General features: G+C 75.1%; 49 protein-coding genes and 1 tRNA gene (2 of these 50 cut by a window edge). 25 read left to right on the forward strand and 25 right to left on the reverse strand.

The features are described from left to right. Both ACSU6Z_RS07980 and ACSU6Z_RS07985 read right to left on the reverse strand, forming a co-directional pair. Nucleotides 1-685, reverse strand: the 5' portion of a protein-coding gene (locus tag ACSU6Z_RS07980) for a zinc ribbon domain-containing protein (protein ID WP_437050226.1). 59 nt of this gene lie to the left of the window's left edge; 685 of the gene's 744 nt are visible here — the first part of the coding sequence; the start codon lies at nt 683-685; the stop codon falls past the left edge of the window. Next, nucleotides 682-1,548, reverse strand: a complete 867-nt coding sequence (locus tag ACSU6Z_RS07985; protein WP_437044217.1) for a Nif3-like dinuclear metal center hexameric protein — start codon at nt 1,546-1,548, stop codon at nt 682-684. The genes ACSU6Z_RS07980 and ACSU6Z_RS07985 overlap by 4 nt, the downstream gene beginning before the upstream one ends. Before the next feature lie 187 nt (nt 1,549-1,735). Between ACSU6Z_RS07985 and ACSU6Z_RS07990 the strand changes: the two genes are divergently transcribed. Together ACSU6Z_RS07990 and ACSU6Z_RS07995 are read left to right on the forward strand one after the other, a co-directional pair. Then, entirely contained in the window at nt 1,736-3,109 is a 1,374-nt protein-coding gene (locus ACSU6Z_RS07990; protein WP_437044219.1) for a hypothetical protein, read from the forward strand. A 97-nt stretch (nt 3,110-3,206) separates the two neighbouring features. Further along, nucleotides 3,207-3,374 carry a hypothetical protein gene (locus ACSU6Z_RS07995; RefSeq protein WP_437044221.1) on the forward strand — a complete coding sequence of 56 codons (168 nt, stop codon included), beginning with the start codon at nt 3,207-3,209 and terminating at the stop codon, nt 3,372-3,374. Nucleotides 3,375-3,469: 95 nt separating this feature from the next. On the opposite strand, the gene ACSU6Z_RS08000 is transcribed toward ACSU6Z_RS07995, so the two are convergent. Together ACSU6Z_RS08000 and ACSU6Z_RS08005 are read right to left on the reverse strand one after the other, a co-directional pair. Further along, nucleotides 3,470-4,342, reverse strand: a complete 873-nt coding sequence (locus tag ACSU6Z_RS08000; protein WP_437044223.1) for a MaoC/PaaZ C-terminal domain-containing protein — start codon at nt 4,340-4,342, stop codon at nt 3,470-3,472. 175 nt (nt 4,343-4,517) lie between these two features. Then, complete coding sequence (locus ACSU6Z_RS08005; RefSeq protein WP_437044225.1) at nt 4,518-5,969, reverse strand: MFS transporter; 1,452 nt, start codon at nt 5,967-5,969, stop codon at nt 4,518-4,520. Nucleotides 5,970-6,338: 369 nt separating this feature from the next. On the opposite strand from ACSU6Z_RS08005, the gene ACSU6Z_RS08010 reads away from it, so the two are divergent. The 4 genes from ACSU6Z_RS08010 (at nt 6,339) to ACSU6Z_RS08025 (ending at nt 10,986) form a co-directional block, all read left to right on the forward strand. After that, complete coding sequence (locus tag ACSU6Z_RS08010; RefSeq protein ID WP_437044227.1) at nt 6,339-8,078, forward strand: MFS transporter; 1,740 nt, start codon at nt 6,339-6,341, stop codon at nt 8,076-8,078. A gap of 126 nt (nt 8,079-8,204) precedes the next feature. Continuing rightward, nucleotides 8,205-8,855: a class I SAM-dependent methyltransferase gene (locus ACSU6Z_RS08015; RefSeq protein ID WP_437044229.1), complete on the forward strand. Its 651-nt coding sequence runs from the start codon at nt 8,205-8,207 to the stop codon at nt 8,853-8,855. A gap of 135 nt (nt 8,856-8,990) precedes the next feature. Continuing rightward, nucleotides 8,991-9,998 carry an N-acetylmuramoyl-L-alanine amidase gene (locus ACSU6Z_RS08020; RefSeq protein ID WP_437044231.1) on the forward strand — a complete coding sequence of 336 codons (1,008 nt, stop codon included), beginning with the start codon at nt 8,991-8,993 and terminating at the stop codon, nt 9,996-9,998. 172 nt (nt 9,999-10,170) lie between these two features. Beyond that, entirely contained in the window at nt 10,171-10,986 is an 816-nt protein-coding gene (locus ACSU6Z_RS08025) for a hypothetical protein (RefSeq protein WP_437044234.1), read from the forward strand. A gap of 98 nt (nt 10,987-11,084) precedes the next feature. Here the strand turns inward: ACSU6Z_RS08025 and ACSU6Z_RS08030 are convergent, their stop codons facing one another. From ACSU6Z_RS08030 to ACSU6Z_RS08055, 6 genes are all read right to left on the reverse strand, one after another. Then, nucleotides 11,085-11,861 carry a hypothetical protein gene (locus ACSU6Z_RS08030; RefSeq protein ID WP_437044236.1) on the reverse strand — a complete coding sequence of 259 codons (777 nt, stop codon included), beginning with the start codon at nt 11,859-11,861 and terminating at the stop codon, nt 11,085-11,087. Further along, nucleotides 11,848-13,428, reverse strand: a complete 1,581-nt coding sequence (locus ACSU6Z_RS08035; protein ID WP_437044238.1) for a vWA domain-containing protein — start codon at nt 13,426-13,428, stop codon at nt 11,848-11,850. Before ACSU6Z_RS08035 ends, ACSU6Z_RS08030 begins: the two co-directional genes overlap by 14 nt. Next, nucleotides 13,425-14,708, reverse strand: coding sequence for a hypothetical protein (locus ACSU6Z_RS08040; RefSeq protein ID WP_437044240.1), 1,284 nt, complete (start codon nt 14,706-14,708; stop codon nt 13,425-13,427). Before ACSU6Z_RS08040 ends, ACSU6Z_RS08035 begins: the two co-directional genes overlap by 4 nt. Before the next feature lie 180 nt (nt 14,709-14,888). Further along, complete coding sequence (locus ACSU6Z_RS08045; protein ID WP_437044242.1) at nt 14,889-15,959, reverse strand: prenyltransferase; 1,071 nt, start codon at nt 15,957-15,959, stop codon at nt 14,889-14,891. Next, nucleotides 15,956-16,690 (reverse strand): class I SAM-dependent methyltransferase, encoded by a 735-nt coding sequence (locus tag ACSU6Z_RS08050; RefSeq protein WP_437044244.1) that lies wholly within the window; start codon nt 16,688-16,690, stop codon nt 15,956-15,958. The genes ACSU6Z_RS08045 and ACSU6Z_RS08050 overlap by 4 nt, the downstream gene beginning before the upstream one ends. Then, nucleotides 16,684-18,081 (reverse strand): glycosyltransferase family 4 protein, encoded by a 1,398-nt coding sequence (locus ACSU6Z_RS08055; RefSeq protein WP_437044246.1) that lies wholly within the window; start codon nt 18,079-18,081, stop codon nt 16,684-16,686. Before ACSU6Z_RS08055 ends, ACSU6Z_RS08050 begins: the two co-directional genes overlap by 7 nt. Nucleotides 18,082-18,263: 182 nt before the next feature. On the opposite strand from ACSU6Z_RS08055, the gene ACSU6Z_RS08060 reads away from it, so the two are divergent. The 7 genes from ACSU6Z_RS08060 to ACSU6Z_RS08090 all read left to right on the forward strand — a co-directional run bounded on the left by ACSU6Z_RS08060 (nt 18,264) and on the right by ACSU6Z_RS08090 (nt 27,229). Next, nucleotides 18,264-18,905, forward strand: a complete 642-nt coding sequence (locus ACSU6Z_RS08060) for a TetR family transcriptional regulator (protein ID WP_437050228.1) — start codon at nt 18,264-18,266, stop codon at nt 18,903-18,905. A 622-nt stretch (nt 18,906-19,527) separates the two neighbouring features. Further along, nucleotides 19,528-20,778: a prenyltransferase/squalene oxidase repeat-containing protein gene (locus ACSU6Z_RS08065; RefSeq protein WP_437044248.1), complete on the forward strand. Its 1,251-nt coding sequence runs from the start codon at nt 19,528-19,530 to the stop codon at nt 20,776-20,778. After that, on the forward strand, nt 20,775-21,434 hold the full coding sequence (locus ACSU6Z_RS08070) for an SCO2322 family protein (RefSeq protein WP_437044250.1): 660 nt from the start codon (nt 20,775-20,777) through the stop codon (nt 21,432-21,434). The genes ACSU6Z_RS08065 and ACSU6Z_RS08070 overlap by 4 nt, the downstream gene beginning before the upstream one ends. 8 nt (nt 21,435-21,442) lie before the next feature. After that, the gene (locus ACSU6Z_RS08075) at nt 21,443-22,579 is read left to right on the forward strand and encodes a CbiQ family ECF transporter T component (protein ID WP_437044252.1); all 1,137 of its coding nucleotides are present in this window, start codon (nt 21,443-21,445) and stop codon (nt 22,577-22,579) included. Then, entirely contained in the window at nt 22,576-24,375 is a 1,800-nt protein-coding gene (locus tag ACSU6Z_RS08080) for an ABC transporter ATP-binding protein (protein WP_437044254.1), read from the forward strand. Before ACSU6Z_RS08075 ends, ACSU6Z_RS08080 begins: the two co-directional genes overlap by 4 nt. Next, nucleotides 24,372-25,232, forward strand: a complete 861-nt coding sequence (locus ACSU6Z_RS08085) for an ECF transporter S component (RefSeq protein WP_437044256.1) — start codon at nt 24,372-24,374, stop codon at nt 25,230-25,232. Before ACSU6Z_RS08080 ends, ACSU6Z_RS08085 begins: the two co-directional genes overlap by 4 nt. Nucleotides 25,233-25,597: 365 nt before the next feature. Next, nucleotides 25,598-27,229, forward strand: a complete 1,632-nt coding sequence (locus ACSU6Z_RS08090) for a hypothetical protein (RefSeq protein WP_437044258.1) — start codon at nt 25,598-25,600, stop codon at nt 27,227-27,229. Here ACSU6Z_RS08090 and ACSU6Z_RS08095 read toward each other — a convergent pair. Beyond that, nucleotides 27,186-29,261, reverse strand: coding sequence for a bifunctional glycosyltransferase 87/phosphatase PAP2 family protein (locus tag ACSU6Z_RS08095; RefSeq protein ID WP_437044260.1), 2,076 nt, complete (start codon nt 29,259-29,261; stop codon nt 27,186-27,188). The two genes, ACSU6Z_RS08090 and ACSU6Z_RS08095, sit on opposite strands and share 44 nt — an antisense overlap. A gap of 442 nt (nt 29,262-29,703) precedes the next feature. Here ACSU6Z_RS08095 and proP point away from each other — a divergent pair, with 442 nt between their 5' ends. Continuing rightward, nucleotides 29,704-31,068, forward strand: a complete 1,365-nt coding sequence (gene proP / locus ACSU6Z_RS08100; protein WP_437044262.1) for a glycine betaine/L-proline transporter ProP — start codon at nt 29,704-29,706, stop codon at nt 31,066-31,068. A gap of 60 nt (nt 31,069-31,128) precedes the next feature. Next, nucleotides 31,129-31,536 carry a DUF1992 domain-containing protein gene (locus tag ACSU6Z_RS08105; RefSeq protein ID WP_437044264.1) on the forward strand — a complete coding sequence of 136 codons (408 nt, stop codon included), beginning with the start codon at nt 31,129-31,131 and terminating at the stop codon, nt 31,534-31,536. 13 nt (nt 31,537-31,549) lie between these two features. Here ACSU6Z_RS08105 and ACSU6Z_RS08110 read toward each other — a convergent pair whose 3' ends face one another. Together ACSU6Z_RS08110 and ACSU6Z_RS08115 are read right to left on the reverse strand one after the other, a co-directional pair. After that, nucleotides 31,550-31,963, reverse strand: coding sequence for a hypothetical protein (locus ACSU6Z_RS08110; protein WP_437044265.1), 414 nt, complete (start codon nt 31,961-31,963; stop codon nt 31,550-31,552). 5 nt (nt 31,964-31,968) lie between these two features. Next, nucleotides 31,969-32,622, reverse strand: a complete 654-nt coding sequence (locus tag ACSU6Z_RS08115) for a hypothetical protein (protein WP_437044266.1) — start codon at nt 32,620-32,622, stop codon at nt 31,969-31,971. 257 nt (nt 32,623-32,879) lie between these two features. Here ACSU6Z_RS08115 and ACSU6Z_RS08120 point away from each other — a divergent pair, with 257 nt between their 5' ends. After that, a complete protein-coding gene (locus tag ACSU6Z_RS08120) occupies nt 32,880-33,434 on the forward strand; it encodes a GNAT family N-acetyltransferase (RefSeq protein WP_437044267.1) in 555 nt (184 codons plus the stop codon). Here the strand turns inward: ACSU6Z_RS08120 and ACSU6Z_RS08125 are convergent. After that, nucleotides 33,364-35,457, reverse strand: a complete 2,094-nt coding sequence (locus ACSU6Z_RS08125; RefSeq protein WP_437044268.1) for a DHA2 family efflux MFS transporter permease subunit — start codon at nt 35,455-35,457, stop codon at nt 33,364-33,366. The genes ACSU6Z_RS08120 and ACSU6Z_RS08125 overlap by 71 nt on opposite strands. A 194-nt stretch (nt 35,458-35,651) precedes the next feature. Here ACSU6Z_RS08125 and ACSU6Z_RS08130 point away from each other — a divergent pair, with 194 nt between their 5' ends. Next, nucleotides 35,652-36,722 carry a peptidoglycan-binding domain-containing protein gene (locus tag ACSU6Z_RS08130; protein ID WP_437044269.1) on the forward strand — a complete coding sequence of 357 codons (1,071 nt, stop codon included), beginning with the start codon at nt 35,652-35,654 and terminating at the stop codon, nt 36,720-36,722. 45 nt (nt 36,723-36,767) lie between these two features. On the opposite strand, the gene ACSU6Z_RS08135 is transcribed toward ACSU6Z_RS08130, so the two are convergent. Continuing rightward, a complete protein-coding gene (locus tag ACSU6Z_RS08135; protein ID WP_437044270.1) occupies nt 36,768-37,433 on the reverse strand; it encodes an HAD family hydrolase in 666 nt (221 codons plus the stop codon). Nucleotides 37,434-37,672: 239 nt separating this feature from the next. Further along, the gene (locus ACSU6Z_RS08140) at nt 37,673-38,254 is read right to left on the reverse strand and encodes a TMEM165/GDT1 family protein (RefSeq protein ID WP_437044271.1); all 582 of its coding nucleotides are present in this window, start codon (nt 38,252-38,254) and stop codon (nt 37,673-37,675) included. Nucleotides 38,255-38,782: 528 nt separating this feature from the next. Here ACSU6Z_RS08140 and ACSU6Z_RS08145 point away from each other — a divergent pair. From ACSU6Z_RS08145 to ACSU6Z_RS08160, 4 genes are all read left to right on the forward strand, one after another. Then, a complete protein-coding gene (locus ACSU6Z_RS08145) occupies nt 38,783-39,427 on the forward strand; it encodes an HNH endonuclease family protein (protein WP_437044272.1) in 645 nt (214 codons plus the stop codon). Nucleotides 39,428-39,569: 142 nt separating this feature from the next. Then, nucleotides 39,570-41,219, forward strand: a complete 1,650-nt coding sequence (locus ACSU6Z_RS08150; RefSeq protein WP_437044273.1) for an alkaline phosphatase D family protein — start codon at nt 39,570-39,572, stop codon at nt 41,217-41,219. Between the two features lie 206 nt (nt 41,220-41,425). Beyond that, nucleotides 41,426-41,884 carry a DoxX family protein gene (locus ACSU6Z_RS08155; RefSeq protein ID WP_437044274.1) on the forward strand — a complete coding sequence of 153 codons (459 nt, stop codon included), beginning with the start codon at nt 41,426-41,428 and terminating at the stop codon, nt 41,882-41,884. Nucleotides 41,885-42,431: 547 nt separating this feature from the next. Next, complete coding sequence (locus ACSU6Z_RS08160; RefSeq protein ID WP_437044275.1) at nt 42,432-42,794, forward strand: hypothetical protein; 363 nt, start codon at nt 42,432-42,434, stop codon at nt 42,792-42,794. Nucleotides 42,795-42,879: 85 nt separating this feature from the next. Here ACSU6Z_RS08160 and ACSU6Z_RS08165 read toward each other — a convergent pair. After that, nucleotides 42,880-42,951 (reverse strand) — tRNA-Val (locus tag ACSU6Z_RS08165). Between the two features lie 540 nt (nt 42,952-43,491). On the opposite strand from ACSU6Z_RS08165, the gene ACSU6Z_RS08170 reads away from it, so the two are divergent. Further along, nucleotides 43,492-44,883 carry a hypothetical protein gene (locus ACSU6Z_RS08170; RefSeq protein WP_437044276.1) on the forward strand — a complete coding sequence of 464 codons (1,392 nt, stop codon included), beginning with the start codon at nt 43,492-43,494 and terminating at the stop codon, nt 44,881-44,883. A gap of 73 nt (nt 44,884-44,956) precedes the next feature. After that, nucleotides 44,957-45,175: an FmdB family zinc ribbon protein gene (locus ACSU6Z_RS08175; protein ID WP_437044277.1), complete on the forward strand. Its 219-nt coding sequence runs from the start codon at nt 44,957-44,959 to the stop codon at nt 45,173-45,175. Nucleotides 45,176-45,204: 29 nt separating this feature from the next. Here ACSU6Z_RS08175 and ACSU6Z_RS08180 read toward each other — a convergent pair whose 3' ends face one another. Together ACSU6Z_RS08180 and ACSU6Z_RS08185 are read right to left on the reverse strand one after the other, a co-directional pair. Then, nucleotides 45,205-45,849, reverse strand: a complete 645-nt coding sequence (locus ACSU6Z_RS08180; protein ID WP_437044278.1) for a response regulator transcription factor — start codon at nt 45,847-45,849, stop codon at nt 45,205-45,207. Beyond that, nucleotides 45,840-46,985 (reverse strand): sensor histidine kinase, encoded by a 1,146-nt coding sequence (locus tag ACSU6Z_RS08185; RefSeq protein ID WP_437044279.1) that lies wholly within the window; start codon nt 46,983-46,985, stop codon nt 45,840-45,842. The genes ACSU6Z_RS08180 and ACSU6Z_RS08185 overlap by 10 nt, the downstream gene beginning before the upstream one ends. 132 nt (nt 46,986-47,117) lie before the next feature. On the opposite strand from ACSU6Z_RS08185, the gene ACSU6Z_RS08190 reads away from it, so the two are divergent. After that, nucleotides 47,118-47,912 carry a DedA family protein gene (locus tag ACSU6Z_RS08190; RefSeq protein WP_437044280.1) on the forward strand — a complete coding sequence of 265 codons (795 nt, stop codon included), beginning with the start codon at nt 47,118-47,120 and terminating at the stop codon, nt 47,910-47,912. Here the strand turns inward: ACSU6Z_RS08190 and ACSU6Z_RS08195 are convergent. Genes ACSU6Z_RS08195 through ACSU6Z_RS08205 form a run of 3 tightly spaced genes read right to left on the reverse strand, consistent with a single transcriptional unit; the run spans nt 47,830 to nt 52,349 of the window. After that, nucleotides 47,830-48,642: an HAD family hydrolase gene (locus tag ACSU6Z_RS08195; protein WP_437044281.1), complete on the reverse strand. Its 813-nt coding sequence runs from the start codon at nt 48,640-48,642 to the stop codon at nt 47,830-47,832. The two genes, ACSU6Z_RS08190 and ACSU6Z_RS08195, sit on opposite strands and share 83 nt — an antisense overlap. Then, nucleotides 48,642-51,170: a phosphoribosyltransferase gene (locus ACSU6Z_RS08200; RefSeq protein ID WP_437044282.1), complete on the reverse strand. Its 2,529-nt coding sequence runs from the start codon at nt 51,168-51,170 to the stop codon at nt 48,642-48,644. The genes ACSU6Z_RS08195 and ACSU6Z_RS08200 overlap by 1 nt, the downstream gene beginning before the upstream one ends. 12 nt (nt 51,171-51,182) lie before the next feature. Further along, nucleotides 51,183-52,349, reverse strand: coding sequence for an HpcH/HpaI aldolase/citrate lyase family protein (locus ACSU6Z_RS08205; protein ID WP_437044283.1), 1,167 nt, complete (start codon nt 52,347-52,349; stop codon nt 51,183-51,185). A gap of 195 nt (nt 52,350-52,544) precedes the next feature. Here ACSU6Z_RS08205 and ACSU6Z_RS08210 point away from each other — a divergent pair, with 195 nt between their 5' ends. Further along, nucleotides 52,545-53,528, forward strand: a complete 984-nt coding sequence (locus ACSU6Z_RS08210; RefSeq protein WP_437044284.1) for a TerD family protein — start codon at nt 52,545-52,547, stop codon at nt 53,526-53,528. A gap of 31 nt (nt 53,529-53,559) precedes the next feature. Here ACSU6Z_RS08210 and ACSU6Z_RS08215 read toward each other — a convergent pair whose 3' ends face one another. The 3 genes from ACSU6Z_RS08215 to ACSU6Z_RS08225 form a co-directional block, all read right to left on the reverse strand. Next, entirely contained in the window at nt 53,560-54,297 is a 738-nt protein-coding gene (locus ACSU6Z_RS08215) for a TerD family protein (protein ID WP_437044285.1), read from the reverse strand. 220 nt (nt 54,298-54,517) lie between these two features. Then, on the reverse strand, nt 54,518-55,663 hold the full coding sequence (locus ACSU6Z_RS08220) for a DUF475 domain-containing protein (RefSeq protein WP_437044286.1): 1,146 nt from the start codon (nt 55,661-55,663) through the stop codon (nt 54,518-54,520). Nucleotides 55,664-55,728: 65 nt separating this feature from the next. Then, nucleotides 55,729-55,802 carry the end of a TerD family protein gene (locus tag ACSU6Z_RS08225; RefSeq protein ID WP_437044287.1) on the reverse strand. The gene runs 502 nt beyond the window's last position, so only the last 74 of its 576 coding nucleotides appear in the window; its start codon lies beyond the right edge, outside the window — the gene reads right to left on this strand; it ends in the stop codon at nt 55,729-55,731.

The raw sequence follows: 55,802 nt of genomic DNA on the forward strand, positions 1-55,802 counted from the left end.
CGGTGTCGGGCGCCGCCCGGCGCACCTCGTTCAGCTCGGTGATGGCCAGTTCCTGGCGGCAGCCCTGGCAGGTGCGCTGGTACAGCTTGGCCGCACCGATACCGCCCTGCTGCGCGCGCAGCTTGTCGTACAGCTTGAGCAGGTCGGCGGGGACCGAGCCCGCGACGACCTCGCGCTCCTTGGTCACCGAGGCCACCTCGCCGTCGATCTCCCCGGCGGCGGTGTCCCGGCGCCCGGTCGCGTCGTCGATCTTGGCCTGGACGGCGGCGACCCGCTCGGTCAGCTCGGCGACCCGCCCCTGCGCGGACTCGCGGCGCTCCATGACCTCCAGGACGACGTCCTCCAGGTCGCTCTGCCGCTTGGCGAGGGAGGCGATCTCGCGCTGGAGGTTCTCCAGGTCCCTCGGGGAGGAGACGGCGCCGGAGTCCAGGCGCTGCTGGTCGCGGGCGGCGCGCTTGCGCACCTGGTCCACGTCCTGCTCGGCCTTGGTCTGCTCGCGGGCGCAGTCGCTCTCCTCGGTCTGCGCGGCCACCAGCAGGTCGCGCAGTTGCGTGAGGTCCCGGGTCAGCGCGTCGATCTCGGCGTGCTCGGGCAGCGACTTGCGCTTGTGGGCGAGCTGCTGGAGGCGGACGTCGAGGGCCTGGAGGTCGAGGAGTCGGATCTGGTCGGCGGGCGCGGCGTTCAGTTGGGGGCTCCCATGGGGCTAGTGGTCGGGGTGGACGCCGCGTGGGCGGTCCAGGGGTCGGTGACCGTCTTGGAGACGTGGACCCTCAGGTCCCATCCGTTGCGGTCGGAGATCTCGTCGAGCTGGCTCGCGGCCAGTTCGCACCAGGGCCATTCGGTGGCCCAGTGCGCCGCGTCGAGCAGCGCGAGGGGACGGGGGGCGAGGTCCGCCACGGCCTCGGAGGCCGGGTGGTGGCGCAGGTCCGCGGTGAGGAAGGCGTCGACGCCGGCGGCCCGGACGTGGGCGAAGAGGCTGTCGCCGGAGCCGCCGCTGACGGCGACGGTGCGCACGAGCGCCCCGGGGTCGCCGGCGACCCGGATGCCCTGCGCGGTGGCGGGCAGGCGCTCGGCGGCGCGGGCGGCGAGCTCGCGTACGGTCAGCGGGTGGTCCAGCTCGCAGACGCGGCCCAGGCCCCGGCGGCCCTCGGGGTCGCTCGCGTCCGGCACGAGGGGCCCTACGACGCGCAGGTCCAGGGCGCCGGCCAGCGCGTCGGAGACGCCCGGGTCGGCGGTGTCGGCGTTGGTGTGGGCGACGTGCAGCGCGATGTCGTTCTTGATCAGCGTGTGCACCACACGGCCCTTGGCGGTGGAGGCCGCGACCGTCGTCGTGCCCCGCAGGTAGAGCGGGTGGTGGGTGACGAGCAGGTCGGCGCCCAGCCTCACCGCCTCGTCGGCGGTCTCCCGGACCGGGTCCACGGCGAACAGGACGCGGGTGACCTCCTGGTCCGGGTCGCCCACGACGGTGCCGACCGCGTCCCAGGACTCGGCCCGCTCGGCGGGCCACAGGTTCTCCAGCGCGGCGATGACTTCTGACAGACGGGGCACGGGAGCAAGGCTACCTGCCTGTTCTGCGCCGTCGTACCGGTACCGCCGGGCCGCTGCGGCACAGCACAGCCGTTCCGGTTCCCTCGCACGAATCACCGCCGTGCCATCCATATGTGTGAAGCGCGCGACCGCCGCCGCCCCGTCCGCACGCGCGAAAACTAGCTTCCTCACAGGAGGTGACCGTGCGATGACAGCGTGTGCCATCGAGACGTCGACGGGGTTCGGGGAAGGCGGGACGCCACGGGCGGGCTGTGCCATCACCGCCGACGGCGCCTACGCCGCCCGGCTGGCCCTCAGCGGCGGCTGCCGGTACCCGGAGCGCTGGACGCTGGACGGCCCGGAGCCGTACGCCGTTCCCCTGCCCTCCCGCCAGCCGGAGGAGCCCGGCACCGAGGTGCAGCCGATGAGTGACGGCCGGGTGCTCGTCCACCGGACGGCGGCCGGGCGGCACCTCTTCGCGCTGCTGTACCCGACCGGCCCCGGCACCGGCGAGCTGCCGCTCGGTGCCGTGGCGTGCGCGGAGGAGGGCGCCCGGCTGCGGCTGCTGCCGCCGGCCCCGGGCGGCACGCGGGCGTACGCCCTCGCCACCGGCCGGTACACGACGTCGGTGTGGCTGGTGGCGGGCGGCGCGGACGGACCCGAGCGGCTCGCCGAGATCCACGGGCGCTGCTCGGGCGGCGTGTGGCTGGACCGTGCCGGGCGGATGCTGGCGGTGGACCGGGAGGCGGGCGGGTGCACCAAGGCGGTCGTCGTGGACCTGGCGCGCGGCGGCGAGGTCTCCCCGCTGCTGCAGATCGCCCCCGGCAGCGACGACCGGGTGCTGCTGGCCGATCCGGACAGCGGACTGCTGCTGGTCCGCTCGGACGCCCCCTCGCCCGGGCGGCCCCGGCTGGGCTGGGGGGTGCTGGGGAGCGCCCTGCCGGTGCGCTTCCCGGAGTGCCTGCTGCTGCCGGACTGCGCGGTGACGCCGTTCGCGATCCAGCCCGGCCAGGCGCTGACGCCGGAGGGGTGCGCGGTGGCGCTGCGCATCGACGGCGCGTTCGGCAGCTGGGTCGGGGTGTGGCGGCCCGCGGAGCGGCGGGTGCACCACCTCCCGGCGCCCCAGGGGTGGCTGGCGGGCGCCGGGCTGTGGACCGCGGACGGGGCGCTGTGCCTGCCGTACGCCACGGCCGCGGTGCCGTGCGGCCTGGCCCGGCCGGCGGTGCCCGCGCCCCGCGAGGACCGGGGCGGGGAGGCGGGCCGCGCCCGGAGCGCGGGTCCGGGGACTGCGGTCCGGGGCGGTACGCAGCCGTCGTCGGCGCCGGCGGCCCCGTTCCCCGCGCCGGGCGGGGGTGCGGAACCGGTCTCGCCGGGCAGGCCCTCGGGGCCGGCGCCGGGCGGGCGCGCGGAAGCGGCGGGGGGCGGATACGCGGAGGCGGCCCCGGGCGGGCCCGCGGAACCGGTCCCGAACGGGTACGCGGAACCGGTCCCGGACACGGAGGCCGATCCTGCGGTGCCCGCCGCGGCAACGCGTCCGATGCCGTTGCAGCAAGCGCTGTTGGGGCGGCTTGTAACGAAGTAGTGCCGGTTGGCGCGGCCGTCTGGATTCGGCCCGAGGTGTGCCGGTTACACTCGCCCGGCCATAGGGAAGATCATGTTGACGGGGTGAGTTCCTTCCGATGAGCGACGCCAGCGCGAACCAGCCGATGACGGCCGACGGTGCCGACGTTCAGAAGATCGCCGCCGGCCGGGGCCGGCACCGCGGCCCGGTCTGCGGCCACGACCGCGAGACGGCTCCGCGAGGCCGCCACCGCAAGCCGGCCGAAGAGGCCGGCCCGGCGGCCTGAGGCACACCGGGGCGCACGGCGACGGCCCGGCCGTCATCGCGACGGCCGGGCCGTCGCCGTGTGCCCGCAGGGCGTGAAAGCCCGCGGCCGGGACGTCAGCGGTACCCGACGGCGGTGCCGGCGAGGACGGGCGCGTCCTCCCGCCCGACGACGGTCACCGCCATGCGGATCCGCCCCTCCCGTCCCTGTGGCCGCTGCCGCCACATGCGTATCCGTAGTGTCTCCCCCGGGTACACGACCCCGGCGAAACGCGTGGTGTACGACCGGACGCGGCCCACGTCCCCGTCGAGCAGCGTGTCGACGGCCGCCTTCAGCGCCATGCCGTAGGTGCACAGCCCGTGCAGGACGGGGCGGCCGAACCCGGCGCGCGCGGCGAACCCCGGGTCGGCGTGCAGGGGATTCCGGTCGCCGGTGAGGCGGTACAGGAGGGCCTGGTCCTCGCGCACGGCCCGTTCCACGACCGCGTCGGGCGGACCGGCGGGCGGTGCGGGGCGGCCGGACGGCCCGCGGTCACCTCCCCAGCCGCCTTCGCCCCGCATGTGGGCGAGCGCCTCCTCGGTCCACAGCGGCCCGTCGGCGTCGGCGGCCTCGGTGCGCAGGACCAGCAGGGCCGCCGTGCCCTTGTCGTGCACGGCGGTGACGCGGGAGACGGCGGTCGCGGTACCCCGGACCGGGACCGGGCGGTGCAGCGTCAGCGACTGCCCGGCGTGCAGGACGCGGGCCGGGTCGACGTCGGCACCCGGCACGGACAGCGCCCGGATCACACCGGGCGGGCCGCCGCCCGCGACGGTGGCGAAGCTGGGCAGGACGTGCAGCCGGGTCTCCAGGGTGTAGCGCAGTTCCCGGGGGTCGGTCGCGGGCACCCCGGCGCCGATGCCGAGGTGGTAGAGCTGGACGTCGCCGGGGCCCCAGGCGATCTCCCGGGAGACGGGGGCGGCGGCGAGTGCCGTGGCTGCGTCGAGGGGCATGAGGCTCCTGGGGCGGGTGGGTTCGGGGAGGCCGGGACGCCCCCGGAAGGACCGGAGTCGTCCGGGAGGTGCCGCAGGGGCCGGGGGTGGCGGGGCATCGGAAGCCGGGGGTACCGGAAGCCGGGGGTGCCGGCGGCCGGAGGCGCCGGGGGCCGGAGCTGCCGGGGAGCCGTCCTCACTCCGGTCGGCCGCCGCTCCCGCCGGCCGCGGTCCGCCTCGGCAGCCAGAGCCACATCAGCAGCGCCCCGGCGACGAGCACCCACGCCCCGGCCCGGAACGCCAGCGCGTACCCCTGCGTGAGCGCCTGGGGCGTGTCGCTCCCCGCCGACCGTGACGCCGCCACCGTCGACAGGACGGCGAGCCCCAGGGAGCCGCCCATCGTGCGGGAGGTGTTGACCAGGCCCGACACCAGCCCGGCCTCCCCCGGTGCCGCCCCGGACGTGGCCAGCGCGGCCAGCGGGGTCGCGGTGAGTCCCGCGCCGAGCATCATGAGGATGCCCGGGAACATGACCGAGGTCGGATACGCCCCGTCCGCGCGCATCGCCGACTGCCAGGCGAAGCCGGCCGCCGCGACCAGCGTGCCCAGCACGGCCAGGTTCCGCTCCCCGGTCACCGCCATGAGGCGGGGCGCGAGCTTGGATCCCAGGACGACCGCGAGCGAGCTCGGCACCAGCGCGGCCCCGGCCTCCAGCGGCGTGTAGCCGAGCACGTTCTGCGCGTACAGCGTCATGAAGAACCACATGGAGAACATCGCCGACCCGCACAGGAACATCGCCGCGTTCGCCGAGGCCACCGTCCGCAGCCGCAGCAGTCCGAGCGGCATCAGCGGCGCCGCCGTCCGCGCCTCGACGACGAGGAACAGCCCGACGAGGGCGAGGCCGGCCACCAGCGGCACCAGCGTGGCGGCGGCCGTCCACCCCCGTGTCTCGGTCTGCGAGATGCCGTACGCCAGGGTCGCCAGGCCGGCCGTCACCAGCAGCGCGCCCGGCAGGTCCAGGCGCCGCCCGTCGCCCGCGCGGCTCTCCGGGAGCCAGCGCAGGGAGCCGAGCAGCACCACCGCGCCCACGGGCACGTTGATCAGCAGCACCCAGCGCCAGGACAGTCCGTCCACCAGTACCCCGCCGACCAGTCCGCCGGCGGCGCCGCCGCCCGCCCCGACGGCCGTCCAGGTGGCGATGGCCCGGGCCCGGGCCGCCCCTTCCGGCACGGCCGCGGTCAGGATCGTCAGCGTCGAGGGTGCCAGCACCGCGGCGCCCAGCCCTTGCACCGCCCGGGCCGCCAGCAGCTCCCACTCCTCCCGGGCCAGCCCGCCGCCGAGCGAGGCCAGGGTGAACAGCGCGAGTCCGGCCAGGAACATGCGCTTGCGGCCGTACAGGTCCCCGGCCCGGCCTCCGAACAGCATGAACCCGGCGAAGGCGATGGCGTAGGCGTTCACCACCCACTGCAGGCCGGGTCCGCCCAGGCCGAGGTCGGCCCGCATCGCCGGCAGGGCGACGTTGACGACGGAGACGTCGAGCACGACGAGGAACTGACCGGCGCAGGCGAGCGCCACGACCAGCCAGGTGGGGGGCGCGGTGCGGCGGGGCACGCGGGTGGCGGCGCGGGCGGTTTCGAGCATGGGAGTCATGGTCTCAACCCGCTCGTGGTCCCGCACCGGTATTTCACCGCACCGGGGTCCCGTTCCGCGGGCGCGGGCCGGGGCACGGGCCGGGCGGGACGGCCCGTCCGGAGTCCGCGCGGGAGCCCATCCGGGGTCCGTCCGCCCGGGGTCCATCCGGGGTCAGTCCGGGGTCCGTCCGGGGTCCGTCCGCCCGGAGCGGGAGGCCGGCGGGTATGACAATACGTCAGATTCTCATGGAAGGGTCAAAAATTCGTTAGGATGTCAAAGCAACGGAATAGTTGCCCTGGTGCACCGAGTTCAGGCAGCACGTACCCCCTTCCGATCATCACGATCATCCGACTTCTGCCGACCTCTCACGGCCCGGAGGCCATGTTCATGACATTCACGACGACCGACCGGCCCGCCCGGCGAGCCAGCGGGGCCGTCGTCCCCGTGCTCGCCTTCGCGGGCATCGCTGTCGCGGTGATGCAGACCCTGCTCGTCCCGGTCGTCAAGGACCTGCCCCAGCTCCTGGACACCTCCCCCAGCAACGCCACCTGGGTACTGACCTCGACCCTGCTCTCGGGTGCCGTGGCCACGCCGATCATGGGGCGCCTCGGCGACCTCTACGGCAAGCGGCGCATGCTGGTCCTGAGCCTGTCCGTGATGGTCGTCGGCGCGCTGATCAGCGCCTTCACCAGCCAACTGCTGACGATGATCGCCGGCCGTACGCTCCAGGGCTTCGCCATGGGCGCCATCCCGCTCGGCATCGGCCTGATGCGGGACATGCTGCCGCGCGAGCGGCTCGGCTCGGCGATGGCGCTGATGAGCTCCTCGATCGGCGTCGGCGGCGGCCTCGCGCTGCCCGCCGCGGCGCTGGTGGCGCAGAACACCGACTGGCACACCCTCTTCTACGGCGCCGCCGGCCTCGGCGCCGTCGCCATCGCCCTCACCCTGGCCGTCGTACCGGAGTCCCCGCTGCGCGCCAAGGGCTCCTTCGACCTGCCGGGGGCGCTCGGCCTGTCCGCGGGCCTGGTGCTGGTGCTGCTGCCGGTCACCAAGGGCAGTGACTGGGGCTGGACGTCGGGCACCACGCTCGGCCTGTTCGCCGCGGCCGTCGTGGTCCTGCTGCTGTGGGGCCTGATGGAGCTGCGCCTGGCCGCGCCCCTGGTCGACCTGCGCACCACCGCCCGCCGCGAGGTCCTGCTGACCAACCTCGCCTCGATCATGGTCGGCGTCAGCTTCTACGTCGTCTCCCTCGTCCTGCCCCAGCTCCTCCAGCTCCCCACCGCCACCGGCTACGGCCTCGGCCAGTCGATGGTCGTCGCGGGCCTGTGCGTGGCCCCGCTGGGCCTGACGATGATGTTCACGGCCCCCGTGTACGCCCGGCTGTCCGCCCGCTACGGCCCGCGCACCACCCTGATCATCGGCCTGCTGGTGATCGCCGTCGGCTACGGCGGCGGCCTCGGCCTCATGAGCGCCGCCTGGCAGACCGTGATCACCTCGGTGGTGCTCGGCGCCGGCATCGGCTTGGCCTACTCCTCCCTGCCCGCGCTGATCGTCGGCGCGGTCCCGGCCTCCGAGACCGGCGCGGCCAACGGCCTCAACACCCTCATGCGGTCCATCGGCACCTCGGTGTCGAGCGCCGTCGTCGGCATGGTCCTGGCCGACACGGCACACGAGGCGGGCGGCGTCGCCGTCCCCACCATGCAGGGCTTCCGCGTCTCCTTCCTGATCGCGACCGCCGCGGTCGCCGTCGGCCTGGTCCTCGCCCTCCTCCTGCCCCGGCAGCGCCCGGCCGCCCGGCCCCAGCTGCGCGCCAGCAGCGAGGAGGACGCCAACCTGGCCCGCGCCGAGGAGGCGCTGCGCGGCTTCCGCGGCCGGGTGCTGGACACCACCGGCGCCCCGGTCGCCCGCGCCAAGGTCACCCTGATCGACCGCCGCGGCCGCCAGGCGGGCGCCACCCTCTCCGCCGACGACGGCAGCTACGCCCTCGCCGTCCCCGCCCGGGGCCCCTACGTCCTGGCCGCCCGCGCCGCGGGCCACGGCCCGCTCGCCCACGCGGCGACGCACACCGGCGGCGACCGCCCGGTCGACCTGGACCTGTCGCTGCCGGGCGAGACCGTCTCCACCTGACGGCCGCCGGCGCCGTACCGCCCGCCGTACCCCCCCGCCGGCCGCCGGCGGGGGGGGTACGGCAGCATGGGGCGCCCAGACACCCGCACGCCCCCCGCGTACGTCCCCTCCGGAAAGGCAGGCCCCATGTCCGCGGCACCGAGTCCCGAGATCCTGGCCGCGTTCGAGGCCGCGAAGGGGTTCCTGCCCACCCACGAGGGGCTCGCGCTGTACGCGGCGGCCGTGGAGGCGGGCCGGCTGGGGCTGCCGCTGCTGGAGGTCGGCACGTACTGCGGCCGGTCCACGATCCTGCTCGCCGACGCGGCCCGCCGGTCCCGGGTCACCGCGCTCACCGTCGACCACCACCGCGGCAGCGAGGAGCAGCAGCCGGGCTGGGACTACCACGACCCGGAGACGGTCGACCCCGAGACCGGCCTGATGGACACGCTGCCCACCTTCCGCCGCACCCTGCACCGGGCGGGCCTGGAGGACCACGTCGTGGCCCTCGTCGGCCGCTCGCCCCAGGTGGCCGCGGTCTGGAACACCCCCCTCGGCTTCGTCTTCGTCGACGGCGGCCACACCGACGAGCACGCGAACGCCGACTACGAGGGCTGGGTCCCGCACCTGGCCGAGGGCGGACTCCTCGCCATCCACGACGTCTTCCCGGACCCGAAGGACGAGTTCACCGGCCAGGCCCCCTACCGGATCTACCTCAGGGCCCTGGCCTCCGGCGCGTTCGCCGAGGTCTCGGCGACGGACTCGCTGCGGGTGCTGCGGCGGACCGGGGCGGGTGGCTGAGAGCGGCTCGCCCCCGCCCGGACGAGAGGGGGGCGCTCCGGCGGGCGGGGCCGTGCTCCGCCCTCCCCGTCCGGGCCGCCCGCCGGGCCGTCTCGGCCCCTGTGGGCGCCGGGAACGGCCGCTAGGGTGGCGGACGTGTCGTACACAGGACCGGATTTCGACCCGCCGCGGCCCCGCCGCTCCCCGCTGCGCCGCCCGCTGACCGTGGCGCTCGCCGCGCTGGTGGCGGGGGCACTGCTCGGGTGGGGTGTGTACGCGGCCGTCGGCGGACCGCGGGACGAGGGCGGGGCGGACCGGGCGGCCGGCGCGCGGACGCCGCCGGTGCCGGCCTCCGGCGCGCCCGCCGCCTCCGGTGACGACGCGAGGGAACCCGCCGGCGGATCCGGCTCCGCGACGGCCACGGCCACGCCGGCGGCCACGGCCTCGCCGGACCGCCGCGCCCCGTCGCCGTCCGCGCCCGCCGTCTCCGGGCCCCTCGCGGGAAAGGTCGTCGTCATCGACCCGGGGCACAACCCGGGCAACTTCCGTTACCCGGGCCGGATCAACCGCGAGGTGGACATCGGGACCGGCCGCAAGGAGTGCGACACGACGGGCACCTCCACCGACGCCGGTTACGCCGAGGCCGCGTTCACGCTCGACGTGGCGCACCGGCTGCGCGACCTGCTGACCCGGCAGGGCGCCACGGTGAGGCTGACGCAGGACGGCGACCGGGCGTACGGGCCGTGCGTGGACGAGCGGGCGCGGATCGGCAACGAGGCGGAGGCGGACGCCGCCGTCTCGATCCACGCCGACGGCTCGGGGGCCGGCAACCGCGGTTTCCACGTCATCCTGCCGGGCGCGGTGCGCGCGGGCGCCGCCGACACCCGCCCGATCGTCGGCCCCTCCCGCGACCTCGGCACGCGCATCGCGGGCCACTTCGTCCGCGCCACCGGCAGCGCGCCCTCCAACTACGTGGGCGGCGGCACCGGCCTCGTCACGCGCACCGACCTCGGCGGCCTCAACCTGTCGAGGGTTCCCAAGGTGTTCGTCGAGTGCGGCAACATGCGCGACAGCCGGGACGCGGCGCTGCTGACCAGCGGCGCCTGGCGGCAGAAGGCGGCGCAGGGCATCTCCGGGGGAATCGTGAGCTTCCTGCGCGGATAGGGGGCGGGCCGAGCCGGCGCACCGGTCCCGGCGGACAGGCGGATCGTACGGACGATAGTGTCATCCGTACGATGAGGGGCCACCCCCCGCGCTTCACACCCGGGCCTGACCGCGACACGGTGGCAGCAACGCCTCTACCGACGACGAGACGACGACCTACGAAGGACCTGAAGTGAATATCCGCTCCCTCACTCGAGGCGACGGCGTGGTGATCGGAGCAGCGGTGTTGCTGTTCATCGCCTCGTTCCTCGATCTGTACGCGATCGACGGTGCTCCGGACGACGTCGAATTCCCCAGCCTGTGGGGCAGCGGCCCGGTCGTCCTCGGAGTGGTCCTGGCGGGCCTGGTCGGTGCCGTGCTCGTCGTGGTGGCGCGCGGTCTGTCGCAGCCCCGGAGGGTGGCGGGTCTCGACCTCGGCCAGTTCGGCGTCGCCTTCACCGTCCTCGCCGCCTGGTCCGCGCTCGGCAACGTCCTCGACCCGGCCGGGGGCGCCGACAACTTCGGCGATGCCCCGGGCACCGGCCCCGACGCCGGCACCGGCCTGATCCTCGCGCTCGTCGCCACGCTGCTCATGGCGGTCGCCGCGATCGCCACCCCGCTGGTCCCCGCCCTCAAGGGCTCCCTCGTCCCGGCGCCGCGTCCGGTCGCGCCGCAGCCCTACGGCGCCCAGCCGCAGGGCGGTTACGGCTACCCGGGCGCGCAGCAGCAGCCCTACGGCGCCCAGCCGGGCCAGCCCGGCCAGCCGTACGGTGCCCAGCCGCAGCCGGCCCAGCAGCCGCAGCCGGCCGCCGACTTCTCGCCGTTCTGGTTCGCCGTGCCGGTGCCGCGCCCGCTGTACGCGGAGGACGGCTCCCCGACGCCGATCGCGGAACTGGCGCCGGGCACCTGGTACCTGGCCGTCGAGCAGCGGGGCGCGGCGCTGGTCGCCCAGACGCAGGACGGCCGTCGCGGCGTCCTCCAGGACACCTCGGGCATCCAGCGCGGCTGACCGTCCCGCCGCGGTGCGCCGCGCGGCCCCTCGCCCTGCCGGGCGGGGGGCCGTTCTCCGTTGTCCCGCGTCCCTCTCCCGCCCCGGCGCCCCCGCGCTCAGAGGAAGATGGCGACCGGATTGAGCGTCAGCTCACGCGTCCGCGGGTTCCAGGTCTGCACCCTGCCCAGGCAGCGCGCCTGGAACTCCCCCGTGAAGTACTCGGCGTTCTGGAACCCCTCGCGCACGCCCGACGCCTCGCAGGTGATCCGCACCCGGGCCCGCGGCTCGCCGTCGCCGTAGGGGGCGCTCAGCACGACGTCGCCGCTGTCGGAGCGACGGGCGCTGAACAGGCCGGTGACCGACAGGAACGCCAGCACCGCGGCGACCTCGGTCAGCGGCACCTGGTCCTCGCCGGCGTCCCGCAGCCGCCCGGCGAGCACCCGGTTGGGCACGACCAGACCGGTGGTGAGGTCGGCGTGCACGACCACGTCCTCCCGGCGCATGGTGTCCATCAGCAGCCGGATCACCGTGATCGGGGTGCTCTGCCGGATGTACGCGGTGACGCGTTCCTTGGTGACGTCCCGGTTCGCCTTGGCACCGCCGAGGCCCAGCCTCCCCCACAGCCCGAGGCCGCTGGTGACGTTGATCCGGTCGGCGACCTCCTGTTCCAGCGCCGCGGAGAAGCCGCCCTGCTGGTACAGGTCCATGACCCGCTGCTCGTGCAGGAAGAAGCACATGCCGTGCGCGATGCGCCCGCCGTGCCGGCGCCGGCGCGGTCCGCCCAGGCGCAGCAGCGCGTGCCGGGCGAGGACGGCGAGGGCGGTCGCCGTCAGGGCCCAGACGGCCAGCCACGGCCACCACAGGCTCCACCACTGGCTGTCAGTGACACCCACGGATCTCCTTGAACGCGTCGGTGAGGGAGGAGGGGCCGGCGTCGACCACGCGGCCGCCGGTCGCGGCGGCGACGCGTTCCAGGGCAGTCGCGTCGGCCTCTCCGAACAGGACGGGGAAGGTGGGTACCGCGCGCGCGTCGGCGCCGAGCGCGCGGTGGCGGCGCAGGAACTCCTCGTAGGTCAGTCCGGTGTTGTTCTCGCCGTCGGTCATCAGCACGATCGACACTGGCCGTCCGGGATTCTCGCGGACGGCCCCGGCGGCGACGCGGTAGCCGTGGTCGAGCGCCGTCCAGACGGCGGTGGCGTCGGCGAAACCGCCGCCGGCGACGGTCCGCCGCAGCCGGCGCAGGTCGGCGTCGCCGCGCACGGTGACGGTCCGCTCCTCCAGGACCCGCCCGCCGAAGCGGACGACCGTCAGCCGCTCGCCCCGGTAGAAGCGGGCGAACTTGCCGGTGGAGGTGGGATCGGCACCGCTCAGGCCGGCGAACGCGGCCCGCAGGCCGGCGATCCGGGCGCCCCGCATCGAGGTGGAGTAGTCCAGGACGAACACCACGTGGTCGGCGCTGTGCCGCACCGGGTCGCCGTAGGCGTCGACCAGGTGTTCCACGAGGGAGAGCCGGTCGGGGAAGGACAGGGCGTTGCCCACGGGGGTGCGCAGCGGCGCGGACGGTTCGACGTCCTGGTCGACCGGGCGGCGGTGGGTGCGCTCCATCAGCCGCCGCTGCGCGTCGGCGCCGAGCAGCCACCGGGTGACCTTCTGGTACGCGGGGCGCTCGGCGGGGTCGAGGAGCAGCAGCGGGAAGTCGGACAGCACCATGCCGTCGTCGGGGTGGACGATCTCCAGGGGCCGGGGCAGCCTCCCGGTGGCGTTCAGGGAGAGCAGCTCGGCCTCGTGGGCGATGAGCGCGTCGGCCGTGCGGGGGCGGCGCGCGTAGTCCTCGATCAGGTCCCGGGAGCTGGCGGCGGTGAGGGTCTGGCCGGAGCGGAAGCCGCGCAGCCGGTCGCAGGAGAGGTCCTCCTCGCGCAGGGCCCCGCCGGTTCCGGCGGCGGCGGTGGCGACGCCGACGAGCGCGGCCCGGCCGGTCTCGCTGCGCCGCGGGTCGGCCATCCCGAACCGGACGGTGCCGTCGGCCGCCGCGTCGGCGATGTCGGCCCAGGAGATGCGGCCTTGGGGGGCGGCCGCGCGCAGGGTCCGGGCGACCTCGGGGGTGAGGCCGACGACGACCGGTGAGCGCATGACGGGGGTGGACTCGGGCCGCGGTGCGCCGGTGTCCTGCATGCTCAGCAGCAGCGACCGGTCGGAGGTGAGCCAGGCCAGGTCGTAGGCGCCCCGCCCGGACCCCTCTCCGGTGAGGCCGTCGAGGTCCGCGGTCGCCTCGTACACCATCTCCAGTTCGACCCCGGTGTCCTCCTCCAGGTCGTCCAGGAGCCAGTGGACGTCGGCGAGTTCGGGGGAGGCGAGGACGCGCAGGGTGACGTCCGGTCCGTCGTCGGTGCAGGAGGTGAGGGCGGCGGCCGGCAGGAGCAGGGCGAGCACGGCGGCGAGGGCGCGGGGGAGGCGGTTCACGGCGCGTCCCGGACGGGCGGCGGGCAGGAGCCGACGTACTCGATGATCTCCTGCAGGACCTCCAGGTCGGGTTCGTAGACCTTGGTCTCGTCGCGGTTCGGGGTGGGCACCTGCACGCCGTGCTCCTCCAGGTGGGCGTTGAGCTGCTCGCTGGTGCCGTCCTCGCCGGAGAAGCGGGCGCGGAAGCCCAGTTCGACGGCGCGCTCGCGCAGGGCCTCGTCCTCCTGGAGCAGGTGCACCAGGCGGTCCCCCTCGCCGGTGAGGGAGATCAGCTGGGGTTCGGTGAGGGCGTAGGGGCTGGGGTAGAGCAGGACCCGGTTGGTGTCCTGCTCGCCGTGCTTGCCGTGGTGGGCGATCTGGTGGGCCAGGTACTGGTGTTCGTAGAGGGCGGAGATCGGCGCGATGCTCTCGCCGAGGTCGGAGAAGTAGCCGTCGGCCTGTTCGTCGGCCCACATGCCCTGGAGGTTGATGAGGGGTTTGATCTCGGCGGCGAGGCGGCGCACCGCGGCGGCGGCGCGGGCGGGGTCGTCGCTGTGCTCGGTGCCCGGGGTGCGGTTGCCGGCCACGACGAAGGCCAGGATGCTCAGGTAGGTGCCGGCGGAGTTGGACTCGCACACGCTGGAGGTGCGGACCAGGACCCGCCCGCTGTTGCTGCGGCGGCCGTCGTCGTCGAAGCCGATGCCGTTCCAGGTGTCGGCCTGGCGGCCGGTGCCGTCCAGGGGGTTGCGCGGGTCGTCCGCCCCGTCGAGCAGGCCGGTGAACTTCCGCATGTCCAGGTCGTAGTAGAGCGTCGGTCTGCCGTCGGTGGTGCGCTGGCGGGTGGCCACGCCGGCCTTGACCAGGGTCTCGGCGTAGTCGCGGAAGGTGCCGAGGACGAGCGGGGTGACGAAGGGGCGGACCGAGCGGACCGAGCGGTCCTGCCGGTCGAGGATCAGTTTGGCGGCGGGCTGACCGGAGGGGAAGACAACGTCCATGCCCTTCAGGGACTGGGTGGCGATGCCGCGGGAGCCCAGGCGGTGGATGTCGACGCGTATGCCGTGGCGCAGGAGGAGGCGCTGCACCTCGGGGTCCCTGAAGTAGTCCGACTTGGAGGCCATGCGGGCCTCGATCGTGGTGATGCGCTCGAAGGGGAGCAGGAGGTTGCCCGTCACGAGCAGGGAGAGCAGCCCGGCCAGGGCGACGGGCAGGGCGACGGCGACGTGGCGGGGGACGCGGCGTGCTGCGGGACGGCGGGTGGTGAGCCGCGGTTGCTCGTGGGTGGCGGATCTGACGTCGGACACCGGCACTCCTGCCTCTCCAAGGGGCAGGATCATCGAGGACCCCGCCGAACGCGGGCCGCCGGAAGGGTCAACTCCCTGCGAACGCGCGGCGAACGGGGGCCGCAGGCCGCCTCCCGCACCAAAGCGCCCCGTCCGGGCACGTCCCGGCGGGACGGGCCCGGTGGCGCCGACGGGCCCGGGTCAGCCGCAGCAGTCCGCTTCCAGCCCCCTCGGCAGGCGGTCGCCGCCGAAGACGGCGCAGGTGGCCTCGTGCCCGCCGAGCGCGGCGACCGCGAGGAGGAGGGACCCGGCCGTCCAGGTGGTCAGCTCCCGCGGCCAGATCGCGTCGTCCTCGAAGACGTAACCGGTCCAGTACAGGCCGCTGGCCTCGTCCCGCAGGTGCCGGATCGACTGGAGGATCCCCAGGGCGCGGTCGGACTCGCCCATCGCCCACAGCGCGAGGGCGAGTTCGGCCGACTCGCCGCCGGTGACCCACGGGTTGGGCACCACGCATCGCACGCCGAGGCCGGGGACGACGAAGCGGTCCCAGTCCTTCTCGATGCGCGCCTTGGCCTCCGCGGCGGTCAGCGCGCCGCCCAGGACGGGGTAGTACCAGTCCATCGAGTAGCGGCCCTTGTCCAGGAACCGCTCCGGGTGGCGGCGGATCGCGTGGCGCAGCGCGCCGGCCGCCAGCTCCCAGTCCGGCTGGGGCTCCTCGCGCTGCTCGGCGATGGCGAGCGCGCAGCGCAGCGCGTGGTGGACGGAGGAGCAGCCCGTCAGCAGGGCGTCCGCCGCGGCCGTGCCGTCGTCGTCGCGCCGCCAGCCGATCTGCCCGCCCGGCTGCTGGAGCCGCAGCACCCACTCGACCGCGGCGTACACCACCGGCCACATGCGGTCCAGGAAGGTGTCGTCGCCGGTGGAGAGGTAGTGGTGCCAGACCCCTACGGCGACGTAGGCGACGAAGTTGGTCTCCCGGCCCCGGTCGGTGACCCGGTCGTGGGCGCCGTCGGCGTAGGCGGCGTACCAGGAGCCGTCCTCGTTCTGGTGGCGGGCCAGCCACGCGTACGCCCGCTCGGCGGCCTCGTGCTCGCCCGCCGCGTCCAGCGCCATCGCCGCCTCGGTGTGGTCCCAGGGGTCGAGGTGGTGGCCCCGGAACCACGGGATGGCGCCGTCCTCGCGCTGGACGGCGAGGACGGCGCGCACGGTGGCGGCGGCCTGCTCCTCGGTGAGCACCCCGGGCAGGACGAGGTGTTCCGTGCGCGGCGTCGTCACGCGGCGTCCACCGGGGGCAGGTGCGGCTTGGTCGCGTACGCCACGAAGCTCTTGCCGATCAGCGGGTTCAGCGCCCGCTCGGCGACCCGCGTGGCCAGCGGCTTCTTCATGATGTCCCAGACCAGCAGCTTGTGGTACGCCCGCACCGGCAGCGCCTTGTCGTTGTCGACGCCGAACGCGCACTTCAGCCACCAGTACGGCGAGTGCAGCCCGTGGGCGTGGTGGGTGCCGTAGGGCCGCAGGCCGGCCTCGCGCATCCTGGCGAGCAGTTCGTCCGCCTTGTAGATGCGGATGTGGCCGCCCTCGACCTCGTGGTAGGCGTCGGACAGCGCCCAGCAGACCTTCTCGGGGCCGTAGCGGGGCACGGTGACGGCGATGCGCCCGCCGGGCTTGAGGACGCGGACCATCTCGGCGAGCACGCCCTTGTCGTCGGGGATGTGCTCCATCACCTCGGAGACGATGACGACGTCGAAGGACTCGTCGGGGAAGGGCAGCGCGAGCGCGTCGCCCTCCATGGCCGTCGCGGTGGCGCCCTCGGGGGCCTCGCCGGCCTCCCTCATCGCCGCGAACCACTTGGCGACCTCGCGGATCTCCTCGCCGTTGCGGTCCAGGGCGACGACCCGGGCGCCTCTGCGGTAGCACTCGAAGGCGTGCCGGCCGGCCCCGCAGCCGAGGTCCAGGACGCGGTCGCCCGGGGCGAGCGGGAACCGGGAGAAGTCGACGGTCAGCACGTGGCCCTGCCTTCGGGGTAGACGCCGGTGACACTGGTGGGGGCGGGGGGCCCGGACGGGGCCGGGGAGGCGCCCGGTGCGGCCGCGCGGGCGATCGCCTCCCGGTAGTGGGCCACCGTCCCCTCGGCGGCCCGGGCCCAGGTGAAGTGCCGCAGCACGCGCTCGCGTCCGGCGGCGCCCAGGCGGGCCCGCAGCTCCGGGTCGCCGAGCAGCCGGCCCAGCGCGGCGGCCAGCGCGCCCGCGTCGCCGGGCGGCACCGCCAGGCAGGTCTCGCCGTCGCGGCCGGCGACCTCGGGGATCGCCCCGCCGGTGGTGGCCACCAGCGGCGTGCCGGTCGCCATGGCCTCGGCGGCCGGCAGCGAGAAGCCCTCGTACAGCGACGGCACGCAGGCGACCTGGGCCGAGCGCACCAGGTCGACCAGTTCCGCGTCGGAGATGCCCTTGACGAACTCGACGGCGCCTTCGAGGCCGTACCGCTCGACCGCCTGGGCGACGGGGCCTTGTTCGGGCCGCTTGCCGACGACGACGAGGTGGGCGTCCGGGTGCTCGGTGCGCACCTTGGCCAGCGCCTCGACGAGGAAGACCAGGCCCTTGAGCGGCACGTCCGCGCTGGAGGTGGTCACGATCCGGCCCGGCACCTGCGGCACCGAGGGGTCGGGCGAGAACAGGCCGGTGTCGGCGCCGATGTGGACGACGTGGACGCGGTCCCGGCGCACGCCCAGGTCGTCGACGATCTCCTGGCGGGAGCTGCCGGAGACGGTGAGCACGGACGGCAGGCGGCGCGCGACCCGCTTCTGCATGCGGGTGAAGGCGTACCAGCGGCGCACCGAGTAGCGGCGCTGCCAGGTCCGGGCCGCCTCCAGTTCCAGCCGCCGGTCCACGGTGACGGGGTGGTGGATGGTGGTGACCAGCGGGGCGCCGAGGTCGCCCAGCAGGCCGTAGCCGAGCGTCTGGTTGTCGTGGACGACGTCGAACTCCCCGCGGCGGGCGCGCAGGTGGCGGCGGGCACGCAGGGAGAAGGTCAGCGGCTCGGGGAAGCCGCCGGTCCACATGGTGGCGACCTCCAGCGCGTCGATCCAGTCGCGGTACTCGTCGCGCTTCGGGGTGCGGAAGGGGTCGGGCTGGCGGTAGAGGTCCAGGCTGGGCAGTTCGGTCAGGCGCAGCCCGCCGGCGTACTCCTCGTCCTCGTCGAGGACGGGGTAGGGCTGGGCGCCGATCACCTCGACGTGGTGGCCGAGGCGGGCCAGTTCGCGGGAGAGGTGCCGGACGTAGACGCCCTGGCCGCCGCAGAACGGATTCCCCTTGTAGGTGAGGAGTGCGATGCGAAGCGGTCGCGAGCCGTCGCTCGCGAGGTCCGGGCGGGGACCCGCCTGACTGGCCTCAGCGGTCACTCCGGGCCCCCTTCTCCCTGCACTGCCCCGCGAGATTACGCCGGGACGCTAATGTGGAACAAGTTTCAGACTTGATCGTTCAGAGGTTCCGAATCTACCGGCAGGTAAGGGCGCCGTGACCCGTGGATCAGGTGATTCGCGCCACGGTGGCCGAGGCGGACAGGGGGGCCGGCGTGACCGGGGTGACCAGGGCGGACGGCGCGGCGGCCCCCGGCGCGCGAGCCGCCGCCCCCGCCCTCACCGAGCGGCAGGAGGCGCGCCGGCGCCGCATCCTGCGGGCCAGCGCCGAGCTGGCCGGGCGGGGCGGTTTCGACGCGGTGCGGATGCGGGAGGTCGCGCGGTCCTCCCAGGTGGCGCTCGGCACGCTGTACCGCTACTTCCCCTCCAAGGCGCATCTGCTGGTCGCGACGGCGCAGGACCGGCTGGAGCAGCTGCACTCCACCGTGCGCAGGCGTCCGCCGGCGGGCGGCACGGCGGCCCAACGGGCGGCGCGGACGCTGCTGCGGGCCTTCCGCGCCCTGCGGCGCGAGCCGTGTCTGGCCGAGGCGATGGTCAGGGCGCTGACGTTCGCGGACCGCAGCGTGAGCGAGGAGGTCGAGGAGGTCTCCCGCCGGACGGCGGCGGTCGTCCTGGACGCGACGGGCCTCGCCGACCCCACCCCCGAGCAGCTCGCCGCGGTCCGGGTCGTCGGGCACGCCTGGCACTCGGCGCTGATCGCCTGGCTGTCCGGGCGGGCCTCGGTCGCGCAGGTGAGGACCGACATCGAGACGGCGTGCCGGCTGATCGACCTGGCGTGCGCGGACCGGGAGCCGGCCGAGGAGTAGCGGCGCGCGGAGGTGCGCGCGGGCGCGAGGGCACGCGAAAGACCTACGAGACGGGTTCCCTTCGCCGGTATTGCCCGGATCAGGTGACTGGGGGTCGCCGTCCGGTCTCCCGACCTTCCGGCCTCTCAGCCCGACCGTCGACGTCGGCAACAGCGGAAACCGAGGCTTCTCGCCGAAGTCGGCTACTCCGGTTGGACTCCCTCACTCGCCCCGTAGGCCTGATATCAGGATAATCCTTTTCCTTCCCCACGGAACCCCCTAAAAGGGGGAAACGCGAAGAAAAAGAGTGGCCGCTCGGCCGGGGTGCCCCGACCCCGGGCCGCCCCGGCCGCCCTCCCCCGGGCGGGTAAAGTGACCAGGTCGCCATCACACCCGTACGGGGGGAAGCCGGCGCAATTCCGGCGCCGGCCCCTCCCCGCTTCCCGGCTTCGCCCGAAGCGGGAGACCCCTGCCGCGAACCGCCCGTTCCCAGGCGGTGAGCCGGATCCCCCCGGGCGGGACCGTGACCGGCTCACGTGCCCGGCGCCCGCCGGCGCACGGGCACCGTCGAGGCATACGGAGCCGAGCCGCCGGGGGTGCCCCGTGCTGCCCGGCCCGCCGCAGGGAAAGGCACCCGCCGATCATGAACGTCCGCCGTCGCAGCGCCGCGGCCCTGGCCGCCATAGCCGTGATCGGCGCCGCCGCGCCCGCGGTCGCCGCCGACCCGTCCCCCTCCCCGCCGGTCCTGGCCGAGCCGGACCGCACCGCCGGGCTGTACGGCACCTCCGATCCGACGTACGACGGTGTCTGGCGCCAGTCCCTCGCCCTGCTCGCGCAGGACGCGGTGGGCGCCGAGCCGCCCGCGCGGGCCGTCCGCTGGCTCACCGGGCAGCAGTGCGCCGACGGGGCCTTCGCGCCCTTCCGCGCCGACACCGCCGAGCCCTGCGACGCCAGGACCGCGGTCGACACCAACAGCACGGCCGCCGCCGTCCAGGCCCTCGCCGCGCTCGGCGGGCACGACGCCGCCACCGGCAAGGCCCTCACCTGGCTGAAGTCCGTGCAGAACGAGGACGGCGGCTGGGGCTACACGCCGGGCGGCCCCAGCGACGCCAACTCCACCTCCGTCGTCATCGGCGCCCTGACCGCCGCCGGCGAGAAGCCGGAGCGGGTCACCGAGGGCGGCAAGTCCCCCTACGACGCCCTGCTCGCCCTCGCCCTGCCCTGCGGGGGCGACGGCGAGGGCGCCTTCGCCTTCCAGCCGGACGGGAAGGGCGAGCTGTCCGCCAACGCGGACGCCACCGCCGCCGGTGTGCTCGGCGCGCTCGGCAAGGGCCTGGTGACCGGGCCCGGCAAGGCGGCCGAGGCCGAGTGCGCCGGCTCCGGCGAGCCCACCCGGCGGGAGGCCGCCGCGGGCGGCGCCGCCTACCTCGCCCGGGCCGTCGCCACCACCGGCCACCTCACCTCCGCCCTCGCCGGCGCCGCCGACCGGCCCGACTACGGCAACACCGCCGACGCCGTCGTCGCGCTCGCCGCGCAGGGCGGCGCCGAGCGGGCCGCGAAGCCGCTGCGCTGGCTGGAGGAGAACGCCGCGACCTGGGCGGAGCGGAGCGGCCCGGCCGCCTGGGCCCAGCTGATCCTCGCCGCCCACGCCACGGGCACCGATCCCCGCGACTTCGGCGGCACCGACCTGGTGGCCCGGCTGCGGGCGACCGGCCCCGGCGCTCCGGCGGTGAGCGCGACGATCACCGCGACGGCCGCGAGCGCGGACGACGAGAAGAAGAAGGACGACGACGGCGACGGCGGCTTCGGCGTCTGGTGGTCCGTCGGCGTCTGCCTCGTCGCCGGCATCGGCATCGGCTTCCTGCTCAGCGGCCGCACCCGGAAGCAGCCGTGATCCGTCGCGCCGCCCTCCTCGCCCTGGCCGCGCTCGCGCTGCTCGCGGGCGCCGGCCAGGCGCAGGCCGCCGGCTACCGCTACTGGTCGTTCTGGGAGCACGACGGCGACCGGTGGACCTACGCCACCCGGGGCCCGTCCACCGCCCGCCCCGACGACGGGGACGTCCAGGGCTTCCGGTTCGCGGTGAGCGGGGGTTCCGGGGACGCGGCCCGGCCGCGCGGCACCGCCGGCTTCGCGTCGATCTGCGGCGGGACGCCCGCCCGCGAGGGCAGCAAGCGGGTCGCGCTCGTCCTCGACTTCGGTACGGCGGCCGACGCCCCGTCCGGCGAGACCCCGCCCGGCCGCCGTACCGCCTGCGCCCGCGTCTCCCCCGGCGCGACGACGGCGGACGCCCTGGCGGCCGTCGCCGGGCCGCTGCGCTACGACTCCCACGCCCTGCTGTGCGCCATCGCCGGTTACCCGCGGCAGGGGTGCGGCGAGCGGGTGGCGGATGGCGGGGAGGGGCGGACGGGGCAGCCGGCCGCCGCGGACCCGGCCGGGGGCACGGGGACGGACGGGGGCGGACCGTCGGCCGGTCTCCTCGCCGGCGCCGGGCTCGTGGTGGTGCTGGGCGGGGCGGCCGTGTGGCAGGCGCGGCGGCGCGGGAATGCGTAGGCGCGGGCATGCGTGACGGCGCCGCCGTGCACCCCGGTGCCTGGTGGCTGTGGGCGCTCGGCCTCGGAGCCGCCGCCACCCGCACCACCAACCCCCTCCTCCTCGCCCTGCTCGTCGCGGTCTGCGCGTACGTCGTGACGGCGCGCCGCCCGCACGCCCCCTGGTCCCGCTCCTACGGCGCCTTCGTGCAACTGGCCCTCGCCGTGATCGCCGTCCGCCTCGTCCTCACGGCCGTCTTCGGCTCCGGCGTCCCCGGCACGCACGTGCTCCTGACGCTGCCCGAGGTCCCGCTGCCCGACTGGGCGCAGGGCATCCGCCTGGGCGGCGAGGTCACCGCCGAGGGCCTGGCCCACGCGCTGTACCAGGCCATGAGGCTGGCCGCCCTGCTGATCTGCGTCGGCGCCGCGAACGCCCTGGCCAACCCCTCCCGCCTCCTCAAGGCCCTGCCCGGCGCCCTGTACGAGACGGGCGTCGCCGTCGTCGTCGCCCTCACCTTCGCCCCGCACCTCGTCGCCGACGTGCGGCGCCTGCGCGCCGCCCGCCGGCTGCGGGGACGGCCCGACCGCGGCGTGCGGGGCCTGCTCCAGGTCGGGCTGCCGGTCCTGGAGGGCGCGCTGGAGCGTTCCGTCGCCCTGGCCGCCGCGATGGACGCCCGCGGGTACGGCCGTACCGCGCGGGTCCCCGCCGCCGTCCGCCGCACGACCGCCTCACTCACCCTGGCCGGGCTGCTCGGCGTCTGCGCGGGAACGTACGGGATGCTCACCGCCGTGGGCGGCGCGTACGGGGTGCCCGTGCTGCTCGCCGGGGTCGCCGCCGCCCTCGCGGGCCTGTGGCTCGGGGGCCGCCGCTCCCCGCGCACCCGTTACCGGCCCGACCGCTGGAACCTCCGGTCCGCTCTGGTCGCCGCGTCCGGTGCCGCGGTCGCGGCCCTGCTGGCCCTCGCCGGCGTCCGCGATCCGGCCGCGCTGAACCCGGGCGTGGTCCCGCCGGCCGCGCCCGCCCTGCCCCTGTGGCCGGCGGCGGCCGTCCTCCTCGGGCTGCTGCCCGCCTTCGTCACCCCCTCCCCCGACCGTCCCGCATCCGCCCGTCCCGCATCCGTCCGTCCCGCATCCGCCCGTCCCGTATCCGCCGAGGAGGCGCCGTGATCCGCTTCGAGGACGTCAGCGTGACGTACGACGGGGCGGGCGAGCCCGCCGTTCGCGCGGTGGACTTCGTCGTCCCGGAGGGCGAACTCGTGTTGCTCGCCGGCCCGTCGGGGGTCGGCAAGTCGACCGTGCTCGGCGCGGTGAGCGGCCTGGTGCCGCACTTCACCGGCGGTACCCTGCGCGGCCGGGTCACCGTCGCCGGCCGCGACACCCGCACCCACAAGCCGCGCGACCTGGCCGACGTCGTCGGCACCGTGGGCCAGGATCCGCTGGCCCACTTCGTGACGGACACCGTGGAGGAGGAACTCGCCTACGGCATGGAGTCGCTGGGCCTGCCGCCCCAGGTGATGCGCCGCCGGGTGGAGGAGACCCTCGACCTGCTCGGCCTGGCCGACCTGCGCGACCGCCCGATCGCCACGCTCTCCGGCGGGCAGCGGCAGCGGGTGGCGATCGGCTCGGTCCTCACGCCGCACCCCGGGGTGCTGGTGCTGGACGAGCCGACCTCGGCCCTGGACCCGGCCGCCGCGGAGGAGGTCCTCGCGGTCCTCCAGCGCCTCGTCCACGACCTCGGCACCACGGTCCTCATGGCCGAGCACCGCCTGGAACGCGTCATCCAGTACGCCGACCGGGTCGTCCTCCTGCCGGAGCCGGGAGCGGCGCCGGTCGCCGGCGCCCCGGCCGAGGTGATGGCCGTCTCCCCGGTGTGCCCGCCGGTGGTGGAGCTGGGCCGCCTGGCGGGCTGGTCCCCGCTGCCCCTGACGGTCCGGGACGCCCGGCGCCGGGCGGCGCCGCTGCGGGAGCGGCTCGCCGGGCGGGCGGTCCCGCGGGGCGGGCCGGGAAGCGCCCCGGAGGGCACTCGGGGGGCCGCTTCGAGCGCCGCCCCGGGGGACGCTCCGGCGGGTGTTCCGCAGCCCGTCCCGAAGGGCGCCCCGACGAATGTCCCGGAAGGCGTCGACGCGTCCGCCGGCCGGCCCCGCCCGGCGCTTCGCCGGTGGCCGCGGCGCAGGCCGTCCCGCCGGGGGCCGGGGGCCGTCCCCCGCTCCGGGCCCGCCGCCGAGATCCGCGGCCTCGCCGTGCGCCGCGGCCGGACCGAGACCCTGCACGGCGTCGACCTCACCGTCTCCCCCGGTGAGACCGTCGTCCTCATGGGCCGCAACGGCGCCGGGAAGTCCACCCTGCTGTCGGCGCTCGTCGGCCTGGTGGAGCCGTCCGCCGGTTCCGTCCGCGCCGCCGGCGCCGTGCCGCGCCGAACGCCGCCCCGCGACCTCGTGCGCTGCGTCGGCCTGGTCCCGCAGGAGCCGCGGGACCTGCTGTACGCCGACACGGTCGCCGCCGAGTGCCTGGCCGCCGACCGGGACGCGGGCGCGGAGCCCGGCACCTGCCGCGCCCTGCTGTCCGAACTGCTGCCCGGCGTCGCCGACGACACGCACCCGCGCGACCTGTCGGAGGGGCAGCGCCTGACGCTCGCCCTGGCCGTGGTGCTGACGGCCCGCCCGCCGCTGCTCCTGCTGGACGAGCCGACGCGCGGCCTGGACTACGCGGCCAAGGCCCGCCTGGTCGCCGTCCTGCGCGCGCTGGCCGCCGAGGGCCACGCCATCGTGCTGGCCACCCACGACGTGGAGCTGGCCGTGGAACTCGCCCACCGGGTGGTGCTGCTCGCCCAGGGCGAGGTGATCGCCGACGGTCCGACCGCGGACGTGGCGGTGGCCTCCCCGTCCTTCGCCCCGCAGGTCGCCAAGGTCCTCGCCCCGCAGAAGTGGCTGACGGTGGCCCAGGTGCGAGAGGCCCTGTCGTGACCCCCGCGTCGCCGCCGGCCCCCGCTCGCCGGCGTCGGGCCCGGGCCGTCCGCCTCGGCCCCCGCTCCGTCGCCGCCCTCGTGCTGGCCGGCGCGGTCGGGGTGGCCGCGTTCGGCTGGCCGTTCCTCGCCCCGCCCGACTCGGGGATCGGCGCGCACGCCCGGGACGCGCCGTGGCTGTTCGCGGGGTTGCTGGTGCTGCTGGTGGCCGTGGTGGCGGCGACCATCGCGGAGTCCGGACTCGGTCCGAAGGCGGTGGCGATGCTCGGCGTCCTGGCGGCGGCGGGCGCGGCGCTGCGCCCGCTCGGCGCGGGGACCGCCGGCCTGGAGCCGATGTTCTTCCTGATGCTGCTCAGCGGGCGGGTCCTCGGCCCGGGGTTCGGGTTCGTCCTCGGCTCGGTCACCATGTTCGCGTCCGCGCTGCTGACGGGCGGGGTGGGGCCGTGGATGCCGTTCCAGATGCTGACGCTGGGCTGGTTCACGATGGGCGCCGGCCTGCTGCCGTTCCCCGACCGGCTGCGCGGACGCGCGGAGCTGTGGCTGCTGGCCGGCTACGGCTTCCTCGCCGCGTTCGCCTACGGAGCCGTGATGAACCTGGCGGGCTGGCCCTTCATGGGCCTCGGCTCGGACATCGGCTTTCGCGCGGGGGCCTCCGTCCCCGCCAACCTGGCCCGCTTCGTGGCCTACCACCTGGCCACCTCCCTCGGCTGGGACCTGGGCCGGGCGCTCGTCACGGCCGTCCTGACCTTCGCCCTCGGCCCCGCGCTCCTCAAGGCGCTGCGCCGGGCCACCCGCCGGGCCGCGTTCGAGGCGCCGGTCGCCTTCGAGGACCCCGCCCCGGTGGAGCGGCCCGCATGACCCGGATCACCCGCGAAGCGGGGCCGTGGGCGCCGCACACCGCCGCGGCCTGCGGCGGCCGGGCCGGTCACGCCGGAGGCCGGGACCTCCCGTGCGGACGGGACCGGGAGGAGGGGTGATCGCGGGCGCCCCCGCCGGCTGTTTCCCCGGACGGCCCGGCCGGCCCCGCGCGCAGCCGAGGGCGGCGGCCCCCGGTCCCCCGGGCCGCCGCCTTCGCCGTACCCGCCCGCGTGGGTCACCCGCCCGTGCGGGCCCCCCGCCCGCAAGCGCCACGCCCCGCCGCTGAACGTTTCCGTTCGCACGCGCGTCTTCCCCGTGTCCCACCCGCCGTGCCCGCCCGAAGACGCGAACGGAAGTCCCTCGCCGTGGTCCCTGCCGAGCTCACCACCCCCCGGCCCGAGCACCGCCCGGCCGCCCGACGCGGCCACCGCCCCCCGCCCGCCCTGTGGCGGCGCCACCGGCTCCCCCTCCTCGCCACCCTCCCCACCCTGCCGCTGTACGTGCTGTGGTGGACGGTCCTCGCCACCGGGGGCGGCGACCTGGCCGCCCAGCTGGCCTGGGCGGACTTCGCCTCCCGGCACGGCGGCTCGGCGTACGGGCTGTTCTGGTACGGCGGGACGCACACCGCCAACTACAGCCTGATCTCCCCGTACCTGATGGCCGCGTTCGGCGTGCGCACGGTCACCGCCGCCTCCGGGCTCGCCGCCTCGTGGCTCGCGGCCCTGCTGATCGCGCGGGCCGGGGTGCGAAGGCCCCTGGGGCCGGCGCTGCTCGCCTCGCTGGCCCTGTGGTGCAACGTGGCCTCGGGGCGCACCACCTTCGCCCTCGGTGTCGCGCTCGGGCTGGCCGCCTGCCTGCCGCTGACGCGGCGGCGGCGCCTGGCCCCGGCCGCCGCCCACGCGGCCCTCGCCACCATGGCGTCCCCGGTGGCCGGGCTGTTCCTGGCCGTCGTCGGGGCCGGCTTCCTCCTCGTACGGGACCGGGGGCGGGCCCTGGTCCTGCTGGTGCCGCCCGCGGCCGTGGTCGGCGCGACCACCCTCCTCTTCCCCTTCAGCGGCGAGCAGCTCATGCCCCCGGCCCGGATATGGCCGCCCGCGCTGCTCGGGCTCGCCGTCACCGCGCTCGCCCCGCGCCCCTGGCGGGTCGCCCGGTGGAGCGGGGCCGTGTACGCGGCCGGGACCGTGCTGGCGTACCTGGTCCCCTCCCCCGTCGGCACGAACGTGGAGCGGTTCGCGCAGCTGTTCGCCCCGGCGGTGCTGCTGGCCGCGCTGCTCGCCCGGCCGGGGCTGCGGCGACTGCGGCGGAACCTGCTGGTCGGGGCGCTGGTCCTGTCCGTCGCCTGGGTCGGCAAGAAGACCGCCGACGATGTGGTCGAGTACACCGCCGTGCCGGCCTGGGCCACCGCGACGAGCGGGGTCGTACGGGCCCTGGACGGGCTCGGCGCCGACCGCACCCGGGTGGAGGTGGTCCCCGCCCGCGACCACCGGGAGGCCGCTCTGCTCGCCCCGCACGTCCGCCTGGCCCGCGGCTGGAACCGGCAGCTCGACATGGAGCGGGCCCGCCTCTTCTACGACGGCGGCTTCGACGCGCGGACCTACCGGGCCTGGCTGGACCGGTGGGCGGTCGGCTTCGTGGTGCTGCCGCTGGGCAAGCCGGACGGGTTCGCGCGGGAGGAGGCGCGGCTGGTGCGGGAGCGGCGGCCCGCCTGGCTGGAACCCGTGTGGCGGGACGCCCACTGGCGGGTGTACCGCGTGCGGGACGCCGTGCCGCTGGTGTCCGCGCCCGGCAGCGTGGTGCGGACGACCGGCGCGGAGCTGGTGCTGCGCGCCGGGCGGCCGGGGACGGTGACCGTGCGGATCGCCTGGTCGCCGTGGCTGCGGTCCGACGGCGGGTGCCTGGCCCGTGAGGGCGAGTTCACCCGGCTGACCGTCCCCGCGCCCGGCGAGTACCGGATCAGTTCGGAGTACGGTCCTTCGCGGGGGCGGGAGCGCTGCTGACCTCCGCGCCGGCTCCGGCCGCGGCGGTGGTGCCGGGTGCGGCGGTGGCGAGGGCCGCGGTCGTCCGGGCGCGCGGGCCCTGGAGGAGGTACGTCAGGCCGAAGCCGGCGCCGACGACCAGCGCGCCGCCCACCGCGTCCAGCACCCAGTGGTTGCCGGTCGCCACGATCGCCGAGACCGTGAAGAGGGGGTGCAGCAGGCCGGCGGCCTTCATCCACGCCTTCGGCGCGATGACCGCGACGACCAGGCCGCACCACAGCGACCAGCCGAAGTGCAGCGACGGCATCGCCGCGTACTGGTTGGTCAGGGCCGTGAAGGTGCCGTAGTCCGGCTTGGAGAAGTCCTGCACGCCGTGCACGGTGTCGATGATCCCGAGCGTCGGCATCAGGCGCGGCGGGGCCAGCGGGTAGAGCCAGAAGCCGACCAGGGCGAGCAGCGTGGTGAAACCGAGCGCGGAGCGGGCCCAGCGGTAGTCGACCGGGCGGCGCCAGTACAGGACGCCGAGGACGGTCAGCGGGACCACGAAGTGGAACGACGTGTAGTAGAAGTCGAAGAAGTCCCGCAGCCAGCCGACCCTGACCACGGCGTGGTTCACCGCGTGCTCGATGTCGATGTGCAGGAGGCGTTCGAGGCCGAGGATCTGATGGCCGTGCTCCTCGGCGCGGTCCCGGCCGCCGGTCGCCGCCAGGCGGACCTTGGAGTAGGCGGCGTAGGTGACCCGGATGAGGAGCAGTTCCAGCAGGAGGTTCGGGCGGGTGAGGACGCGGCGCAGGAACGGCAGGAGCGGAACGCGCCGCAACCGCGTCGGGACGGGCGCGGCGTGCCGGGTGGGGACCGGGGTCTCGTAGTACGGCGAGGTGCGGGAGAGGAACGGTACGGCGGTGGCGGCGGCGAGCGCCGCGAGCAGGACCAGGTTGTCGCGCAGGGGGTGCAGCGCCGACATGTTCGGCAGCATCATCTTCGCCGGCAGCGTCATCACCAGGACGACCGCCACCGGCCACACGTACCGGTCCGAGGCGCGCTTGCCGACCCGGCCGACGACCGCGAGCAGCACCCACAGCAACTGGTGCTGCCAGGTGGCGGGCGACACCGCCACGGCCGCGCAGCCGGTGATCGCCACCGCGAGCAGCAGCTGGCCGTCGCGGGCGTAGCGCACGGCCCGGCGCAGGCCGAGGACCGCGACCGCCGTGCCGAGGACGAGGAAGAGGGCGGTCTCCGGCGGGCCGGTCAGGCCCAGGCGCAGCAGCGCGCCGTGCAGGGACTGGTTGGCCAGGTCGTCGGCCTCGCCGCCCAGGCCCACGCCCGCCATGTGGTGCACCCAGTACGTGTACGAGTCCTGCGCCATCACCACCCAGGCGAGCGCGGTGCACGCGGCGAAGGTCACCCCGGCGGACACGGCGGCTCGGCGGCGGCCCGTGAACCACAGCAGGGGGGCGAAGAGCAGCACCGTCGGCTGGAGCGCCGCGGCGACGCCGATGAGCAGGCCGCCGGTGCGCCCGCCGCGCACGGCCAGGCAGCCCAGGAGCACGAGCAGGACCGGGATGATGCTGGTCTGGCCGAGCCAGAAGGTGTTGCGGACCGGCAGGGAGAGCATGAGCAGGCTGACCGTGACCGGCGCCGCCAGCAGCGCCGTGCGCCGGCCCACCGGCTGCGGCAGGGCCCGCGCGGCGACCACGCCGAGGGCCGCGACCAGCAGCAGCGTCCCGAAGGTCCAACCCCAGCCGAGGGCCTGTTCGGCCGCCCGGGTGAGCGGTTTGAGGACCAGGCCCGCGAAGGGGGTCGCGGTGAAGCGGGTCGAGTCGTACAGGGAGCCCTCGACGTGCAGGACCCCGGCAGGGCCGACCCAGGTCTCCAGGTCCGTCAGGCGTTCCCCCCGCGGGGAGCCGAGAACGGCCGCCAGCTGCCGTACGGCGAGGACGGCCGCGACCAGCCACAGGCCCAGCCGGGCCGCGCGCAGCTGCGCTCCGGCCTCACCGACGGCCGTCGCTCCGAAGGCTTTCACCGGTCGCCCACCGTGCTCCGCATTCGCCACGCCGCGCAGGCCTCCCGCCCCGTCCGTCCCGCGCGATCTGCGCGGATTGTCGTTCCGCGGACCCTGTGAGGCCCGCACCACCCCCAAGGAGACGCAGGCAACCCCGGCTTCACCTGACCGCCGCTCTCCTTTTGTCCGGACGACGATAGTGGGGGAACGGGCGGGGCGCCTCCACGGGGCTCGCGGGAGACCGGTGCGACCGGCGGGGTCGATGGGGTCGATGGGGCCGGTGAAGAGCGACAAGGATCACAAGACGGGCGGGGGTGCGGCGCTCCGAGCCGGGCAGACGCCCCAGGACGCGTCCGGTTTTGCTGCTCTCCGCGGCGGGAGAGGCACGGTCCGTAAGGGGCAGATCACCGCCTATGGTCGTTTTTCGGCCCGGCGACAGCGCCGCCGTGCGGGTCGTGTCCCTGTCCCCGTCGAAAGGTAGGCGAGCGAAGCCTTGTCGGCCGTCACAGTCGCCGTTGCCCCGTCCACGTCCGCCGCGCCGGTACGCGGCGCCACCGTCACCGACCCCGCCCTCGTCCGGCGCGCCGTGAAGGCGGCCGCGCTCGGCAACGCCATGGAGTGGTTCGACTTCGGCGTCTACAGCTACATCGCGGTGACGCTGGGCAAGGTCTTCTTCCCGTCGGGCAATCCGACGGCCCAGCTGCTGTCGACCTTCGGCGCCTTCGCCGCGGCGTTCCTGGTCCGGCCGCTCGGCGGCATGATCTTCGGGCCGCTCGGCGACCGGGTCGGGCGGCAGAAGGTGCTCGCCCTGACGATGATCATGATGGCGGCGGGCACGTTCGCGATCGGGCTGATCCCCTCGTACGCGACGATCGGCGTCTGGGCGCCGGTGCTGCTGCTGGCCGCGCGGCTGGTGCAGGGGTTCTCGACCGGCGGTGAGTACGCGGGCGCGTCCACCTTCATCGCCGAGTACGCGCCCGACAGGCGGCGCGGGTTCCTCGGGAGCTGGCTGGAGTTCGGCACGCTGGCCGGGTACATCGGCGGCGCGGGGCTGGTCACGCTGATGACCGCGCTGCTGCCGGCGGACGACCTGACGTCCTGGGGCTGGCGGATCCCGTTCCTGATCGCCGGGCCGATGGGCCTGATCGGGCTGTACCTGCGGATGCGGCTGGAGGAGACGCCGGCGTTCGCGGCCCAGGTCGCGAAGGCGGAGTCCGAGCGGCCGAGGGTGCCGCTGCGGGAGATGATCACCGGGCAGTGGAAGGCGCTGCTGCTGTGCGTCGGGCTGGTGCTGGTCTTCAACGTCACCGACTACATGCTGCTGTCGTACATGCCGAGCTACCTGACCAGCGAGCTGAAGTACGACGAGACGCACGGGCTGCTGGTCGTGCTGGGCGTGATGGCGCTGATGATGGTCGTGCAGCCGTTCGCGGGCGCGCTGACCGACCGGGTCGGGCGGCGGCCGGTGATCGCGGCGGGCTGCGCGGGCTTCCTGCTGCTGTCGGTCCCGGCGCTGCTGCTGATCCGTGAGGGCAGCCTGCTCGCGGTGGGGCTGGGCATGGCGGCGCTGGGTCTGCTGCTGGTCTGCTTCACCTCCGCCATGCCGGCCGCGCTGCCGGCGCTGTTCCCGACGCGGGTGCGCTACGGGTCGCTGTCGATCGGGTTCAACGTGTCCGTGTCGCTGTTCGGCGGGACGACGCCGCTGGTGGTGACGGCGCTGATCGGGGCGACCGGGAACCTGATGATGCCCGCGTACTACATGATGGCCGCGGCCGTGGTCGGCGGCGTGGCGGTGTGGTTCATGTCGGAGTCGGCGGGCCGCCCGCTGCCGGGCTCGGCACCTGCGGTGGAGCGCTGAGCACTCCCCTCTTCCGGCCGGGCGGGCACCGTGCGGCCCGGTTCCGGGCACCATGGGGGTATGACCGAGCGGAAGCCACCCGGCGTCGACTTCGAGTCCTGGGCGGACAAGCAGATCCGTGACGCGCAGGCGCGCGGCGAGTTCGACCGGTTGCCCGGAGCCGGCAAGCCGCTGCCCGCGGACGTGGACGCGGTGTACGACGAACTGTGGTGGGTCAAGCGGAAGCTGGCCCGCGAGGGCGTCGCGGTACTGCCGCCGACGCTGGCCCTGCGCAAAGAGGCCGAGGACGTGCTGGAGGCGGCCCTGGAGGCGCCGTCCGAGACCGCGGTGCGCAAGATGGTCGAGGATCTCAACGTCAAGATCCGCGACGTCATGTTCAAGCCGCCGCCCGGCCCTCCCCTGGGTCTGAAGCCGTACGACGTCGAAGGGGTCGTGCGGCGGTGGCGGGAGCGCCGGGCGGGCCGGTAGGGCCTGTCGCGCCTCAGAGGCGCAGGAGGCGGTCCGCCAGTTCGCGGTAGTCCCGCAGGGCCAGGCGGAGCTGTTCGGTGTCGGTGGGCGCCGCGTGCCCGTCCGTGCCCTGCCACGACGCGCGCAGGGCGTGGCGGCGCCGGCCCGCCGCGTCGGTGAGGCGGGCGACGATCTCCTCCAGGGCGCGGTCGGCCTCCTCCACGGCGGCCCGCGGGTCGTCGACGAATCCGGAGACGGCGTGGTGCAGCCGCTGCCCCAGCCTGTCGCACTCCTCGTGCGGCAGGAGGCGGGTGCTCGCCGTGCCGGAGGGGGCGGCGGGCCGGGGCGCGGCGGCGGCCGGGGCGGTGCCCACCGCCGTCTCGCCGCGGGCGTCGGGGATCGGCTGCCCGGTGGAGGTGGTGCCGGGCGGGCGGGTCACGTCGGACATGTGCCTCAGCTCTCCTTCGGCTGACGCCGGTGGGACGACCAGGGGGTGCGGGGGCGGGCCGGTGCCGCGTGCCCGCCGTCCGCGGTGGTGCGGTGCCGGCCGCCCTCGTGGCGGGCCGGACGCAGCAGGTCCTCGAAGAGGGCGCGGGCCTCGACCATGGCCTCGCGCAGCTCCTCGGTGCCCGTGCCGCCGTCGGCGCCCGGGCGGGCCGCGCGGTGCACGCGCCGGTAGCCGTCGACATGGCGGGCGTGGTGCACGGACAGGGCGGCGAGCTGCTCCTCGTACTGCCCGCCGTCCGGGAAGCCCCGGGTGCCGGCCAGCTCCGCGAGCAGCCGGTCCGCCTCGGCGACCGCCTCCCCCGGGGAGTCGACGAAGCGCTCCTGGGCCGCCGTCCAGCGCGCCTCGAACCGCTCGCGCTCCGCGGGGTCCAGCGCCTTCTCGCGCAGGCCGCCGTGGCGTTCCACGCGCTGGGCGAGCTCGCGCTCGGCGGCCCGGGTGTCACCGTCGTGCCGGGCCACGGCCCGGTCGTACTCGGGCCCGAAGCGCCGCTTCAGGCTCTTGCCGTGCCGCGGTCCGCGTGCGCGCAGGGTCAGGACGGCCGCGACGAGGAGCACGGCCGCCACGATCACGATCAGAGCGATGATCACGCCTGTGGACATGGATGCCTTCCGGGTTCTCGGCCCAACCGGCCTTCGGTACGGGCCGGTTGGGGGTTGCGGGTAGCCCGGCCCGAACGGCCCAAACGGCAGCCGGCGGACACGGTACGCGGGGCCGACACCCGTGTCGGCCGATCGGCGCAGGAGGCGTACGCCGTCGGCGGGAGGACGCGCGGACGGGCACCGGGAGGGCTCCCGCCGTCCGGCCGCGTCCGTTATTCGATTGCGTGCCGGTCCGGCCCGTCCGGACAATCCCCTCCATGTCCTGGACCATCGCCCCGGAACCGTACGACTCCCCCGTCGCCGCCGCCCTGTGGCGGGCGTACTACACCGAGGTCAGCGACCGCTGGTACCTGCGGTACGAGGGACGGCGGACCGACCCCGCCGGGCTGGAGCGGGAGATCGCCGCCGAGACCGGTGCCGATCTCGCCCCGCCGCGCGGGGTGCTGCTGGTCGCGCGGTACGGGGGCGAACCGGCCGGCACCGCGGGCGTCCGGCTGCGGGCCCCCGCCACCGCCGAGCTGAAGCGGGTGTTCGTCGCCGAGGGCGTGCGCGGGCGGGGCGGGGCCGCGCTGCTGGTCGGGGCCGCCGAGGACGCGGCGCGGACGCTCGGTGCGGCGGAGATGGTGCTCGACACGCGCAGCGACCTCGTCGAGGCCCGCGCCCTGTACGCGCGGCTCGGCTACACGGAGACCGAGGCGTACGACAGCAGTCCGTACGCCGAGCACTGGTTCCGCAAGCCCCTCACCCCGCGTGCGCCAGGGACCGCGCCTCGCGCGGGCGTTCCCGCTCCGAGCCGCACAGCTCGCCGGTGAGCTCCTTCACCAGCTGCCCCAGGTCGGCCGGGCGGTCCGGTCCCCACCAGTCGCCGAGCAGCTCGGCCAGGGACTCCTCGCGGGCGTGGGCCAGCCGCTGGACGACCTCGTGCCCCTGGTCGGTCAGGACCAGGTCGAGTCCCTCGCGGACGGCCAGGCGCCGCTCCTCGACCTGCCGGGCGGCCTCCATGACCGCCCGGAGCGGGACGGGGCCGCGCTCGGCGAGCACGGCCGGCTCCAGGTGGCCGTACCTCCTGATCCGCAGCAGCAGCCAGCTCGCGGCGGGCAGCAGGTCGTAGCCCGCCCGCTCGGTGATCTCCCGGTAGACCTCGCGGCGGCCCTCGCGGGTGCCGAGGACGGACAGCGCGCGGCACACCTCGTCGTGCGAGGACCGCTCCACCGGGTTGCTGGCGAAGGTCTGGGTGCCGTCGGGGGCCGTGACCGAGCCGCGCAGCCGGTCCTCCCTCAGCAGCCAGGCCAGGGCGAAGCCGAGGAGGGCGACGGGGGCGGCGTACAGGAAGACGTCGGTGATGGAGGAGGCGTACGCGTGCAGCGCTCCGGGGCGCAGCGCGGGCGGCAGGGCGGCGATGCCGCGCGGGTCGGCCTGGAGGCTGTCCGCGGAGACGCCGGGTGGGAGCCGTGCGCCGCGGAAGGCGTCGGCGAGCTCGTCGCCGAGCCTGCCCGCGAAGATCGTGCCGAAGACGGCGACGCCGAAGGAGGCGCCGATGGAGCGGAAGAAGGTCACGCCGGAGGTGGCCACGCCCAGGTCCTCGTAGGGCACCGCGTTCTGCACGATCAGGACCAGGACCTGCATCACCAGGCCGAGACCGGCGCCGAAGACGAGGAAGGAGGCGCTCATCTCGGCGGTGGAGCTGGTCTCGTCGAGCCGGTGCAGCAGGAACAGGCCCAGGGCGGTGACGGCGGTGCCCGCGAGGGGGAAGACCTTCCAGCGGCCGGTGCGGCTGACGATCTGCCCGGAGACGGTCGACGACAGCAGGATGCCGGCCACCATCGGCAGCATGTGCACCCCGGACATGGTCGGGCTCACGCCGTGGACGACCTGGAGGAACGTCGGCAGGTAGGTCATCGCGCCGAACAGCGCGAAGCCGACGATGAAGCTGATCGCGGCGGAGAGGGTGAAGGTGCGCACGCGGAAGAGCTTGAGCGGCAGGACGGGTTCGGCCGCCTTGCGTTCGACGGCCACGAAGACGCAGGCCAGCACCGCGCCCAGCACCGCCAGGCCGATGATCTGCGGCGAACCCCACGCCCAGGTGGTGCCGCCGAGGGAGGCGACCAGGACCAGGCAGGTGGCGACGGAGGCGATCAGGAGGGTGCCGAGGTAGTCGATGACGTGCCGGGTGGCCCTGCGCGGGACGCGCAGCACGGCGGCGATCACGGCGAGCGCCACGACGCCGACGGGCAGGTTGACGTAGAAGACCCAGCGCCAGCTCAGATGCTCGGTGAACAGCCCGCCCAGCAGCGGTCCCAGGACGCTGGTCGCGCCGAACACCGCGCCGAACAGGCCCTGGTACCGGCCGCGTTCGCGGGGCGGGACCAGGTCGCCGACGATCGCCATGGACAGCACCATCAGCCCGCCGCCGCCCAGGCCCTGCAGGGCGCGGAAGGCGATCAGCCCGGGCATGTCCTGCGCCACGCCGCACAGCGCGGACCCGCCCAGGAAGATCACGATGGCGGCCTGGAACAGCCTCTTGCGCCCGTACTGGTCGCCCAGCTTGCCCCACAGCGGGGTGGCCGCCGTCGCCGCCAGCAGGTACGCGGTGACCACCCACGACAGGTGCTCCATGCCGCCGAGTTCGCTGACGATGGTGGGCAGGGCCGTCGACACGATGGTCTGGTCCAGTGCGGCGAGCAGCATGCCGAGGAGCAGCGCGCCGATCGAGACGAGGACACCGCCGGGCACGTGCTCGGGGGCGTCGGTCCGCGTCGCGTCCGCGAGGTCCGCCGGACCCGTCACCCCCGTGGGGCCCGTCGCGCCCGCCGCTTCGCGCGCATCCCCGGCCATGGAAACCTCCCGAGGTCTCGTCCCGCCATCCCTCGTGGTCGGTGTGACCAGTTATCGCCCGTTCAGTCCTGTCGGAGGCCGGCGTTCCGAGGGCGCTCACGCACGCGCACGAGGGGGCGTGCGCACCGGAGCGCAAAGATGCTCTGCATAATCTCTGAGTTCACGAGGGGTTCGTGAGGAGAGGGGCGCATCGCGTGGAGCAGCCGAGGAGTCCCGGGGATCACCCGTGTCCGCAGTGCGGGGCGCGGCGCCGGGCCGACGGTACGCCCTCCTGCGCCTGCGCCCGGCAGGTCTCCGACGCGCTGCGCGAGGCGCGGTCGGCGCAGGCCGCCGCGGCCGGGGACTTCGACCCCCTGCGGATCCGGCCGTACGTCGAGCTGGACGGCTCGGGCGAGCCCGCTGCGCCCGCGCGGTCATCGGCGCCGGCGGAGCCGGACGCCGCCGTGCCGCCGCGCGCCGCCGGCTCCGCGACGCCGTCCGGCACGGCGGAGCAGACCTCCGCGCTCCCCGCCCCGCCGGCTCCGCCGGCCGACGCGCCCACTCCCACCGCCCCGCGTCCCTCCGATGCCCCCGAGCCGGAACCGGAGCCGCTCTCCGGCCCCGTGCCGCACGGCGCGGACGGGCAGCCGCGCCGCCGGCGCCGGGGGGTGGTGGCGAGCGTGGCCGCGGCCGCCGTCGCGGTGGCGGTGGCCGGGTACGCCGGCGGGCTGTTCTCCTACGAGACGCCGTCACGGGACGGGGCGCTGCCGCAGGAGGTGCGGGCGGGGGTGCCGGAGCCGTCGGCCGGCGCGGTCTCGCCGGCGCCGGCGCCGGGCGGCACCGGCCCGTCCGCGCGGCCGGCGTCCGCGTCGCCGTCCCCCTCCGCCGACGCGAGCTCATCGGCGTCGGCACCGGCATCGGCGTCGGCGTCGCCGTCCGGCGCCTCGCCGTCGGTGACGCCGTCCCGGTCGGCCTCGCCGACGACGACGGGGACGACCGCCCGCCCCACCGGGACGGCGGAGCAGCCGCAGGAGGAGGACGACGGCCACGACGAGGGCGGCTCCGTGCTGCGGCGCGGCGACCGGGGCCCGCAGGTCGCCGAGCTCCAGGGCCGCCTGCGCGAGGTCCACCTCTACGCGGGCGACATCGACGGCGTCTTCGACCACCGGGTCGAGGACGCGGTGCGCACCTTCCAGTGGACCCGCGGCATCCGCTCCGACGAGCCGGGCGTGTACGGGCCGCAGACCCGGCAGCGCCTGGAGGCCGAGACGTCGGAGCCGCGGTAGGGGCCGCGCCCCGAAGCGCCGGCGCGAGCCGGAGGGCCGCTCGGCTCAGTCGGTCCGGACGTGCAGCAGGATCGTTGCGTCCGGACCGGCCTCGACCCGCAGCCGCGTCAGGTCCGGCACGAGTACGTCGGGGCGGTGGGCGCCGGCCCGGGGGCCGATCCCGACCACCCGCATCCCGGCGGCGCGCGCGGCCGTGATGCCGGCGCCGGAGTCCTCGAAGACGACGCAGTCGGCGGGGTCGACGCCGAGTTCGGCGGCGCCCTTGAGGAAGCCCTCGGGGTGGGGCTTGCTGGCACCGACGGACTCCGCGGTGACGCGCACCTCGGGCATGCCGAGCCCGGCGGCGGCCATGCGCGCCGTGGACAGGGCGACGTTCGCCGAGGTCACGAGGGCGTGCGGCAGTCCGCGCAGCGAGGCGAGGAACTCCGGCGCGCCGGGGACGGCCACGACGCCCTCGGTGTCGGCGGTCTCCTCGGCCAGCAGGCGCGCGTTGTCGGCGTGGTTGTGCTCCATGGGCCTCTCCGGCAGCAGCAGCGCCATGGAGGCGTAGCCCTGCCGCCCGTGGACGACCTTCATGACCTCGTCGCCGTCCAGCCCGTGCCGGCCCGCCCAGCGCCGCCAGACACGTTCGACCGAGGCGTCGGAGTTGACGAGGGTGCCGTCCATGTCCAGCAGCAGGGCGCGGGCGGTGAGAACGGAAGTGGCCGTCATGGGCGGGGCTCCAAGGCGCGGATGAGGGGCTCACGGGCGTGTCCCCGGTACAAGGTGGCCCCGCCCGCCGGTCAGGGAGAACGGGCGGGAGCCACTTTGTTTCTCCACGGTACAAAACGCGGCCGTCCTCGCGCCACCGCCTTCCCCGGCCGTTCATCCGCTCTTCGGGCCGGCGTGACACTCCCCGCCGTCCTCGCCGGGCCGTGGGCCGCCGCGCGCGGCCCGGCCGCCGCCCGGGCTCACCCGGTCACGGCCTCCCACAGGCTCCACAGCCCGAGCCCCAGCATCAGCAGGGCCGCGATCTGGGTGATCAGCCGCAGCGGCACCCGCTTCATCAGGGCCTTCCCGCCGACGATGCCGAGTCCGGCGACCGCCCACAGCGCGAGCACCGCGCCCAGGCCGACGGAGAGCGGGTCGTCGTAGCGGGCCGCGAGGTTGGCCGTCATGATCTGGGTGAGGTCGCCGAACTCGGCGACCAGGATGAGCATGAAGCCCGCTCCCGCGACCTTCCAGAAGGACTGGTCCTCCGGCTTGCGGATCTCCTCCTCGTCCTCGTCCTTCTTCATCAGCAGCATCGCGGCGCCGCCCAGGAACAGCACGCCGGTGAGCGCGTGCACGAGCTGCTGCGGGAGCAGGGTGAGCACGCTGCCGGCCGCGACGGCGAGCGCGACGTGCAGCGCGAAGGCGGCGGCGACACCGGCGAAGACGTACGACGCGCGGTAGCGGGTGCCGAGGACGAGGCCGGCGAGGGCGGTCTTGTCGGGCAGCTCGGCGAGGAAGACGACGCCGAAGACGAGTGCCGTCACGGTGAAGCTGATCAACGATTCCTCAATCGGTCGGGGCTGCCCCGCCGAGAGTGCTGGACCTTGACACGGGACACCTCGGCACGGCAGCACACGGAGCGCCCCTGCCGTGCGGGCACGGGCGTGCACTGCTTGCCGAAGGTCTCGCTGGCCGGCCTCGTGATCGAGGCCCGCCTCCGGGCGCCGGCCCAGACGAGCTGAGCAGTATGTCGACGGTCCGGCGAAGAGCTACTCCCCTTCTGCGCCGTCCATGCTACGCGACGCCCGGCGCGGCCCCCAAGGGCCGGAGCACATCCCTCCGGTTCGCGCCGGAGCACCGGGACGCACGGCCGGCGCGATCCCGGCGGCGCCGCCCCCTTGCCGCCCCCGGCGCGAAATCGTCCTCCCGCCGCCCCACCGCGTCCCCCGACGCGGGGCGTCCCGCCCATAGACGTGACATGAACACGTCATTAGCTTCTTACCGACCGCACATCTGTACGCCACACGGCGTCACGAGCATTCCCCTCGCCCGCCCCCCGACACCCCCGCAACGCAAGGGAGTTCACCATGCGCAGGTTCTACGCGCGTCAACGGCTCGGCCTCCTCGCCGCGCTCACCGGTCTCGCGGCCTTCGCCGCGCTCCTCAACGGCCCGGCCGCCTCCGCCGCCCTGCCCACCCCGGTCAGCGGCGCCACCGCCCGCGCCTACCTCGCCGCCCTCACCGTGGCGTCCGAGGACCGCACCGGCTACGACCGCGAGCTGTTCCCCCACTGGTCCACGGTCAGCGGCGCCTGCAACACCCGTGAGACGGTCCTCAAACGGGACGGCGAGAACGTCGTCACCGACTCCTCCTGCGCCGCCACCGCGGGCAGCTGGTACTCCCCCTACGACGGCGCCACCTGGACCGCCGCCTCCGACGTCGACATCGACCACCTCGTCCCGCTCGCCGAGGCCTGGGACTCCGGCGCCGGCGCCTGGACCACCTCCCGGCGCCAGGCCTTCGCCAACGACCTGACCCGCCCCCAGCTCCTCGCGGTCACCGACAACGTCAACCAGGCCAAGGGCGACCAGGACCCGGCGACCTGGATGCCCTCCCGCACCGCCTACCGCTGCACCTACGTCCGCGCGTGGGTGCAGGTGAAGTACTACTACGACCTGTCGGTGGACCCCGCCGAGAAGTCGGCGCTGCAGAACCACCTCGCCGGCTGCTGAGGCCGCCCGCCCCGCCGGCCGGGCCCCGCGCCCCGGCCCCCGGGACACGGGAGACCCGGGCCGCCGGAACCCGCCCCCCGGCCTCCGTCGTTCCGTACGGTACGGAGCGACGGCGACCGGGGGGACCGAGGGGAAGAGACACATGGCCACACTGCGGCTGGGACCACTGCTGAGGTACGTCGACGGTTCGTCCGCGACCGTGTGGGTCGAGGCGGACCGTCCGCGCACCGCCGAGGTGCGCTGTGCCGACGGGGCCCGCGGCACGGCGCGCACCTTCCAGGTCGCGGGCCACCACTACGCCCTGGTCCCGGTGACCGGCCTGACGCCGGGCACCTCCACGGCGTACGAGGTGCTCCTCGACGGCACGCCCGTGTGGCCGCCGCCCGAGGCGCGCCCGCCCGGCCTCCCGCCCTCCGTGATCCGCACGCCGGGCGAGGGCGACACCGTCCGGATCGTCTTCGGCTCCTGCCGCTGGGCCGCCCCGCCGGCCGACGAGAAGGATCCGGCCGGCCCCGACGCGCTGGACACCCTGGCCGCCCGCCTCGCGGCCGATCCGGCGGGCGAGCGGCCCGACGCCCTGGTGCTGCTCGGCGACCAGGTCTACGCCGACGAGACCTCCGACGCCACCCGCAACTGGCTCGCCACCCGCCGCGACCTGCGCAAACCTCCCGGCAACCAGGTAGCCGACTACGAGGAGTACACCCACCTGTACCACGAGTCGTGGCTCGATCCCCAGGTGCGCTGGCTGCTCTCCACGGTGCCCAGCTGCATGATCTTCGACGACCACGACGTCGTCGACGACTGGAACACCTCCGCCGCCTGGCTCACCGACATGCGAGCCACCGGCTGGTGGCGCGAACGGCTGCTGAGCGGCTTGATGTCCTACTGGGTCTACCAGCACCTGGGCAACCTGTCACCGGACGAGCTGGCCGCCGACCCGCTGTACGCCGCCGTGCGCCGCACCCCCGACGGCACGGACGTGCTGCGCGCCTTCGCCGCCCAGGCGGACGCCGATCCGGCCAGTGTCCGCTGGAGCTACCGGCGCGACTTCGGCCGCGTACGGCTGCTGATGGTCGACAGCCGGGCGGCCCGGGTCCTCGACGAGGGGCGCCGGGCGATGCTCAACGCCGGCGAGGCCGCCTGGCTGCGCGAGCAGATGCCGTCCGGGCCGGAACCCTGCGACCACCTCCTCATCGGCACCTCCCTGCCCTGGCTGCTGCCCCCGCTGGTGCACGACGCCGAGACGTGGGACGCCCTCCTGTGCCGGGGCGGGAAGGGCGCGCGCTGGGCGCGGCTCGGGGAGAAGCTGCGGCGGGCCGCGGACCTGGAGCACTGGGCGGCGTTCCCGGAGTCCTTCGCCGAGCTGACCGAACTGATCGCCGAGGCCGGTACGGGGCCGGGGGCGCCCGCGACGGTGGCCGTGCTGTCGGGAGACGTCCACCACGCCTACATCGCCGAGCCGTCCTGGCCGGGCCGCGGGCCGGACGCCCGGGTGGTGCAGCTGACCTGCTCCCCCGTCCACAACTCCGTTCCCCTGTCGATGCGCTTCGGCTTCCGGTTCGGCTGGAGCGCCCCGGCCCGCGCCCTCGGCCGGTGCCTCGCCCGCCACGCGCGCGCCCCCCGGCCGCCGGTCCGCTGGCGCAAGACCGGCGGACCCTGGTTCGGCAACCAGTTCATGACGCTGACGCTGCGCGGCCGCTCGGCACGGCTGCGGCTGGAGCAGGCGCGGGCGGAACGCGGCGAGGGCCGGGGCGCGGCGCTGCGGACGGTCGTCGAGACCGACCTCGCCTGAACCCCTTTAACCCCTTTCACCCCCTTCGCCCCTCCCGTTTCCGCCTTCGGCTCCTCCTCACCCTCCCCTCCGGGAGCGGGCCGCGCCGCCTGCGGCCGAATGTTGAAGTTGCAAGAACTTATTAGGTGCACCTAACGTGGGTCGCCCAGTCGGTTCCTCCCCGACCGGTCCTCCCGCGGACCGGCCCGATCGAAGGAGCACCCCACATGACCGCACGTCTCGACCGCGCGCAGCCGTACGCCCTCGGCCTCTTCCGCGTCGTCGTCGGCCTGCTCTTCGCCTGCCACGGCGCCGCCTCCCTCTTCGGCGTGCTCGGCGGCGCGGCGGGCACCGACGGAGGCACCGTCGAGACGGGCGACTGGCCGAACTGGTACGCCGCCGTCATCCAGCTGGTCGGCGGCACCCTCGTCCTGCTCGGCCTCGGCACGCGGGCCGCCGCGTTCATCGCCTCGGGCTCCATGGCGTACGCGTACTTCAAGGTCCACCAGCCCGCCGCCCTGTGGCCGATGGAGAACGGCGGCGAGATACCCGCCCTGTTCTGCTGGGCCTTCCTGCTGCTGGTGTTCACCGGCTCCGGCGCCTTCGGCCTGGACCGGCTGCTGACCCGGCGCGCGGCGGCGCAGGGCGGACCGGTCGCGGAGCGGCAGACCCCGGTCGCCGCCTGAACCGGACGGACGCTTCCGCCAATCCGTGGTGCCTTCCCCGGGCGGGGGAGGCACCACGGGTGTTTCCGGCCGCGGCCGGCCGGTTCGGGCGGCCCCGCCGAACGGCACCGTGAAGCGGGCGGCGCGGGTTCCCGTGTCGCCCGCTTCGCCGTGGAGGACGACGGAGGACGCCTCACCGCGCCGGAACCCCCGCTCGTGGCGGACGCCCGCCCGGCCCGCGCCCGCGCGTCGGCGGTGAAGTCGGGCCGGACCCCGTTCCGCGGGTTGGCGCCGGCCGGACCGGCGGACGGCCGGTGCCGGCACCGCGGGGATGGCGGTGCGCGTGCACGCCGTACGTGCGGCCGGGTTCCGTCCCCGTCACGCACAGCTCGACGGCGGTCGCCCCGCTCCCGGCGACGCGCCGCCCCACCTCGATGCGCGAACCGGCCGGGACCGGCTCCTCGCCCCAGGTCACCGCCGCGGGCGCCGTCCCGCCGACGGGGTGAACCGGGGCGCGAGCCCCGCGAACACCACATCCCCCATATTCGAACAGGCGTATCATCAGGACGTGGCAACGACCTATGACTTTCCGAGTGACCTTCTCGCCGGTCAGCAGGAACTGCATCAGGTCCGGGCCGAGCTGTCGGCCCTGTTGAAGCGGCTCCCCTGGTCGGTCGAGCCCCTGGACGGCTTCAGCGACGACAACGGCTGGCGCAAGATCGAGCGGCCCGCCTCGCCCGGCTGGTCGGCCGACGAACAGGCCGAGGTCGAGAAGTTGCGGCAGCGGGAGCGCGAACTCGCCGTCTTCGTCAGCACCCACCGCTACTGGTCCGAGCTCGACGGCGCCGACCGCGTGGCGGCCCGTTCCCGGCTGAAGCACGCCCACGAGACCCCGCCCGAGGACGCCGGGGGCACCGGGCCGGGTTCTTGAAGGGGGCGGGGGCCGCCGCAGACACGAGGAGAGGCCCCCGGTGCCTCCGGGAGCCTCTCCGCCGGTGATCGTCCACCGGTTCCGGTGGGCGCGGACGGTTTCGAACCGCCGACATCCTGCTTGTAAGGCAGGCGCTCTACCCCTGAGCTACGCACCCGGAACGAGTCGACAGCCTACCTTGCCCGGAGCACTGCCCCGCAAACCCGTACCGCGCACCCGCCCCGGGGCCGCCACCGGTCCGGGAGCCGCCCGGGTCCCGGGGCGGGTGCCGGATCCGCACGGTCGAGGAGCCCCACCGCCCGGGGCCCGCCCGGCCCGGGCGGGGCGCCCCGCCGTCATGCCCGGTGAGTCCGGGACACCCGGGGAGGCCGTCACGTCCCGCTCCGCACCCGGTGCCGTACCCGGCCCGGTGGACGCCCGCAGCGACGACGGCCCCGGTGAGCGCCGGGCCGCCCCGGACCTCCCACGAGGGGCGGCGCGCACCGGTGACGGCCCGGCCGGCGTGTCCGCACCCCGGGACGGCTCCAGCCCCCCACGCGGTCGACGCCCGTGGCGCCGGCGGGAAAGTCACGGTCCGTACGGCGAACTGACCGGCCCGTGTGTTCGTCCCTTACGGGTGGGAGAATGAACCCGGGCAGGGCGGACGACACGGGAGAGGGATGTGACGGCGACACCATCGCAGCCGTATACGCCGCCGATGGAGCCGCGCGCGCCTCGCCCGCCGCATCCCCACCGGGCCGGGCACCGGGCGCGGAGCCCCCGCCGGGCCGGCGCGCTCCGCGACGCGTTCACGCTGCTGGGCCTGCCGCTCGTCGCCGTGCTGGCGCTGCCCGCCGCGTTCGCCGGCGGCGGCACCCGGCGCTGGTTCGGCGGACGGGCCGAGAACCAGCGGGCCGAGGCGCAGGCCGCGAAGGACGCCGCCGCGGCGGCCTTCTACGAACTGGACACCGCCCAGCGGGACCTGCGCATCTCCATCGAGACCATCACGGCCGTCGACGACTCCCCCGCCGCCCGGCGCGCGGTCGCCGGCTTCGAGGCGCTGGGGCGGCGCATCGACGAGGCCAGCCGCCAGTACATCGACGCCGTCGACGCCCACGACCTGGACCGCGACGACCTGGAGGCGTCGGCCGCCGCCCGCGCCCGCGCCGACCTGACCGCCGCCCGGGACGAGCTCGGCCGGGCCAAGCGGGAACTGGACCGCTTCGCCGAGGGCCTCGGCCCGCTGATCGGCAAGGCCGAGACCCAGCTGGCCCGGCTCGCCCCCGCCGTCGAACGGGCCCGGCAGTCCCTGCGCGCCGCCTCCGACGCCCTGGACACCGCCCGGAGCTCCGGCCTGAAGGCGGACGCCCTCGCCGCGCGCCTGGCCGCTCTCGGCCCGGAGCTGACCAAGCTCAACCAGGGCGCCGGGCAGCACGGCGTGCCACAGACCCTCGAACGGGCCGAACGGGTCACCCGCGAGGCCGAGGCGGTCCGCGCCGAGGCGGAACGGCTGCCCGAGCGCGCCGCCGAGACCGACCGCCGGATCGTCTCCCTGCGCACCCGCGCCCAGGCCCTCACCACCCGCACGGAACAGGTCGAACCGGTCCTCAGCGAGCTGCGGCGGCGCTTCGCCCTCGCCTGCTGGCAGGACCTCCAGCACGTGCCGGAGCAGGCGGCCGACGCCGTCCGCCGGGCCGAGCGGAAACTGGCCGAGGCGCAGGCCGCGCGGGACGAGCAGCGCTGGCCCGACGCGACCGCGCTGCTGTCGACCGTACGGGCCCTGCTGAACGAGACCGACGAGGCGGTCTCCGCCGCCCGTGACCGGCTGCAGCGGCTGAACGCCGTGCAGAAGGACCCCCGGCAGGAGATCGAGCGGACGCGTTTCGCCCTGCGCGACGCCCAGCGGCTGGCCATGGCGGGCCGCAGCACCCCCGATCCCCGGCACGCCCGCCCCCTGGACGACGCCGTGGCCCGCCTGGAGCGCGCGATCACCACGCTCGACGGCCGGCACCCCGACTACTGGCACTTCCTGACCGAGACGGAAGCCGTCCGCCGGACGGTGGCCCGCGTGGTCACCCAGATCCGCGAGGACCGCGCCCCGGGCCACTGACCCCCCGTCACCCGGCCCCGGCGCCCGTACCGCGCCCTGCGACAAGGGCGGCGGCGCCGGTTAACCTGTGCCCATGCCTCGCTACGAGTACCGCTGCCGGACCTGCGGCGACACCTTCGAACTGAGCCGTCCCATGGCCGAGTCCTCCGCTCCCGCCCCCTGCCCCGCCGGGCACGACGACACGGTGAAGCTCCTGTCGACGGTCGCGGTCGGCGGTTCGGCCGCCGCACCGGCCGCCGCGCCCCCGGCGGGCGGCGGAGGCGGCTGCTGCGGCGGGGGCTGCTGCGGCTGACGCCCGCCTCGCCGGGCCCGGCGCGTGCTTCAGCTCCCCAGGTACCGCAGCACCGCGAGCACTCTGCGCGAATAACCCTCGCGCCCGGACAGTTCGAGCTTGTCGAAGATCGCGTTGATGTGCTTCTCGACTCCGCTCTGGGAGATGTGCAGCCGCCGTGCGATCGCCGCGTTGGTGTGGCCCTGCGCCATCTCGGCGAGCACGGCCCGCTCCCGCACGGTCAGCCGGGCGAGCGGGTCGGTGTGCGTCGTGCGGCCCAGTAACTGGCGTACGACCTCCGGATCGAAGGCGGCCCGGCCGTCGGCCACCCGCTCCAGCGCTTCGAGGAATTCGTCGACCTGGGCCACCCGGTCCTTGAGCAGGTAGCCCACTCCTTCCGTCTCGCCGGTCAGCAGCTCCGTCGCGTACCGCTTCTCGACGTACTGCGAGAGCACCAGCACTCCGACCCGTGGCCATCGCCCGCGGATCTCCAGGGCCGCGCGCAGACCTTCGTCGGTGTGGCTCGGCGGCATCCGGACGTCGGCGACGACCACGTCCGGCGGGTCCTGGGCGACCGCCTTCAGCAGCGACCCGGCGTCACCGACGGCCGCGAGGACCTCGTGCCCCTCCTCCGCCAGCAGGCGGACCAGTCCTTCCCGCAGCAGGGTCGAGTCCTCGGCCAGGATCAGTCGCATGGCAGCTCCGCGGCCACGAGAGTGGGTCCGCCCGGTGGGCTGACCACGGTCAGGTCGCCGTCCAGCGCGGCGACGCGCCGGGCCAGCCCGAACAGTCCGCTGCCGGCGGCGTCGGCCCCGCCGCAGCCGTCGTCCTCCACCGCCACACGCACCATCCCTTCCCCGGTGCCGCCGACGGCGACGGTTATCCGGCTCGGCGCCGCGTGCTTGACCGCGTTGGTGACCGCCTCGCACACCACGAAGTAGGCGACGGTCGCGACGGCCCGCTCGGGTTCCTCGGTGAGGTGGTACTCCACCCGCACCGGTACGGAGGTCCGCTCGGCGACCGTCTCCAGCGCCGCGCGCAGCCCCGCCTCGTCCAGCGTGGTGGGATAGATGCGCCAGGCCACCTCGCGCAACTCGTCCAGGACGCGGCGGCTCTCCTCGTGGGCCTGGCCCAGCAGAAGGTCCCTGCGGTCGGCGTCCTGGCTGCGCCGGGCGCGGCCGAGCAGCATCCCGAGGGCGACGAGGCGCTGCTGCACCCCGTCGTGCAGGTCGCGCTCGATGCGGCGGCGCTCGTCGTGCACCGCGTCGACGACCGCGGCGCGGCTCGCCGCCAGTTCGGCGATGCGCCGCTCCAGCTCCTCCTGATGGCGGGGGCCGAAGCAGTGCCGCGCCCACTGCCCTTCCAGTCCGGCGACGCCGAATGCCCCCTGCACGGCGAGGAAGAGCAGGAAGAATCCGCCGAGACTGCTCAGGGCGATCGAGACGGGGTCCCGTATGCCGTCCACCAGGAGCCAGCCGTACGTCCAGAACAGCCCGTACCCGAGGCCGATCGCCGCCGACAGCATCACGACCCCGCCCAGCAGCCCCAGGGCCCACCGCCACACCACGTACCGCAGGGCCGGCAGATCCTCGTGTGCGGGCGGGACGCGGACGCCCAGCCAGATCCGCAGCCGGGTCCGCTCCAGCTCCGCCAGTACGCGCGCACACACGAGGAGCGGGCGGAGCACGGCACGACGTCCGGCGGGCCAGGCGGCCACCGGCAGCAGGGCCACACCGACCAGGACGGCGAAGGGCAGCTCGACGACGGCCGCGGCGGCTCCCGTGATCAGACCCGCCCCGCACCGCGCTCCGCGTCGTGCCATGTCTCGCATGATCGCGAGGCTAGTCGCGGGCGGGCCCGGTGCACACTGCGGGAAACCGCAATGTCCGGCTGCGGTTGGCCGCAGCGGATCGTGCGGTCTTCCTCAGGGTCCCTTCAGCCACGATTTTCTAGCGTGGTCGGCATGACAGCCATCGCAGCGCAGACGGCCGCGGGCAGCGGAGCCGCACCGCAGTGGATCAACGACCTCATGGACGCGCTGGGCGCGCCGGGCGCCGGTATCGCCATCGCCCTGGAGAACCTGTTCCCGCCCCTGCCGAGTGAGGTGATCCTGCCGCTCGCCGGGTTCGCGGCGAGTTCCGGCCGCATGGACCTGCCGGCCGTCCTGCTGTGGACGACGGCGGGTTCGGTGATCGGCGCGCTCGCCCTGTACGGGATCGGGGCGCTGCTGGGCCGCGACCGGACGGTGGCGATGGCGGGGCGGCTGCCTCTGGTGAAGGTGGCGGACATAGAGAGGACGGAGGCGTGGTTCCTCCGGCACGGCACCAAGGCGGTGTTCTTCGGCCGGATGATCCCGATCTTCCGGAGCCTGATCTCCGTGCCGGCCGGTGTCGAGCGGATGCGGCTGCCCGTCTTCCTGGCCCTGACCACGCTCGGCAGCGCGCTGTGGAACACCGCGTTCGTGCTCGCCGGGTACGCGCTGGGGGACAACTGGTCCCAGGTCACGCGGGTGGTCTCCGCGTACTCGAAGGTGGTCCTCGTGGGCGCCGTCCTCGCGGTGCTGGCGTTCGTCTGCCTGCGCCTGCTGCGGCCGGGGGCCGGCCGGCGCAGGCGGGGCGGGCGCGGGGGACCCGAGGACGGGCCGCCCGCCGAGGACGCCGTCGATCCGGCGGAGGTCACCCGGCCGGGCGGGCCGCCCGCAGGAACTCGCGCAGGATCCGCTCCCCGGCCAGGACCCCCCGCTCGGGCACGGCGCTGACCGCCGGTGCCGTCCAGCCGGTGTCGGCCAGTTCGCCGTGGCCGGGGCGCCAGCCCCGGTCCGCCGCGAGCAGCAGGTCGGCGTCGAGGAGGGAGTCGCCGGCCGCGAGGGTGAGATCGGCGCCGGTGCGGCGGGCGACCTCCCGCACGGCGGCGCTCTTGGTGAGCGGCTTGGGGACGGCGTAGACCTTGCGGCCCTGGAGGGAGACGGTCCAGCCGCGGTTCTCGGCCCACACGGCGAGCTCCTTCACCCAGTCCGGCGGCAGCAGGTCGCGTTCGACCACGAGGTAGGCGAAGAGGTCCTCGGCGATCCGGTGCTTGCGCACCCACAGCGGGTCGGCGGCGGAGACGAGGTGCTCGCGCACCTCGGCCAGCGGAACGCACTCGTCGGCCAGGCGCGCCCTCACCCGCGCGTGCCAGTCGGCGTCGGCGACACCGTCCACCAGGAGGTGGCCGCCGTTGGCGCAGATCGCGTACTTCGGCGGAGGGCCGGGCAGGGCGATGCGCCGGTACTGCTCGCGCGTGCGGGTGGTGGCGGGGACGAAGACGGCCGTGTCGGCGAGTTCGGTCAGGAGCCGGGCGGCGGTCTCGGTCAGGTACGACAGCGGTTTGCCGTCGTACACCTCCACGCACAGCAGCCGGGGCGCCCGCGCGTCGGGCACGGTCAGGGCCAGGGCGGCGGAGGAGTAGATCAGCGTGCGGTCGAGGTCGCTGGCGACGAGTACCGGCATCAGACGGCCACCGCCTTCCCGTCGGCGCCCGTCGCGCCGCGCGTGTACCGCGGGTGGATGAGTCCGATGCAGGTGTAGGGCAGGTCGGCGACCTCCTCCACGGGCACGCCCCGCTGCTCGGCGAGGAGCCGGACGTGGTCCAGGTCGCGGCCGGCGCCCGCGCGCGCGAGCACCTTCCACGGCACCCGGCGCAGCAGCACCCGGGTGGTCTCGCCGACGCCGGGCTTGATCAGGTTCACGTCGTGGATGCCGTACTCCTCGCTGATGCGCTCCACCGCGGCCCAGCCCGCCCAGGTGGGTTCCCGGTCGGCGGACAGCAGTTCCTTGGCGCGGGCGTCGACCGTGTCGACGACCTCGCCGAAGCACGCGGAGACGGCGTCGAGGAAGGCCGCCGACACGTCGGATCCGGAGAGTTCGCGGTAGTACTTCGCCCCGTGGAAGTCGTGCGGACCGACGAGGTCGGCGCGGAGCACGGTGCGGGATATCAGGCCGGAGACGGTGGAGTTGAGGCACGCGGAGGGGATGAGGAAGTCCTCGCGGGTGCCGTAGGTGCGCACGCAGGAACCGGGGTCGGCCAGGACGGCGATCTCGGGATCGAATCCGGTGATGCCGTCGGATTCCTCGAATTCCCGTACCGCGTCGGCGAGTTCGCGGGTGATGGCGCCCTTGCCGGTCCAGCCGTCGACGAAGACGACGTCGCGGGGGTCGTGGTGGGCGGCCAGCCAGCGCAGCGCGTTGGCGTCGATGCCGCGGCCCCGCACGATCGACACGGCGTAGTGCGGCAGGTCCAGGCCGTACCGGAAGCGGGCCCAGCGGCGCATGAGGATGCCGACGGGCGTGCCGGCGCGGGCCAGGGAGACCAGGACGGGACGGGTGGACCGCTCGGTGAGCACGATCTCGGTGACGGTGCCGACGGCCTGCGCGAGCCGGGCGGCGGACGCCCGCAGCGCCGCGTGGAACAGCTCCTGGTACCGCTCGCTGGGCTGGTACTCCACCGGCAGGGACTCCGCGTAGTGCGCGCCGCCGCGCTGGATCGCCTCCTCGCGTTCCTCGGTGGGCGCCTCCAGGGTCACGTCCGAGAGGTCCCGGAGCAGCCAGCCGACCTCGTCGGGCGCGTACGAGGAGAAGGCGGGGCCGCGGAGGGGGTCGGGCAGCATGGTGGGCCTTTCGGGCGCGTGCGGGGACTCGTCGCGGGAGTGGCCGTACGGGTCGCGCGGGGGAACGCCCGCGGGGACGTACGAGGGGACGACCGCGAGACGGACGTGCGGGACGTGGACGGCGAGCTGGGCCAGCAGGCCGCCCGGCGCGTGCAGCGCGGGCGTGTCGGCGGCCGAGTCGACGACGGCGACGACGGCGTCGAAGCCGGCGCCCGCCACGTTGTAGGCGTAGCGCTCGCCGGGGCCGTCGGCGGGGTCGTCGTGCGCGGGGAAGACCAGGCGGGTGCGTATCGCGTAGCCGGGGTCGTCGACGGCGAGGACGGGCGAGCGGGTGGTGGTGGAGTAGCGCACCTCGGCGCCGACGATCTGCTCCAGCTCGCGGGCGAGCCGCAGCGGCGCGTACATCAGCTCCTCGCAGCCGAGGACGAGGACCCGGCGGGCGCCGTCGGGCAGCGCCTCGGCGACGCGGGCGGCCATGGCGGGCAGGGCGCTCTCCAGCCGCGCCCGGTGGGCGGGCGTGAACCCGTGCCGTCCGCCGTCGGGCAGCCCGCGGGGCCAGCACAGGTCGACGCGGGGGACGGGCCCGGCCGGCGCGGGCGTGCCGGCGGCCGGTTCCCTCTCGTGCCGGGCCACCAGCTCCTGTCCCCTCGCCAGCACGTCGGCGGGCAGGCGGACCGTGCCGCGGGCGCGGGTCACCAGGTCGATCCGGGCGCCGATCCCGCGGGCGAAGTCGTCCAGGCGGTCGGCGTCGGCGGGCGAGCGCATGTCCACCAGGGCCACCACGACGTACCGCTCGCGGGGGTGGCGCTCGTGCAGGGCGCGGATGGTGTTGAGCACCGTGTTGCCCGTGGAGAACTCGTCGTCGACCAGGACCAGCGGTCCGTCGCCGGCCAGCAGCGCCGGGTCCTCGGGCAGCAGCAGGTGGGAGGTGGCGTGGGAGTGGGACTCCTCGAAGCCGCCCGCGCGGGCGACCCCGGCGACCGGGCGGCGGGTGGAGTGCAGGCAGGGGGCGCCGCCCAGGCCGTCGGCGACCGAGTGGCCGAGGCCGGTGGCGGTTTCCGCGTAGCCGAGGACGACGGCCGCGCCGGCCTCCTCCTCGCCCAGCAGGTCGCGCACCCGCCGGCCGAGGGCGAAGCCGCAGCCGTACACCACGGACGGGGACTGCGGGACGTGCTTGCCGAGCACGTTCGACACGAGCAGGTGGGCGCGCTTGGGGTTGCGGCGCAGCGCGAGCCCGAGCAGGTCGGTGAGCCCCTCGTCGCCGGCCAGCTCCACGCCGAGCCGCTCGGCGACCCAGCTGCCGGACCACACCCCGGCGCGCTCCCCCTCGTCCATGCCCTCGTCTCCCCTGTCGTCCACTGCGTCGTTCATGGATTCCCCGTGTCAGTCGGACAGGCCCGCGGCGAGCAGCTCGACGAAGCCGATGTCCTCGTTGGCCACGCCGAACACCTCGGCGCGCAGCAGCGTCCGCTCCGCCCAGGCGCGGTGCGGCTTCACCTCGTTCATCTTGTTGGTGTACGCCGACCTCAGTACGCCTCCGCCGCAGCGCTCGGGGCGGAGGATGTCCTGGGCGTCGCTGAACTCCTCGTGGCTGACCACGGACAGCGCGTGCACCGGCAGCACGTGGGAGGGGTGGATGCAGGTCTTGCCCAGCAGGCCGTTGGCCTGGTCCAGGGAGATCTCCCGCAGCAGGCCGTCCATGGCGTGCTCGATCAGCCGGGTGCGCAGGTCGGCGGCCTGCACCTGGAGGAAGGGACTCTGCCGCAGCTGCGGTTTGAACATGCGCTCCTGGACCCGGAAGTACTCCCACACCGGTCCGGTGACGGTGAAGCCGGTGCCGTCGGCCCGGCCGAGCATGTTCACCACGTCGGCGATCACGGAGGCGACGACCTGCACATCGTAGGCCGTCATGTCGGGGCCCCTGCGCAGTCCGTAGGAGGAGCAGAAATCGGTCACGCCCAGGCGCAGCGCGAGGACGCGGTCGCGGTACTTGTCCACCGCGCGGAAGATGCCCTCCAGGGTCTGCACGCGCGACTCCCGGTACAGCAGCTCCGGCGACTCCAGCACCGGCATGGCGAACAGCCGCCTCCCGCACTCCGCCTCCGCGGCGGAGAGGGCCTCCAGGAAGGGCAGGCCGCGTTCCGCGGTGAACTTCGGCAGGACGAAACCGGACAGCGCCCGCACGGCCGGGCCGAGGCGGCGCACGAGGTCGGGTATCTGCTCGGGGGTGCGGACCCGGACGAACAGCAGCGGCAGGTCGGTCCCGGGGCGGCCGGCGAGATCGGTGAGCTGCCGTACGAGGTTCTCCTCGCCGGCCGGCACGTCCGCGTCGTCGATCGAGTCCTCCAGGCACAGCACCATCGAGACCACGCCGCGCGCCGCCTGTTTGAGGATGTCGTCGGCGAGGCGCGGCCGGGTGGCCGGGCTGTACAGGGTGGCGCCCAGGGCGGCGGAGAGCAGCCGGGCCGGGGAGTCCGCGCCGAACTCGCACGGCTCCTGGTGGAAGAGGCGCTTCCGCACCTCAGGGGCGATCTGCCCGAAATGACGCATACAAGCTCCTCCGCGGGATCCGAGCGACCCGTGGACTGTCCGAAGGTGGCCGGTAATAGTACGTAGAGATTCATGGCCGGGGTTCCCGCCCGGTGTGAATATCAGGTGTCCCGGTCGTGTCGGCGACACCGGTGGCACGGCCCGGGTACCCGCCCCGCATTGTCGTGACCAGGACCGAGGGGGCAGGATGACGGCATGACGCACGCCATGCTGAAGGGGTCGAACGTCCCGCTGGAAGCCACGACGGTACGCGCCGTCCTGCGCTGGACGTCCGGGCAGGGGGTCCCGGACGTCGACGCCTCCGCGCTGCTCCTCGGCCCCGACGACCGCGTGCGCGACGACGAGGACTTCGTCTTCTACAACCAGCCCCGGCACCCCTCCGGGAAGGTCTGGCGGCTCGGCAAGAAGCGCGTCGCCGAGGACCTCACCGACACGATCCAGACGGACCTGGCCGGTGTCGAGCCCGGCGTGCGGCGGATCCTGCTGGTCGCGTCGGCGGACGGCGTCGCCTTCGACCGGGTCCGGGACCTGCGCGTCCTGCTGTACGACGCGGCGGCCGCCGACGCCGAGCCCCTCGCGTACTTCGACGTCACGCCGGAGACGGGCGCCGAGACCGCGCTGATCTGCGGGGAGCTGTACCGGCGCGGGGACGGCTGGAAGTTCCGGGCCCTGGGCGAGGGCTACTCCAACGGGCTGGAGGGGCTGGCGACCGATTTCGGCATCTCGGTGGACGAGTCGCAGGCGGCCCAGGAGCCCCCGGCGGCGGACCCGGCGGCGGACCCGCCGGCACCGGCCGGCACCGCGGACCCCCAGGCCTTCGCGTCCCATCCCGCGGAGACCCAGGCGGCCGCGCCCCAGGCGGCGCCGCCCACGGTCCCCCTGTCGGGCACCGCTCCCGCCCGGCCCGTCCCGGAGGCGCCCCGCCCGCTGCCCCCGGAACAGCCGCCCGCCGTGCCCGCTCAGCCGGCGTACGGCTACCCGCAGCAGCCCGCGACGGCCTCACCGCCCTACGGCTCTCCGCACCCGGCCGCCCCGCCCGCGTACGGCTATCCGCAGGCGCCCGCCGCCCCGGCCGCCACCGGCGCGCCGTCGGGCTACGGCTATCCGCCCCCGTCCGCCCCGGTGCCGGACCCGGACTTCCGGCTGCCGCCGCAGGGGCCGCAGTTCATCGGGCGCTAGGGGGGCGGCAGGCCCGGCCTGCCGCCCCGGCTCAGCGTTCCGCCTTCGTCTTGTAGCCCCGCCCCCACTGGAGCCCCCACCCGTACAGCCGGTCCAGCTCCCCCTGGAAGCCGTACACGAACTTCACCTCGCGGCGGACGACGATCTCGCCCTTGACGTTCTCGATCATCACGACCGCGCAGGAGCGGGCCTGCGGCTGCCGTTCGTCGATCCCTATCTCGATGCGGGGGCCGTTGCTCGGGTAGAGCGTGACGATGGCGTGCGTACGGTCGAAGGCGGGCGTCTGGTCGTAGATGTAGGCGAAGACGAGGAGCCGTTTGATGGCGTCCCGGTGGTCGAGGTTGACGTAGATGGTCTCGCCGGACGCCGAGCCGAACCGGTCGTCGCCGCTGAGTTTGACGTACGGCGGGGCGTTGACGTCGCCGAGGTAGCCGCCGAGCGGCTGGACGACGCCCTTGGTGCCGTCCTGGAGCTCGTACAGGCAGCCGAGGTCGAGGTCGACGTTGACCATGCTCTGGCTGTGCCCGAGGACCTCCGGGGGCTTGAGCGCCTTGAGGGGATGGCGCAGCAGGCTCTCCCGCCGGGAGCCGGCGATGTCGGAGGTCCGCATCCGCCAGGCCAGGTTGATGCGCAGATGGCCGGTGGCCGCGCCCTGTTTGGTCAGGGAGACCTGGCCGTTTCGCTTGGTCAGTTCGATGGCGCTGCCGGCCGCGCCGCCCGAGTCGAACTCGGCCCCGCGACCGCGCCACAGCCCGTCCAAGAAACCCATTCCCGCCCCACCTTCGTTCGTCGGACGGCGGGCCGTCCGGCCCGCGCGCACTGCAGGGGCCCGCGGGGGCGGCACGGCACCCCCGCGGCCCCGGACGCCGACGGGGCGGCCCCGAGGAGTCGTCCTCGTCGGCCGCCCCGCTCAGAGCGTTCCTCACCCGGGCGCGGTTCACACCGGCGGCCGTGGCGCACCGGAGGCGAACCGCCCCGGGGACGCGGTCTCACACCCCGGAGGAGACCTCCGCCTTGTCGCCGGAGCCACCGCCCGCCTCGGCCGCCGCGATCGCGCGGTTGCGGCGTACGGAGGACCAGAAGGAGGCGGCGATCAGGAGCACGCCGATCATGCCGGTGATGATCTCGTGGATCTCGTACCGGATGGTGACCAGAAGCAGCACGGCCAGGGCGCCGATGGCGTAGTGGGCGCCGTGCTCCAGGTAGACGTACTCGTCCAGGGTGCCCTGGCGGACCAGGTAGACGGTGAGCGAGCGGACGTACATGGCGCCGATGCCCAGGCCCAGGGCCATCAGGACGATGTCGTTGGTGATGGCGAAGGCGCCGATCACCCCGTCGAAGGAGAAGGAGGCGTCCAGGACCTCCAGGTAGAGGAACATGAAGAACGCGGCCTTGCCGGCCAGGGCGACGGCCGACTTGGGCTTGCCGGTGCGGGCGGCCTCCTCCTCCGCCTCGTGCTCGCGTTCCTCCTCCTCCTCGAGCTTGTCCTCGAAGAAGCCGGACAGACCGCCGACGATCATGTAGGTGATCAGGCCGGCGATGCCGGACAGCAGCACCGTCTCGGCCTTGTCGACGTGGGCGCCGCCGTGCTGGTGGGCGTGGGTGGCGAAGGTCATCGCGGAGATCAGCAGCACGATCAGGGCGATGCACACCGACAGCATGTCGACCCGGCCCAGCTTGGCCAGCGGGCGCTCGATCCAGGTGAGCCACTTGATGTCCCGGTCCTCGAAGATGAAGTCCAGGAAGATCATCAGCAGGAACATGCCGCCGAAGGCGGCGATCGCCGGGTGGGCGTCGGTGACCAGTTCCTGGTAGCGGTCCTTGTCCGTGAGCGCGAGGTCGACGGCCTCGATCGGCCCGAGCTGGGCGCTGACCGCGACGATGACGACGGGGAAGACCAGCCGCATGCCGAAGACGGCGATCAGGATGCCGATGGTGAGGAAGATCTTCTGCCAGAAGGCACTCATCTTCTTCAGGATCCCGGCGTTGACGACCGCGTTGTCGAAGGAGAGCGAGATCTCCAGGACGGAGAGGATCGCCACGACGCCGAAGGCGGTCCACCCCCCGTACAAGACCGCCGCGACAAGGCCGAGCGCGGTGACCGCGAACGACCAGCCGAAGGTTTTCAGAACCACTGGCTACCCAATCCCTTGTGTACGGGCCTACAGGCCTAGGGGCCTCCCCCGCGCCGTACCCGGCTTTACGAAACGTTGACTCCGAAGTCTAGAGCGATACCTCGCAGGCCGGACGCGTACCCCTGTCCCACGGCTCGGA

This window comes from Streptomyces sp. enrichment culture, from assembly GCF_964273145.1.
Taxonomy (GTDB): Bacteria; Actinomycetota; Actinomycetes; order Streptomycetales; family Streptomycetaceae; genus Streptomyces.

What these genes read in the sequence shown, in the direction of transcription:
- ACSU6Z_RS08210 (WP_437044284.1), top strand. Translation starts at nt 52,545, where the DNA reads ATGACGCACGCCATGCTGAAGGGGTCGAACGTCCCGCTGGAAGCCACG.
- ACSU6Z_RS08205 (WP_437044283.1), bottom strand. Translation starts at nt 52,349, where the DNA reads ATGCGTCATTTCGGGCAGATCGCCCCTGAGGTGCGGAAGCGCCTCTTC.
- ACSU6Z_RS08105 (WP_437044264.1), top strand. Translation starts at nt 31,129, where the DNA reads ATGACCGAGCGGAAGCCACCCGGCGTCGACTTCGAGTCCTGGGCGGAC.
- ACSU6Z_RS08110 (WP_437044265.1), bottom strand. Translation starts at nt 31,963, where the DNA reads ATGTCCGACGTGACCCGCCCGCCCGGCACCACCTCCACCGGGCAGCCG.
- ACSU6Z_RS08215 (WP_437044285.1), bottom strand. Translation starts at nt 54,297, where the DNA reads ATGGGTTTCTTGGACGGGCTGTGGCGCGGTCGCGGGGCCGAGTTCGAC.
- ACSU6Z_RS07995 (WP_437044221.1), top strand. Translation starts at nt 3,207, where the DNA reads ATGAGCGACGCCAGCGCGAACCAGCCGATGACGGCCGACGGTGCCGAC.
- ACSU6Z_RS08200 (WP_437044282.1), bottom strand. Translation starts at nt 51,170, where the DNA reads ATGAACGACGCAGTGGACGACAGGGGAGACGAGGGCATGGACGAGGGG.
- ACSU6Z_RS08155 (WP_437044274.1), top strand. Translation starts at nt 41,426, where the DNA reads ATGACCGCACGTCTCGACCGCGCGCAGCCGTACGCCCTCGGCCTCTTC.
- ACSU6Z_RS08180 (WP_437044278.1), bottom strand. Translation starts at nt 45,849, where the DNA reads ATGCGACTGATCCTGGCCGAGGACTCGACCCTGCTGCGGGAAGGACTG.
- ACSU6Z_RS08005 (WP_437044225.1), bottom strand. Translation starts at nt 5,969, where the DNA reads ATGACTCCCATGCTCGAAACCGCCCGCGCCGCCACCCGCGTGCCCCGC.
- ACSU6Z_RS08015 (WP_437044229.1), top strand. Translation starts at nt 8,205, where the DNA reads ATGTCCGCGGCACCGAGTCCCGAGATCCTGGCCGCGTTCGAGGCCGCG.
- ACSU6Z_RS08115 (WP_437044266.1), bottom strand. Translation starts at nt 32,622, where the DNA reads ATGTCCACAGGCGTGATCATCGCTCTGATCGTGATCGTGGCGGCCGTG.
- ACSU6Z_RS08150 (WP_437044273.1), top strand. Translation starts at nt 39,570, where the DNA reads ATGGCCACACTGCGGCTGGGACCACTGCTGAGGTACGTCGACGGTTCG.
- ACSU6Z_RS08195 (WP_437044281.1), bottom strand. Translation starts at nt 48,642, where the DNA reads ATGCCGGTACTCGTCGCCAGCGACCTCGACCGCACGCTGATCTACTCC.
- ACSU6Z_RS08065 (WP_437044248.1), top strand. Translation starts at nt 19,528, where the DNA reads ATGAACGTCCGCCGTCGCAGCGCCGCGGCCCTGGCCGCCATAGCCGTG.
- ACSU6Z_RS08145 (WP_437044272.1), top strand. Translation starts at nt 38,783, where the DNA reads ATGCGCAGGTTCTACGCGCGTCAACGGCTCGGCCTCCTCGCCGCGCTC.
- ACSU6Z_RS08010 (WP_437044227.1), top strand. Translation starts at nt 6,339, where the DNA reads ATGACATTCACGACGACCGACCGGCCCGCCCGGCGAGCCAGCGGGGCC.
- ACSU6Z_RS08135 (WP_437044270.1), bottom strand. Translation starts at nt 37,433, where the DNA reads ATGACGGCCACTTCCGTTCTCACCGCCCGCGCCCTGCTGCTGGACATG.
- ACSU6Z_RS08190 (WP_437044280.1), top strand. Translation starts at nt 47,118, where the DNA reads ATGACAGCCATCGCAGCGCAGACGGCCGCGGGCAGCGGAGCCGCACCG.
- ACSU6Z_RS08120 (WP_437044267.1), top strand. Translation starts at nt 32,880, where the DNA reads ATGTCCTGGACCATCGCCCCGGAACCGTACGACTCCCCCGTCGCCGCC.
- ACSU6Z_RS08075 (WP_437044252.1), top strand. Translation starts at nt 21,443, where the DNA reads ATGCGTGACGGCGCCGCCGTGCACCCCGGTGCCTGGTGGCTGTGGGCG.
- ACSU6Z_RS08170 (WP_437044276.1), top strand. Translation starts at nt 43,492, where the DNA reads ATGGAGCCGCGCGCGCCTCGCCCGCCGCATCCCCACCGGGCCGGGCAC.
- ACSU6Z_RS08000 (WP_437044223.1), bottom strand. Translation starts at nt 4,342, where the DNA reads ATGCCCCTCGACGCAGCCACGGCACTCGCCGCCGCCCCCGTCTCCCGG.
- ACSU6Z_RS08185 (WP_437044279.1), bottom strand. Translation starts at nt 46,985, where the DNA reads ATGCGAGACATGGCACGACGCGGAGCGCGGTGCGGGGCGGGTCTGATC.
- ACSU6Z_RS08175 (WP_437044277.1), top strand. Translation starts at nt 44,957, where the DNA reads ATGCCTCGCTACGAGTACCGCTGCCGGACCTGCGGCGACACCTTCGAA.
- ACSU6Z_RS07990 (WP_437044219.1), top strand. Translation starts at nt 1,736, where the DNA reads ATGACAGCGTGTGCCATCGAGACGTCGACGGGGTTCGGGGAAGGCGGG.
- ACSU6Z_RS08125 (WP_437044268.1), bottom strand. Translation starts at nt 35,457, where the DNA reads ATGGCCGGGGATGCGCGCGAAGCGGCGGGCGCGACGGGCCCCACGGGG.